Raw genomic sequence first — 55,294 nt, 5'->3', positions numbered from 1 at the left:
GCTGTACGACGACGAGGCGGGCGGCAACTCCGACGCCGACGACCCGGCGATCTGGCGGAACACCGCGGACCCGGGCCGCAGTCTGGTCGTCGCCACGGCCAAGGAGGGCGGCCTACGGGTGTACGACCTCGACGCCCGGCAGATACAGCACCTGCCCGCGCCCGCAGGACCGGCACCCGGCGACGCCCCCGGCCGATTCAACAACGTCGACCTGGTCACCGGCCTGAAGCTGTCCACCGGCCGCGCCGACATCGCGGTCACCAGCGACCGGGGCAACGACCGGCTGCGCTTCTACCGCATCGACCGCGACCGCCCGGGCGGCCCGCTCACCGACGTCACCGACCCGGCCGCCGCACCCGTCTTCTCCGCCGACCAGGGGGAGATCAACGAACAACGCACCGCCTACGGCCTGGCCACCTGGACCGACCGGGCGACGGGCCGCTCGTACGCCGTCGTCAGCCAGCGGGAGCGCACCCGCGTCGCGCTCCTCGAACTGCTCCCCGGCCGGTCCGGCACGGTCGGCTACCGCACCGTACGCACCCTCGACCTGCCGTCGGCCTTCCGGCTCCCCGACGGCACCTCCTGGACGCCGTGCGCCGAACCGGGCCAACTGCCCCAGGTCGAGGGCATGGTCGTGGACCCGTCCGACGGCACCCTCTACGCGGGCCAGGAGGACGTCGGCATCTGGCGGCTGCGCGCCGACCTCACCGGCACACCCACCCTGGTCGACAAGGTCCGCGAGTACGGCGTGCCGGGCACCTACGACGAGGCCACGGACGAGTGCGCGCCGGGCGCCGACCCCGGCTACGGCGGCAAGCGGCTCGCCGCGGACGTGGAAGGCCTCACGCTCCTGACCGAGCGCGACGGCGACGGATACGTCCTCGCCTCCAGCCAGGGCGACAACACCTTCGCCGCGTACGACCGCGAACGCGGCGAGGACAACGAGTACGAGGGCGGTTTCCGCGTGAGCGCCGCCTCCGCGACCCTCGACGGCTCCGAGGAGTGCGACGGGGCCGCGGCGCTCAACGCCCCGCTCGGCGCGAAGTATCCGCACGGGCTCCTCGTCGTCCAGGACGGCGACGAGACCCCGCAGGAGTCCGGACGCGAGGCCACGGGCTTCAAGTTCGTCCGCCTCGACGACGTCGTGGACGCCCTGGAGGACTGAGCAGGTCCGGGGTGCCGAAAGCCGCGTGACGCGTGCGCGGTCCTTCGGCACCCCGGAGTCGGCTCCGCCCGGGTGCGGCCGGACGGGGCCGAAGGGTCGTGCGCGATCAGGCGGTGTGCAGCCTCAGCCCGTAGCGCCCGAGTATCTCGTTCACCGGCTGGTACCAGGTCTCGCCGCCGCTGCCGCAGTTGCCCCAGCCGCCCGAGGTCACGCCCTGGGCCTGGTCGCCGCTGATGAACGAGCCGCCCGAGTCACCGCCTTCGGCGCAGACGCTGGTCTTGGTGAGCTGGTGCACGACCGTGCCGTCCGAGTAGTTGACGGTCTCGTTCTTGGCGAGGAGCCGGCCGCAGTGCCATTTCGTGGTGGACCCGGAGCGGCAGATCGACGATCCGACCGGCGCCTCGGCCGAGCCGCGCACGAGCTGGTCGGGGATGGTGCCCCAGCCGAGGACGACCGGCACGGTCCACCAGCCGTGCCCGATGGACACGTACGCGTAGTCGTCACCGGGGAACGAGGAGCCCTGGAACGTGCCCATGGCGGACCCGTCCCAGCCGCGCACCGACGCGCCCGCGCGCCCGCAGTGCCCGGCCGTCACGAAGCCGCCGTGCACCGAGAAGCCGATGGAGCAGCGGACGTTGCCGGTGTAGTACGGGTCGCCGCCGACCGTCCCCGCCGCGAAGGTCCGCGGTCCTTCGGGAACCGTCGCCACCTGCACGGGCGCGATCGCTCGTGCCTTCCGCAGGAAGGAGCTGACATCGTTGTCGCCACGATGTCCGGCGACGACGTCCACGACGACGCGGTTCGCCTTGTGGTCGACGCGCCAACTGGCCACGTCCGCGGGGGCGTCGAGCTTGTCGACGCGTGCCTTCGCCGCGTTGAGCTCCCTGGTGCTGTGTTCGACGAGCCGGACGTCGGCGCCGGTCGCGCGGACGTCGGCGAGGGCCCGCCGCTGCGTCACCGCGACGGTGAGCCCGCCGCGCTGCTCGTCGAACCAGGCGCCGCCGAACGCGGCACCGGCGGCCTTGCGTGCCGACCGCTCGGTCGTGGTGGCCCGCCGTTCGTCGGCGAGCCGCTCGCGCGCGGCGGCGGGGGTCAGGCCGAGGTCGCGCTCCATGGCGGCCAGGAGAGCGGCGGAGGCGGGCGGTCGGGACGTGCGGTCGCCGGTGGTCTCGCGGTCGGCGGCAGCGGCGGAGGTGAGTCCGGTGCCGGCGCAGGTGGCCATCAGGAGCAGGGCGGACAGGCCGAGGCGTGTGGTGCGTCTTTCGGGGATGATGCGTCTCACAGTGGGGGACCTCTCGTCGTTCCAACGGGTGTGTGGTGGACCAGAGTTGCTGAGAGCGCTCTCAGTTCGTGATGCGGCAGAGCGTAGGGAGACCTCGCGGTCAAGTCCATACCTTCGCCACGGCTGGGCTCTTCACGGGAGAGGCTCGGCTGGCCGGGCGAAAGGGTCCGGCTTGCCGGGGGAGAGGTCAGGCTCTCCGCGGGAGGGAGGGAATCAGGCCTTGCGGGGGAGCGCCGTCAGGCCTCGCGCCGGGAGCAGGGGGCGTCGCCGGGGCCCTTGAAGCAGGCGGTGATGGTCTTGCCGTCCGCCGTGGGATGGATGCTCCAGGTGTCGGCGAGGGCGTCCACGATGGCCAGGCCGCGGCCGCTGACGCTGGTGTCGTCCGCCGGGCGCGGCGCGGGGGACCCCGGCCCGGAGTCGTGGACGGTCAGGTGCAGCCCTTTCCCGTCCCAGGTCAGCACCACCTGGGCGCTGGTGCGGGCGTGGTGGTGGGCGTTGGTGACCAGCTCGGACACCGCGAGGACGACGGAGTCCACCGCGTCCGGGTCCGTACGCGCCCACCCCAGGGACTCCATGTGGGCGCGGGCCCACTCCCGCCCGGCTCTGACGCCTCGGGACACGGGGAAGGACTGGGCCCAGCCGACGGCCCGCAGCGAAGCATCCGACATGACGCACCCTCACACGGTTGGCACAGTCTGCCCTCCGGTTACCCCGCTCCGTGCGCTTCAACGACCCCCATGTATACGGCACAGAGTGAGAATCGGCTCCTCCTGTCCCTTCGTGGTCCCGTCCGCGGCCTCCCTTCGCGGTCCTGTCCGCGGCCGCGCCCGTCCGATTCACGCGCATCGCGGCGCGCTACCGGGGCACTCGCGGGGCCATGGGATTCGACGGCGTCGTACGCGACGGGACACGACAGGCGCGCCGAGTGGCGAAGGGGCGAGGCGTCGGGGCGGCCGCACGCGCCGGATTCGTGGCGCGGGGCGTCCTCTACGCGCTCGTCGGCGTCCTCGCGTTGCGCATCGCCTTCGCCGACGACGGCGGGCGGCAGGCCGACCGGGGCGGCGCCCTGACGGAGATCGCCGACAAGCCCTTCGGGAACGCCCTGCTGTGGCTCCTCGGTCTCGCCCTCGTGGGCATGGCCCTGTGGCGGCTCTCGGAGGCGCTGTTCGGGCAGGCGGGACCGGACGGCCACCGGGCCAAGAAGCGCCTCGCGTCGGCGGGCCGGTCCGTGTTCTACGGCGTGGTCGGCTACTCCGTCCTGGCCTACGTCACCGGGGACAAGGGCAGCGGCAGCGGCTCGTCCGACCGCCAGAGCGACGATGTGACGGCGACCGCGCTGGGCTGGCCCGCGGGGCAGTGGATCGTCGGCGCCGTGGGCGCGGGCGTGGCCGTGGCCGGCGTGTGGATCGCGGTCCGGGCGGTGCGGCGCAAGTACCACAAGCACCTGCGGACGCACGAGATGCCCACCCCCGTACGGCGGACCGTGGACACCCTCGGAGTGGTGGGCGGCAGCGGCCGCGGCGCCGTCTTCGCCGCGGCCGGGGCCTTCGTCCTGGTGGCCTCCGTGCGGCACGAGCCGGGGGAGGCCAAGGGGATGGACGACGTCCTGCGCTCGTTCCGGGACACCCCGGCGGGGCCGTGGCTGCTCGTGGCGGTGGCGCTCGCGCTGGTGGCGTTCGGCCTCTTCTCGTGGGCGTGCGCGCGGTGGCGGCGGGTGTGAGCGGGCGGGCCCGTCGTGTCAGCGCAGGGCGGCCGCTGCGGCGTGGAGGTGTTCGAGGGCGTCCAGGACGCGGGTGTTGCGGTGCCAGGCCAGCCAGCGGCCGACCTGCTCCCCGACGGCCTGCAACTCGTCGAGCTGCGTGCGCGTGAAGCCGGCCAGGGGGCGTTCGTGGTGCGAGGAGACCATGCCGAGCACGGCACCGCCCGGACCCGTCAGGGGAACGCTGTGGCAGCCCCGGCTGCCCGCCCGCAGGATGGTGTGCCGGGAGTCCTCGTCGAAGACCTCCGCGACCGCCACGTCCTTCACCGTCACCTGCCGACCCTCCTGGGCGGCCTGTGCGCACGCCGTCGTCGAGTCCTGCACGAAGGCGAAGAAGTCGGTGAACTCCCGGCTCAGCCCGGTGTGTCTCTCCAGGCGCAGCATCCCGTGCTCCGCCACCTGCACGTTGCCCATCCCGGCCTGTGTGAGGTGCAGGACCCGCCGCAGCGTGGACTTCAGGACGGCCCCGTGCCCGCTGTGGTCCCCCTCGGGCCCGGCCAGGCCCGGCAGCGGCGGCGGGCTGTAGCGGGCCCGCCCGGGAAACCACAGCTCGGCGTCCGCGTCGGGGCCCGGCACCCGGATCACCGCTTCCGCCAGTGTGTGCAGCTTGATGTTCATGCGCTGTGACGTCCGGCGCAGCAGGTCGAACGCCACCTGCGACGAATCGAGCCGGTAGCGGCCGATCAGGATGTCCTGGGCGCGCTCCACGCAGGCGTGTGCCAACTGGCGGTTGCGCAGGGCGACATCGTGCTGCCTGGGCCCCGGCATCGTGCCGGTCGCGGGGAGAGGCCCGGGCGGCGTGGGCGGTGCGTCGGCCTCGCGGCCGGGGTCGTTCGAGGTCGGGTCCAGGGGATCCTGACTCACGGTTCGGTCTCCTCGTAGCCTGGGAACAGCACACATCAGCCGTCCGTGGACACACGCGTGTCCGTGGACACTCGCGGCCGAACCCTTTCCCCGCTTCAGCCGTCAAGTCACTTGTCGATGTGCCTACTTCCCAAGCACCCGCACCACGGTAGCCGCCTTCGCCCCTGTGTGCAGGGCTCTACGTCACGGCGTCGATCCGTCGCGCGGCTCCGCCCCTGCGGCCCCTCGACCGTCCGCCCCTCGACCGTCCGCCCCTCGACCGTCCGCCGCCCGGGCGGCCGCCTCGACCAGGCCGGACTCATAGGCGGCGATCACCGCCTGCGCGCGGTCCCGGACACCGAGCTTGACGAAGATGCTGGTGATGTAGTTCTTGACCGTCGAGACGCTGATGTCCAGCGCCTCCGAGATCTGCGTGTTGTCGAGCCCGGTCGCGATCAGCCGCCACACCTCGACCTCGCGGGGCGTCAGCTCGCCCACGTCCACCACCGGCGCGGCCTGCCGGGGCAGGTCCGGGGCCCGGACGTACGTGGAGATGAGCCGCGTGAGCAGGCGCGGGGCCACGGCCGCCTCACCGGCGTGCACGGTGCGCACCGCCGCGATCAGCTCCTCCGGCGAACTGTCCTTCGGCAGGAACCCGTACGCGCCCGCGCGCAGCGCCCCCACGACGTACTCGTCCATGTCGAAGGTGCTCAGGGCGAGCACCCGGCAGCGGGGCAGCACCCGCGTCAGCTCCTCGGTCGCCCTGACCCCGTCGAGCACCGGCATGCGGATGTCCATGACGACGACGTCGGGCCGCAGCCAACGCGCGAGCGCGACCGCCTGTTCGCCGTTCTCCGCCTCGCCGACCACCTCGAACGCCGGGTCGGGGGTGAGGATGAGGGCGAGTCCACGGCGCACCAGCGGCTGGTCGTCGGCGATGAGCACTCGGACGCGGTGCGAGGACTCGCTCGACGGTACGGCGGCGTGGTCCGTGGACTCGTTCATCGGTACGGCGGCGTGGTCCGACGGCTCGCTGGACGGGACGAGAGCAGGGTCCGCGGGCTCGCTGGACGGAACGGCTCCATAGCCCTGTGACTCGGTCATCGCGGCAGCCCGTCCTCTTCGCCCGGAGCCAGCGGCAGGCTCGCCGTCACCCCGAAGCCGCCGCCGTCCAGCGGCCCGGTCGTGAGGGAGCCGCCGTGCAGCGCGACCCGCTCCCGCATGCCGACCAGGCCGTACCCGGTGCGCCCCGGACGCGACGGCGCCCTGTGCCCCGCCGCCACCAGCGCGCCTCCGCCGTCGTCGCGCACCTCCACGTCGACCCGGTCGACGGCGTACGTGAGGCGCACCTCGGCCCGCGCCTCGCCCGCGTGCTTGCGGGCGTTGGTCAGGGCCTCCTGGACGATGCGGAAGACGGTGAGGCCCACGGTCGGCGGCAGCGGGCGCTCCTCGCCGTGGACGCGGAAGTCGGTGGGCAGCCCCGCCAGGCGGGACTCGGCGACGATGCGGTCGAGGTCGGCGGCGCCGGGCTGGGGCGACGGGGGTGCGTCGTCGGGCTCGTCGTCCGCCCGCAGCACGTCGAGGAGCTGGCGCATCTCGCGCAGGGCCATGCGGCCGGAGTCCTCCAGGGTGACCAGGGCGCCCCGCGCGACCTCGGGGTCGTGCGTGAGATTGGCCCGGGCGCCGCCCGCCATCAACTGCATGGTGGTGATGTGGTGGGACACGATGTCGTGCAGTTCCCGCGCGATGCGGCGGCGCTCCTCGGCAACCGCCCGGTCGGCGAGGAGCCGCCGGTTCGCCTCCACGTCCCGCTGCCAGCGGTTGAACGCGGCCGCGGCGCCGATCACCAGAGCGGTGGCGAGGGCCGTGCCCACCACGTCCATCCGCGCGGGCCACGGGCCGGTGATCCGGCTGACGAACGGCAGGGCGAGGCTCGCCGCGCCCGCCGCCACCGTCCCCCGGACACCGCAGCTCCGCACGACGGTGAACAGGCCGACGACGAGCGCGGCGGAGAGCCCGCCAGGCCCCACCATGATCAGACCGATCACCGCAGCCAGGGCCAGCGCCCCGGCGAACGCCGCCCCCGGATGCCGACGCCGGAACAGCAGCGGCAGCCCCGACACGGCGACCGCGGCGAGACCGGGCACCGTGGCCGGGTTGCCCTCGGCCTCGCCGCTGAGGGAGTAGCCGAACAGGTCCAGGGCCGTCACGCCGACGACGATCAGGCCGTCGGCGCGCGACCACGGCGGCGCGACCGCCCCCGGCGCCCGTTCGACGCGGTGTCGGTCCGTCATCAGCTCGTGTTCCTCTCCTCGGCCCGGCTCCGCTGCCGGGCCGGTGCCGGGTGCGCTGTGACGGTCGTACGAGATCCATTGTGGCACCGGGTGCCAGCACGGCCTCCGTCGATCAGAGGGTGAGGACGAGCTTGCCCTGGAGGTGACCGCCGTCGAGCAGCCGGTGCGCGTCGGCGACGTGCTCGAAGGGGAACGTCTTCTGCACGTGGACCCGGAGCCCGCCCTGTTCGACGAGGTCGACGAGACCTCGCAGGGCGACCGGATCGGGGTCGACCGCGATGCCGCTGAAGCGCAGGCCGGCCGCCTCGTACGTGGCGATGAGCGCCGTGTCCTCCTCGGCGACCGCCGTCACCAGATGACCGCCCGGGCGGAGCACGTCGAGGGACCGTTCGACGGTGTCGCCGCCGATCGTGTCGAGCACGACGTCGACGTCCCGGACCGCCTCGGTGAAGTCGACCGCCGTGTAGTCGATCACCTCGTCGGCGCCGAGCCCCTCGACGAATGCCCGCTTGGCCCCGCCTGCGGTCGTGATCACGTGCGCGCCGAGCGCCTTCGCTATCTGGATCGCGACGTGGCCGACCCCGCCGCCACCGCCGTGGACCAGGACGCGGTCGCCCTCGCTCACGCCGCCGAGATCGACGAGGCCCTGCCACGCCGTCAGCCCGACGAGCGGCAGCGCCGCCGCCTCCACGTGCGACAGCGACGCCGGTTTGCGCACCAGGTGCAGCGCCGGTGCCGCCACGACCTCGGCGTACGTGCCCGCCGCCCGCGGGAACAGCGGCATCCCGAACACCTCGTCGCCGGGCCGGAACCGCCACGTCTGCGGCCCTTCCTCGACCACGCCGCTGACGTCCCAGCCGAGGACGAACGGCGGCTCGCCGATCAGCGGGAACTCACCGGCACGCAGGCGTGCCTCCAGCGGGTTGAGGCCGATCGCCCTGACGCGGACGAGCACCTCGGTCGGGAGGGGCCGGGGCTCGGGCGCGTCCACGACGGTGAGGACGTCGGGACCGCCGAGTGACTCCTGGGTGATGACTCGCATGACTCTCCTGGCCTTGGACAGTGGGGCGAGAACCCAAGCTAGATTTCGGATGGGAACCGGCAGGTACCTCACCGGCGGATACCGTGGGCGCCACGAGCGGTCCCGCGCCGGTCGCCCAGGGCGCGGCCGGGCCGATGCGCAGGAGTGGCCGGGCGGGGCACGTGCCGCCCCCGCCCGGCGGCCTTTCGGTCAGCGGGTGACGCCGGTGGTGACCGGCCTGGTGACGTTCTTGACGGGCAGGTCCTTGGCGGCCCTGGCGATGTAGTAGTCCTTGGGCGCGGAGAAGACCACGAACTCGTTGTCGTAGTCGCGGATCTTGGCGCGGACGGTGAACTTCCCGCTCGCGTCGGTCTTGGTCTGCGCGTTGTACGCCGACTCGTAGTACGTCCGCAGCAGCACGCGGGTGCCGGCGACGGGGCCGTGCCCGGCGGGCCAGGTGACCTTGCCGGTGACGATCAGGGTGTCGCCCTTGCGCACCTTGGTGCGGTTGACCTTGTAGGTGATCTTGCTGGCGACCGGCTGGGCGGCGACCGTGGTGTCGCCGAAGTAGATCTCGTTGTCCGTGGGGTCGCCCGGGTCGTAGGAGGCCTGGAACTCCACGCGGTGGCGGGGGAACAGGAAGACGCTGTTCCTGTCCTCCCAGCGGTCCGCCTTGACGTCGCGAAGCGTGAAGTTCCCCTTGGCGTCCGTGCGGACCGTGCCCAGGTTCAGGGTCTCCCGCTCGGTCGGGTCGATGGGGTCGCCCCACGGGTTCCAGGTGTCGTACAGCACGGACTTGAGCAGCTTGACCGGCGCGTCGGCCACGGGGGTGCCGTCGGCGCGGGACACCGTGCCGGTCAGGTCGACGTCCCGGTGGGCGTAGTCGGTCGTGCTGTCGCTGCTGGTGAGGCTCACCGTGTAGGCGGCCTCCGGCGGGCCGTCGGTCGTGCGGGCGGTGTCCGCGCCGTGGGCGGGCGCCATGCCCAGGGCCAGGGTGGCGAGGGCGAGTGCGGTGGTCGCGGTCAGGCGGGCGACCGGTAAGCGGGAACGCAGGTGCACGGGAGCTCCGTTGGTGTCGTGTGTCGGTGCCGCCGGTGCCGGCGGCGAGGGCTTGCCGGCGGCACCGGCGTGGGTTTCGCAGGTTTCGACACGTGGAGCGCGGCGGGTGGTTGTAGGGCTCGTTGAGCGTGCATCTGCCGTACACGGGGTGTTTGAGGGAGGGTTGGTTCTCCTTAAATCCGTGCCGACGCATTCCCCGAGCCGCTCGGCACAGGAGGGTGCTGGGGCAACGTCAGGATCGAGTGACGAGGCAGGTTCCGGTCAGCGGACGACTTTGATTCCGAAGTGGGTGCCGAAGCCGAGGGCGAAGCCGATGGCGCCGTGCATATGGGCGTACATCTCCATGCCGCGGGCGGCGACGAGGGGGCCGAGGTCGAGGATGTCGGTCCAGCCGTAGGACTTCAGCAGATCGGTGACCTGCTGCTTGGCGTCGGCGTGCTCGCCGGCGAGGAACATGGTGTGGTCGCCGCCGCCGATGGCCTTCGGGTTGACGACGGTCTCCTGTTCCTGGGTGACGAACGCCTTGACGACCTTGGTGTCGGGCAGGGCCCGCTGGATCTGTTCGCCGAGGCTGTCGCTGTCGCACGGGTCGAGGATCGGATTGACGCCCCACGGGGTGGGCCAGGGGCGCTCGATGTCGGGGTTGTAGACGTAGGGCACGGCGTAGTCGATGAGGGTCTTGCCCGCCAGTTGCTCGGCGGCGGCGGACAGGGCGGCCACCGCGTTGCGGCCGTCGATTCCGTTGACGACCAGGTCGCCGTGGGCGGCGGCGTCGGCGAAGGTGTGCAGTTCGACGCCGCGGTGGTCGGCGAGCCAGGGGCCGAGCGGCGGGGTGCCCATCATGTCGGGCTCGGTGCGGGCCAGCGTGGCCTTCGGGTCGCGGGTGCCGACGTGGACCTCGTGGCCCAGTCCGGTGAGCTTGGCGATGTGGGCGCGGGCGCCGCCGCCGGTGCCCAGAACAGCGATCTTCATGGTCTTCTCCTGGTCTGTTGTGCGCGAAGGCCCCGTCGAGCGCGTGCCGCGAGCGGGCGGGGCGGGCCCGGCCGCGGGGCCGGGCCCGGTGGCGGGTCAGCCCTTGGGCGGGGCGAAGAGGCCGAAGCGGTTGCCGCGCGGGTCGGTCAGGCGGGCGAAGGTGAGGCCGTAGGCGGTGACCGTGGGGGCGTCGTCGACGCGCGCGCCGAGGGCGACGGCCCGGTCGGCCGTGGCAGGCACATCCTCGGTCAGGAACAGCGGCATGGCGTAGTCCGCCACGCCCTTGGCCTGGCCCAGTTCGCGCAGGCCGCCGCTGGGCTGCGCCGTGCCCGCGCGGACGCCGTCGTAGGTCTCGCCGGGCACGCCGGGGTCCGGCTCGTAGCTCCAGCCGAGCCCCTGGGCGTAGAAGGTCCGGGTGGCATCGAGGTCACGTGTGCCGATCTCGAACCAGCCCAGGGAGCCGGGCTTCGGCGCGAACGCGCTCGCGTCGAGCTGAGCGGGGTCCACCCCGGGCGGCGGGCCCGGCGGGGTCCAGATGGCGAAGAGGTTGCCGCGCGGGTCGGTCAGGCGGGCGTAGTCGCCGCCGTCGGCCGCCTTGCTCGGCGGCACGACCACCGTCGCTCCCAGGCCCCCCAGCCGGGCCGCGTCACCGGCCACGTCCATCGAGACGGCACTGAGGACGATGCCCTCCCGTTCCCCGGAGCCGCTTTCGATGATGCCGCCCGTGGGGAAGGGGGCACCGGCGGGCTGTATGAGGTGGTACGTACCGCCGTCGGGGGTGGGCATGGCGGGGAAGCTCCAGCCGAAGAGGGAGCAGTAGAAGTCCTTCACAGCCGTGACGTCGGCGGTGTCGATCTCGATCCAGACGACACTGCCGCCAGCGGGGGTGCTCATGGCGCTGTCCTTTCAAGCGAGGCTGGCAGGGGATGAGGGCGGCGGGGGCCGCTCAGGAGGGGGGCCGCCGCCGGGCGCGCACCGGCCGTGGCCGGGTGCCGAAGCGCCGGGATGCTTCATGACCACCGACAAGATCCACGCTAGGAGCCTTTTAGGACATCTCGCGGCACCAAAGCCTGGCAATCTGAAACGAACCGCTCAAGGGACCCATCGAGGACGTGCCATGCCCCAGGACCTGCCCGGCCGGATGCTGCGCCTGCTGTCCCTGCTGCAGACCCGACGCGAGTGGACAGGCGCCGAACTCTCCGAGCGTCTCGGTGTCACCCTGCGCACCATCCGCCGTGACATCGACCGGCTGCGTGCACTGGGCTACCCGGTCGAGGCCACCACCGGCCACCACGGCGGCTACCGCCTGGCCGCGGGCGCCGATCTGCCACCCCTGCTCCTGGACGACGAAGAGGCGGTGGCCATGGCCGTCGTGCTCTCCACCGCCACCGCGTACGGGACCGGCCTGACCGGCGTCGAGGACACCGCCGTACGCGCCCTGGCCAAGCTGCGCCACGTCCTGCCCGCCCGCCTGCGCCACCAGGTCGACGCCCTGCAGAACGCCACCACCCCTGTCTCCTGGACCACCGGCGCACGCGCCGACCCCGCCGTCCTCGCCACGCTGGCCACCGTCTGCCGCGACCACGAGACGGTCACCTTCACCTACACCACCCACGACGGGACGACCGGCCCGCGCCGCGCCGAACCGCACGCCCTGGTGACCGCCGCCGGCTACTGGTACCTGATCGCCTACGACACCGACCGCACCGAATGGCGCACCTTCCGCATCGACCGCCTCACCGAACCCGCCCCCACCGGCCGCCGCACCGCCCCGCGCGAACTCCCCGCCCCCGACCCGGCCACCTACCTCGCCCAGCGCATCGCCGCCGCCCCCACCCGCTACACCGTGCGCGCCACCGTGCCCGCCGACGCCGCCGCCGAATACGCCCGCACCTGGTCCCTGCCCGACCGCGTCCACCCCGTCGACGACCGCACCAGCACCATCGACCTGACCGCCAACACCCCCCACCAACTCGCCGCCCAGCTCCTGCGCCTGGACCCCACCAGCACCTTCGAGCAGACCCGGGAAAGCGCAGAAACCACAGAAACCACAGAAACCGCAGTCGAACTCGCCGCCCAGCTGGAGGACTCGGCACACCTCCTGCTCCGCGCCGCCCGCGCCCTCACCGGAGACAACCCCTGACCTCCTACTTGGGAGGCAGCCCCGCCGTGGCGTCCCAGGCCGCCCGCAGCCACTCGTCCAGGACCTCGTCGTCCAGCACCTCGCCCGCCACGTACACCCAGCCGCCCGCCGTCCGCCCACGGGACTCGAAGGGCCGCGCACCGGGCTGGGCCAGCGCATCGCTCAGGTCGTCCGGATCGACCCGTACGAACAGATCGTCCCCGTCCACCCCCGCCACCGTGTTCCCCCGGTCCAGGAAACACATCGACCCGAACATCTTCTTCTCCGCAGCATCCAGATCCGCCGCGCCCAGCCGCTCCCGGACCCGCTCAGCCAGCACCTCGTCGTAGGCCATAGCGCCACGCTAACCACCCGCACCGACACCCGCGCGTCGGCCCACTGCCCTCCGGCAGCACCTCGAACGGCGTGCCTCCTGGACCGTGGAACACCAGGGCAGGCGCATCGAGATGTTCACCTCAACCGACGCGGGAGTGACGCTCTCCCTGACCAAGGTCAAGGCGGAGGCGGTTCCGATGACGCTGACAGGGCAGGGCGCCACCGCGTTGGCCTCCGGATTCGGCACCAGTCCCGTTGCCGCAGGTACCCCGTTCTTCGAGGGGCACGCCAGCTACGACGTACTGGACTCTGCCACCAGCTAGCTGCGCAGATCCGGTCTGGAACACACCTTTCGCCTGTTCAAGCAGTCCAGTGCCCGGGGCCGGCCTGCTTATCCGGGGCATGCCCCAGATCCCCCGTCACGGGCAGGCACTCGGCGAGCAGGTCGACGACGTCGCGCCAGGCTCGTTGTGCGTGCCGTGGGTGGTAGCCGACGCCGGGGACCGCGGGGTGGTCGACCGGCGGGTGGTGGAAGGCGTGCAAGGCGCCGCCGTATACCGTGAGGCGCCAGTCGACGCCCGCAGCCTGCATCTCGGCGGTGAACGCGTTCCGTTGCGCGGGCGGCATGATCGGGTCTTCCGACCCGACCCCGGCCCACACCGGGCAGCGAATGCGCGCCGCTTCGCCCGGTCGGCCCGTGGTAGTTGCGTTGACTGTCCCGATCGCGCGCAGGTTGACGCCGTCGCGCCCGAGTTCCAGCCCGACGGCGCCCCCGGTGCCGTAGCCGACGGCGGCGATCCGGTCGGGGTCGGTCCGCGGTTCGGTGCGCAACACGTCGAGCGCCGCATGGCCGATGCCCCGCATCCGGTCGGGGTCTGCGAGCAACGGCAGGCAGCGGGCCAGCATCTCCTCGGGGTCGCCCAGATAGCGCCCGCCATGAAGGTCGAAGGCCAGCGCTATGTATCCCAGCTCGGCGAGAGCATCGGCCCGGCGGCGCTCGACATCGCTGAGCCCCATGCCCTCTGGTCCGAGCAGCACCGCGGGCCGGAGGTCGACACCGGCCGGGAGCGCGAGGTGCCCGACCATCGTCAAACCGTCGGCCGGATACTCGACCGCACGCGTCGTGATCGTCGTCATGAGACCGGACTGTAGTGATCGTTGAGCCCGGCCCGGCCGGTGTTCTGCCGCTCGCAGAACAGCTCGGGTATCCCTCTGAATTACGGCGAGGGCCCACAAGAACCATCACCAACCCCGCCCCGCCAGTCGACCATGTCCATAAACTATGAATATAAAAGTGCTATGCTTCTGGCGTGAGTCGTCAAGGCGCCGCTCCTGGCGCGTCCGCCGCCATCGGGGCAGCCCTCTACGGCCTGGCCACCAGGGCCGCGAGACGCCTGCCCCGGGACATGAGCCTGACGTCCGCCGCCACCCTGGCCACCCTGGATCGGACCGGCCCGCGGCGCATCACCGATCTGGCCGCGGTCGAGGGCGTCACCCAGCCCGCGATGACCGCCCTGGTCCGAGTGATGGAGGAGTCCGGCATGGTCGAGCGGCGGGGCGACGCGTCCGACAAGCGGGTCACGCTGGTGTGCCTGACCGAGGCCGGCGCCTCCTATGTCCGGACGCGGCGCCAGGCGGGCGTCCACGCGTTCGAGCGGTTGATCGGCGGGCTCACCGGCGACGAGGTCGAGGCGCTGGTGGCGGCCCTTCCGGCGCTGAGGCATTTGGCGGAGCTCGAAAGCCAGGACCGCGAAGGGCCGAAGCAGTGACCGGACAGCCGGTCGACGGGGCCGCGGTGAAGCCGTTACCGGTGGCGCGTTCCGAGGCGCGGCTGTTAGTCCCCGCCCTGATGTTCATCGCTCTGGTCGTGGCGGCGGTCGCCAGCCTCGGGACGCCGCTCATCACCAGCGTGGCGGCTTCGTTCCACGTCTCGCTCGGCAGCGCACAGTGGACGCTGACCGTCGCGCTGCTCAGCGGTGCCGTCGCGACGCCGGTCCTGGGCCGGCTCGGAGCCGGTCCGCACCGGCGGGCCACGATTGGGCCGTCATCGAGCTGCGCAGCACGACGCCCCTGGTCGATGTGCGGGCGGTGCGGCACCCGGCGGTCGCCGGGGCGAACCTCGCCATGTTCGTCGGCGGGATCGGCATGTACCTCCTGCTCACGCTCATCACCCGGTACGCGCAGACGCCGCACGCCGCACGCCGCACGCCGCACGCCGCACGCCGCACGGCGCCGGCTACGGCTTCGGTCTTACGACCTTCGTCGCCGGGCTGGTCCTCATCCCGTTCTCGGTCCTTGGTTTCGTCGCCGGCAAGCTCACGCCGCGGGTCCGGACGCGAATCGCCGACCCCCAGCTCCTGGCCGGCAGCGCCGTCGTGGTCGGCGGCGGGTTCGTCCTGTTCGCGGCGGCCCGGTCGGACCTGGCCGAACTGTTCGTGGCGATGGGCGTGCTTGGCATCGGCGCCATGGCGATCACGACGCTGGCGAGCCTCGTTCTCGCCCGCCGACGCTCGTCCGAGACCGCCAACCCGCAAGTCCCGTAAGTCAGATGCACTCATCTCAACTCTGGAGGTTCCATGCCCAAGGGCTACTGGGTCAGCGTCTACCGCACCATTTCCGACCCTGAGAAGCTGGCTGCTTACAACAAGTTGGCCGGTCTGGCCGTCGCGCCCGCGGGCGGGCGGACGCTCGTCCGCGGCGGTCGGGTCGTGGCGCGTGACGCCGGAATTGCCGAGCGCACCGTCCTGGTCGAGTTCGACAGCTTCGAGCAGGCCGTCGCGGCGTACGAGAGTGCGGCCTACCAGGAGGCGCTGGCCGCCCTCTCCGACGGCGTCGAGCGCGACTTCCGCATCGTCGAAGGCATCGACTGACCGAGGCCCAGTCGGATCCTCACGGAAGAGCAGCAGGAACCACCGCACGCCGGACGAAGTCCACCACCATCTCCGGTTGCCCCTTGGCGCGTATCTCGGTCACGCCCCGGGCGGGGCCAAGGTCTCGCCGGTGCTGAGCCGGGCGCGCACCCGGGCGTGCGCGTCGCGTGGTGCCGGTTCCGCCAGGGTCCGGCCCGGCTCGGAGACGTCCACGTCCCCCGTGACGTCGATGCCGGTGACCTCGCGGCTCCCGGCGGCCAGCAGATACCGCTTGCCCGAGTCCGCCCGCCAGGTGGTGCTCGCCACGACGTGCTGGCCGAAGCGGCCGCAGGCGGCGGTGGACCGGGCGCGGGCGATCACGGGAGCCGGAGCCGTGGCCCGCGCGGCCGGTGCCTTGAACTGGAGGAGCACGTCGCCGGGGCCGCGCCAGGTGGTGGCGCGGGCGCAGGACCACAGGGCCCGCCCGTCGTTCTCCGGCAGGTCCTGCTCGGCGAAGTCCCAGACGTTGACCGACCGCGTGCCCCGACGCAGCTCGGGCAGTTGGCAGGCGGTCCGCGCCCAACCGGCAAGCGCCTGCGGGCTCATGGCCTCGCGAGGCTGGCGCGCGGGGGCGCGGGAGCCGGGCAGCGGCGTGTACGTCAGATGGACGGGCAGCAGGCCGCCCAGGTCGGTGACCAGGAACGCGTGCTTCTCCACGATGCGCGAGGAGGAGCGCAGTTGCAGCGCGGGCCAGGCGTCGCAGGAGCGGCCGATGGCAGGGTCGGGCACGGGGGCGGTGACCCCGTCGGCCGAGACCTTCAAGGGTGTGCTGGCGGCGGTCGGCCGCAGCAGGTCACGGGTGTGCGTCTCGGCGATCCAGGGCGCGGTGAGGTACCGGGTGCGGCCGTCGTCGCGGCTGACGGCGACCGCGGCGGCCGTGGTCACGCCGGCGTTGTCGGCGCGGGCGAAGTCGAGCGCGGGCTCGTCGCCGGATGAGTCCTCGCTGTACCGGATGACGCGCTCGGCGTCGTGGAAGAGGACGACGGTCCGGCCGTCGACGACACCGGCGTACAGCAACCTCGGTGCCCGGCCCGGCGGTTCCGTGGATGTGGCCGGGGCGGACGTGACGCGCACGCCGCGGCCCGGGTCGCTCCAGACCGCGAGGGCGCGGCCGAGCAGGGCGCGGTCGTCCGTCCGTGGTCCGCGGGGCGGCCAGGCGGTGAAGTCGACGCGGGCGGTGTCGGCCCACTCCGCGGCGGGGGTGCGGAGCAGCCGGTCCGCGGTGGCCGCCGCGGGCCCCGTGGAGGGGCTGGACTCCGTGCCGCCCTTCGCCTCCAGGCCGGTCAGTACCAGGCCGCTGAGGAGCAGCAGCGCCACCGCTGTCCAGACGAGCCGCACCCGGCGCCTGCGGCGCAGCAGGTCGGTGGGGCGGGTCTGCACGGAGCAGGCGTCGAACTCCCGGGACCGCAGCAGTGATTCGGCCGTGGGTCCCGCCGTCTCCTCCAGGCGGTACGAGGCGCGCAGTGCGTCCCGTGGCCGTTCGGCGCCCGAGGCGTCGAGGAGCTCCACGACCTCCGCGTCCGCGAGCCCGTCGAGGCGGCGCAGCACGAACGCGGCGCGGGCGGCGGGGGAGAACTGGGCGCAGGCCTGCCCGAGCGCGACCTCGTCGACACTGCCCGCCCGCGGGAACAGCCGCAGCCCCCACACCACGGGCAGCACCAGCCTCAGCGCCCTCGGCGGCGGCAGCCGCTTCGGCCAGCCGCGCGGACGCCGCTCGTACGCCAACGCCGCCCGCACGACCTGAAGGAGCAGCCAAGTCGCACCGGAGGATTCGCCGCCCTTGCGCTGGGCGGGGACCCGCGCGGTCGTGTCCCGCGAACGGAAGCTCCAGGACCCCGGCAGCGCGCGCTGTACCAGTGCGTGCGCGACGAGGACGCGACGGTGCCGGGAGAGCGCGACCGGAAGCATCAGATAGGCGAGGCGCACCAGGTTGGTGTAGCGGTCGACGAGGGCCGCCTCGGCCTGGCCGAGAGAGATCCGTTGTGCGGGACCCGAGGTGCGGGCGTCGGACGTGGGCATGGAGAGGTCGCCTCCCAAAGGCTGATGACATCTGCCGCTGCCCTCCGTCAAACGAGTGAATCTTGGGATGGTCACAGCCTGCGCCGCGGTACGCCGACGGCGACGCGTCGCACATGGAACGGGCGGGTCAGGACCGGCGGACCGCGACGACGTCGAACTCCAGCGTCACCGACGCCGCGACCATGACCCCGGTCGCGGCGTTCCAATTCACGCCCCAGTCCTTGCGGTTGATCGTGACGCTGCCCCGGAAGGCGACCCGGAGCCCGTGCGCCGGGTCCTGCTCGGCGCCGGTCAGTTCGAAGCCGACGGTGACCGGCTTGGTCACGCCCCGGACGGTGAGGTCGCCGGTGACCTCGAAGCGGGTCCCGTCGACCTGGGCCACCCGGGTCGACAGGAAGGTGAGGTACGGGTAGGCGTCCGCGTCCAGGAACTTGGTGCGCAGGGGCTCGTCGCGCTTCGGGTTGTGGGTCTGGATGCTCGCGGCCCGGACGGTCAGCTCGGCACTCGACCTCGACGGGTCGTCGCCGTCCAGGTGCGCGCTGCCCTCGAAGGCCTCGAAGTGGCCACGCACCCTGGTGCCCATGGTGTGCCGGGCGACGAACCCGGTCCGGCTCCGGGCGGCGTCGAGGACGTAGTCGCCGGCCAGCTCGCTGAGGACGGTCGTGGTGGTCATGGTGGGTTGCTCCTAGAGGGCGCGTGATGGCGGGGCGGACGAGTGTCGGGGCGGAAGCCGTGCGGAGGTGGCCGCCGACGTGGCCGCGACACCTCACCGACGGCACAGCCCGGCGAGATGTGAGCCCGGTGCGGCCCCGATCTCACATTTCGCGGGGCCGGATCGTCGTAGAGGTGACCGCGCACACGACCGAGGGAGCCGACCGCACCATGACCACCCCTTCCGACTCCGGACCCGGACTGCTCGATCCGGGCCTCGACGCGATCATGAGCGAGCGACGGCAGCTGATCGGCGTCGCGTACCGGCTCCTGGGATCGCTCGCCGACGCCGAGGACGTGGTGCAGGAGACGTACGCCCGCTGGTATGCCATGTCCCTGCCGCAGCAGGAGGCCATCGCGTCGCCCGGCGGCTGGCTGACGAAGGTCGCGAGCCGCATCTGCCTCGACCTGCTCCGTTCGGCACGGGTCAGGAGGGAGAGCTACGTGGGCGAGTGGATCCCCGAGCCGCTGCCCGGTCGTGCCGAGTGGGTCGACGGGCGGTCGGGTGCCGCCACGGCCACCGCCGACCCGGCGGACCGGGTCACCCTCGACGAGTCGATCACCATGGCGTTCCTCGTCGTCCTGGAGTCGATGACCCCGGCCGAACGCGTCGCGTTCATCCTGCACGACGTCTTCCGCTATTCCTTCGCCGAGGTGGCGGACATCGTCGGCCGGACCCCCGCGGCCTGCCGTCAGCTTGCCTCGTCGGCCCGGCGCCGGGTCCGCGACTCGGCGCCTCCCACGACCCCGGCCGCCCAACAGGCGGGAGTCGTCAGGGACTTCAAGCAGGCGTGGCAGGCCAAGGACCTGACCGCCCTCATCGGCCTTCTCGACCCCGATGCCAGGGCGACCGGTGACGGCGGTGGCCGTGTCGCCGCCTCGCTCCACCCGGTGGCGGGCGGCGAGCAGATCGCCCACGGCCTGATCGGCATCGTCGGCCGGGTGCCGGACCTGCTGTTCCTGGAACGCACGGTCAACGGCCGACCGGGCCTGGTCGCGCAGCAGGACGGCGCCACCATCGGCGTGTTCGCGTTCGAGGTCGTGGGGGACCGCATCAAGCACATCTGGGCCGTACGGAACCCGGAGAAGCTCAAGCCCTGGGCCACGGACTGACGCCCGGCCACGGACCGGAGACCGGCCACGGACTGAAGCCCGGGCCCCCTGCCAGTTGATCACAGTCGTACGTTGGGAGAGTCTCTCCACATGGAATTCTTCTGTTACCACCGGGACCGGCCCGCATCCCTGCCCCTGCGCGAGGAGTTGCAGGAGGCGCACTGGTCCTACATGGACGACTTCGCCAAGCAGCTGATCGCGCGCGGCCCGTGCTTCGCCGCCGACGGCGAGACGCCCACCGGCAGCGTGCACATCGTCGACGCCCCGGACCCCGCCGCCGCCCGCGCGTTCGCCTTCGAGGAGCCCAACTACCAGGCCGGCGCGTACCGTGACGTGCTGCTTCGCCGCTGGCGCAACCTGCTGGGGCGCACGATGTGGGACTTCCCCGGCGGACTGACCGGCGGCAATCGGTACTTGGTCCTCGGCCTCGGCTCAGGACCGGCCGCCGACACCGAAGTGCCGTCCGACCGGGACGACCTGATCGCCTACGGGCCGCTCCTGTCCGACGACGGCGCCACCTGGCTGGGCACGGCGGTGCTGCTGCAGGCCGAGGACGCGGACGCGGCGCGCGCCGTGCTGACCGAGGACCGGTACGCGGACATCGAGGTCCACGACTGGGAGTGCGGCGGGCGCCGCTAGCGACTCCTGGAGCCACGGGCCCCCAAAGGGAACGGTGATGGCCGAATGCCGACTGTTCACGGGTGGGCAACGCCAATAGGCTCTGCGACCTTCACGTCCTGGGGGGTTTCGTGAACGGTCTCCGTGCGCTCCTGGTCTGTCTCGTGCTCGCGTGTGCCGCGGTGGTGTCGCCGACCGCGCCCGCGCCGCAGGCCGCGGCGGTGACGCCGGGCTGGTCGGCGCTGCCCGTGCCCGCCGCCGCCCCGCCGGTGACCGTCAAGGACCTCGCCGCACGCGGGCCGCGCGAGGCGTGGGCGACGGCGTACGAGGGCGAGTTCGGCGATCTGAAGCCGGCGCTGTACCGGTGGGACGGCGCGGAGTGGAGCCGGGACACCACCTTCCCCGGTGCCGGTGAGCCGGGCTGGCTCGGCGACGTCCAGTTCGTCGGCGACGAGGTGTGGATCTTCCACAACCGCGCGGGTGAGGGCGAGATCCTGCGCCGGTCGGCTGCGGGACGGTGGAGCGCCGTCCCGCTGCCGCAGACCCTGTGGGTCTACCAGGACTTCACCGCCGTACCGGGCGGCGCCTGGGTGGTCGGCGAGGACGACACAGGGCTGAAGGTGCTGCACTACGACGGCTCCCGCTGGAGGACGGAGTCCACCCCGGACGACGTGCTGTTCCTGATGGGCGTGACCGCGCGCACCTCCACCGACGTCTGGGCCTGGGCGAGCACCCGCACCGGCGAGAGGACTGTCCTGCGCCACGACGGCACGGGGTGGCGGTACGCGGACGTGCCGCTGCCGCCGAACAGCAATGTGCACACGATCCTGCCCGAGCGCTCCGGCCGCGTCACGATCGGCGGCAGCCAGTTCACCGACGGCGTGGCCCGCACCTACCTCATGACCTGGAACGGCCACACCTGGCGCACCACCTACCCGCCCCTGGGCGACACCTACACCGAGAACATGGTGCGCGGCCCGGACGGGGCGCTGTGGCTGCCCGTGCGCAGCGACCGCGCGTTCCAGTCGAAGTACGCACGCGTGGACGGCCGCCGCACCACCTTCACGCGCGGCCCGGAGCGCACCAACGCGATCGACGTCAAACCCCGCGCACTGGCGAAGGCCGGGTCCGCACTCCTGTCCTTCGGGACCGTCGAGATCTACGGCTCGAAACCGAACCTGATGAGCGAGCGGCTGGGAGGCTGACCATGGCACCGAGACCGACCATGGCTCTGAGACCGACCGTGGCACCGAGACCGACGGTCCCACGCAGGCTCCTCGTCGCCGCCCTCGCCGTCGCCATGACCCTCGTGGCCGTCATGAGCGCGGCCGCGGCGCAGGCCCCGTCCTGGCAGCACGTCCCGGTCCCGGCGCAACTGCGCCCGCAGAGCGCCCTGAACGAGGCCGTGGCGTTCGGCCCCGACCGGGCCTGGGCGGTGGGTGCCGACGCCGTCGGCCGGGAGGCGCCGGGCTTCCCTCTGGTGCTGCGCTGGGACGGCACCGGGTGGCAGCGCCAGAGCCTGCCCGGGATCCGCTGGCAGGGCGAGCTGCTCTCCATCGCCGCGGCCTCGCCGGCCTCCGGCTGGGCCGTCGGCCGCGACTCGGCGGGAGGCAGCCGTCTGCTCCGCTTCGACGGCACCTCCTGGCGCGACAGCCGACCGCCGAGCGGGGTCCGCCTCGACAAGGTCGTCGCGGGCGGCGGCGAGACCTGGCTGATCGGTGGCAAGGACGGCGGGCAGGCACTGCTGCGCTGGGACGGACGCGGCTGGCAGGACATGCCGGTGCCGCCGGGAGTCGTGTACGGCCTGCACGTCAAGGCGGCCGACGACGTCTGGGCCGCGGGCGCCGCCAACGACGGCGCGGCCGTGTCGCACTGGGACGGGAAGGCGTGGCAGCAGACGCGCGTGGACGGGTTCCCGCGGTCGGCCGTGGGCAGCATCCTGGCGGTCTCGCCGACCGAGGTGTGGGCGGGCGGCACGGGCGGGTTCGTCGGAGGCCCGCCGGGCCGGCCGATTCCGCCCCTCCTCGTCCGCTTCGACGGCCAGACGTGGAACCGGGTGGGCATACCCGCCGACTTCGGCGGGATCACCTCACTGGCGCCCACCGCGTCCGGCGAACTCGGCTGGATCGCGGTGGCCCGCTCGCTGAAGTGGGGCCCGCCGGGCAGCACGCCGCCGCTGATCCCCGGCCCCGACTTCCTCGCCTGGAACGGCAAGTCCTTCACCGAGTACAGCGAACCGGTGGTGGCGGGCGAGGGCGACTCCTCTTCGCTGCGCCTCGCGTCGGTACCGGGCACGGCGACGGTGTGGGCGGTCGGCCGGGCCGGGGGCCCCGAGGGGACCTTCGCCCCGCGCATCCTGCGCTTCGACTGAGGTGCACGGCCTTGTCTCCCGGCGGCGCGCCCCGCCCTGGTGACGTGACTTCGTAGATCGCCTACGCTGCGCGGCAGCCGATCACCCGCGCGGCGGCCGCCCGGCCTCTCGCCCCGGGCTCCCACGTGCCGCGCGCCATCATGAGGGGACGCAGCCCGTGACACACCCGCCGTTCGGGAACTACCAGAACGAGATCTACCTCAACGGTCTCGGCGGTGTCCTGCCCACCCTGCCGATGACGTTCGCGGAACTCGAAGCACGTGCCAGTCAGGCGCTGCCTCCCTCGGTGTGGTCGTACGTCGCGGGCGGCGCGGGCGACGAGCACACCCAGCGGGCCAACACCGAGGCGTTCCACCACTGGGGGCTGATGCCGCGGATGCTCGTCGGTGCCACCGAACGGGACCTGTCGGTCGAGCTGTGGGGGACCCGCTGGCGGGCCCCCGTCTTCATGGCCCCGATCGGCGTCGTCGGGCTGTGCGCCCAGGACGGCCACGGAGACCTGGCGACCGCGCGCGCCGCGGCCCGCACCGGCGTGCCGATGTGCGCCTCGACCTTGAGCGTGGACCCCCTGGAGGACGTCGCGGCCGAGTTCTCCGGCACCCCCGGACTCTTCCAGCTCTACACCCCGACCGACCGCGATCTGGCCGAGAGCCTGGTGCGCCGGGCCGAGGCCGCCGGGTTCGCCGGGATCGTCGTCACGCTCGACACCTGGCTGCCCGGATGGCGGCCGCGTGACCTCGCCACGTCCAACTTTCCGCAGCTCCGCGGCCAGTGCCTGGCCAACTACACCAGCGACCCGCACTTCCGCTCCCAGGTGGACGCGGACCTCGACGCCGACCCCCGCGCGGGTGTGCTGCACTGGGCCGGTGTCTTCGGCAAGTCACTGACCTGGGACGATCTGACCTGGTTGCGCTCCCTGACCACCCTGCCGCTCATCCTCAAGGGCATCTGCCACCCCGAGGACGCGCGCCGGGCCCGGGATTACGGCGTCGACGGGATCTACTGCTCCAACCACGGCGGCCGCCAGGCCAACGGCGGACTGCCCGCGATCGACTGCCTGCCCGGCGTCGTGGAAGCGGCCGGTGACCTGCCGGTGCTCTTCGACTCCGGCGTCCGCACCGGCACGGACGTGGTCAAGGCCCTGGCACTCGGCGCGAGCGCCGTCGGCATCGGCCGCCCCTACGCCTACGGCCTCGCCCTGGGCGGCGTCGACGGCATCGTGCACGTACTGCGGTCGATCCTCGCGGAGGCCGACCTCACCATGGCGGTCGACGGATACCGCGACCTGGCCGCCCTCACCGAGGGCGCGATCAGGCGGTGCTGAGGCACCGCACGGGCTCAGAGGTCGAGTACGGCGCGGAGCGCGTTGTCGACGAGGGACTGCTGTTCGGGGCCGATGTTGCCGAGCAGCGTGCCCGTCTCGAACCGGGACGCGGAGAGCTGCAGGACGTTGACCGCGACGACCGAGGCGTCGACCGGCGCGGTCAGGCGCACGCTCATCGCGGTGTCGGGGTGCACGGCGGGGGCGTGCAGGACCAGGGCGACCACGGCGCCGTACGCCTCGGCGAGGCCGTCGAGGCTGACGACGAGCACCGTGCGGTTGCCCTTGCCGGTGTCGACGTCCCAGACGTCGCCCTTGCCGATCGTCACAGGGAGTCGCCCTCGCCGTCGAGGTCGAGGGGCGCGAGGAGGGCGAGCTTGCGGCCGGCGTCGAGCGTCATCTGCCGACGTACGGCTCGCAGGATGTAGTCGTTCAGCGACGGCGCGTCGGCTGCGGCGTCCCGCAGCGGCTGGTCCATCGCGTCGGGGATCCGCAGAGTGATGGCAGTCATGACGTCAAATGTAGTGGCACGGGTGGCGTCAGGACAGGGCGCTGTGCAGTGGGGGCCGGAGCCCCGTGTGTGGAGGGTGGTGTGGGCGGAGCCTCGTGTGGTCGCTTCCCGTCTGTCGAGCTACTCCGTGATACTGTGTAGTGGTACTCGGTGCTACGCAGTACTGGGGGATCGGAGGGGAGGTCCTCGATGGACGACCTGACGGAGATGTTGAAGGGCACGCTCGAAGGCTGCGTGCTCGAAATCATCGGCGGCGAGGAGACCTACGGGTACGCCATCACGCGTCGGCTGAACGAACTCGGCTTCACCGACGTCGTCGAGGGGACCGTCTACACCATCTTGCTGCGCCTGGAGAAGAACGGGCTCGTACAGGTGACGAAGAAGCCGTCCGGAAAGGGTCCGCCGCGCAAGTTCTACGCACTCAACGACGCGGGCCGCGAAGAACTCGGGAGGTTCTGGATGAAATGGCAGTACCTCTCCTCACGAATCGACAAGCTGAAGGAGGGCGGGCGATGACTTTCTGGGAAACCATTACCGGCAGCGACCTCACCAGGGAATACAAGGCGTTCGAAGTCCGGGCCGAGGCATTGCCGGCCGATTACCAGGAGGCGTGGGGCCAGATCAAGCTCCACCTCACCCCCTACGGGGACTTCACGGGCCGCAACCTGATGCCGATCCTCGACGGCGCCCTGGGGCTCCTAGAGGAGACGGCGGCGGACGGGCAGTCCGTTCACGAGGTACTCGGCGGCGACATCAAGGGCTTCTGTGCGGCGCTGGCCGGTGGCGAGGGGTCCCGCGACTACCGGGACAGGTGGCGCGAGCAGTTGAACCGGAACGTCGCGAGGAAATTGGGCCGGCTGGGAGGCTGACGTGGGAATCCAGGACATCATCGAGGGCAAGAAGGAGTGGCGGGCGCACCAGGCGCGGGTCAAGGCGCTGCCACCGGACTACCAGATCGTCTACAAGGAGATGCAGAAGTACTTCTTCAAGGTCGGACCGGTCGACTTGCCCGACGGGCCCCTGCTCCCGGGGATCGTCGATTTCTTCGAGGGGGGCGTCGCGGCGCGCAAGGGAGTGCTGGAACTCATCGGCGACGACGTCGCCGCCTTCTGTGACGGCTTGATCAAGGAATCGCGCACCCACGCGGACATCTATCAGGAGTCCCTCGGCGGAAAGCCCGGAACAGCCGGGAAGTAGGACCGACCGGCAGCCGGATCGCATGAGGCGGCGGGTGCGGGGACGGCCGTCTCGGCACCCGCCGCCCGGCCTTGCTACAGGGCCCGGAAGAACCGGCGGATGTCGTCGACGAGCAGTCGCGGCTGTTCCATCGCGGGGAAGTGCCCGCCGCGGTCATGGTCCGTCCACTGCACGATGTTGTTGGTCCGGTCCGCGATATGCCGCAGCGGTACGAAGTTGTCGTGCGGGAAGACGGCCAGCGCGGTCGGCGTCGGCGAGGGCCGCGGCGGGGTGCCCTGGTAGTCGGCGTGCGCCCGCTCGTAGTAGATGCGGGCCGCCGACCCGGCCGTGCCGGTGAGCCAGTACAGCATGACGTTGGTGAGCATCTGGTCGCGGTCGACGGCGTCCTCCGGGCGGTCCCCGGAGTCGGTCCACTCCTTGAACTTCTCCACGATCCAGGCCAGTTGGCCCACCGGCGAGTCCGTCAGGCCGTACGCCAGGGTCTGCGGGCGGGTCGACTGGATGTCCGCGTAGCCCTGCCGGTCTCGGCTCCACGCCTGGAAGCGCGCCCATGACGCCAGCGTGCGCTCGCGCTCGTCCGCAGTGAGGGCCGCGAGCTCCTCGGGTGCGGGCTCCCGCGTGGGGGTCGAGTTCGGCAGCAGGTTCAGGTGGACGCCGATGACCCGGTCCGGTCGGATCCGGCCCAGCTCGCGCGAGATCCCCGCGCCCCAGTCGCCGCCCTGGACCCCGTACCGGTCGTGGCCGAGGCGCTCCATCAGCTGGGCGAACGCGGCGGCCACCCGCTGGAACTCCCACCCCGTGTCCCGTGTGGGGCCCGAGAAGCCGAAGCCGGGGATGCTCGGAAGGACCAGGTGGAAGGCGTCGGCGGGGTCGCCGCCGTGCCCGCGCGGGTCGGTGAGCGGGCCCGCGACCTCGAGGAACTCGGCGACCGACCCCGGCCAGCCGTGGGTCATCAGGAGCGGCGTCGCGGTGGGTTCGGGGGAGCGGACGTGGGCGAAGTGGACGGTGGCGCCGTCGATCTCGGTGGTGAACTGCGGCCACTGGTTCAGCCGTGACTCCGCCGCCCGCCAGTCGTACGCGTGCCGCCAGTAGTGCGTGAGTTCCTTCAGGTAGCCGCGCGGAATGCCGTAGTCCCACCCCACCCCGGGCAGCTCGTCGGGCCAGCGGGTCCGGTCGAGGCGTGCGTGGAGATCGTCCAGGGCGTCCTGGGGGATGTCGATGCGGAACGGGCGGATGGCCTGGCTGGCGTGGATGGGGGTGCTCCCGGGGTCCGGCGGCGTCGTCATGTCCCGGGGATGGTACGTCTGCCGCTCCGGCCGCCCGCAGGGCAGGTTCCCGCTGTCGCGTCCGGGTCACACGCCGGGGCCGGGGCCGGATCGGGCGCGGAACGTACGCCGGTACGTGTCCGGCGGCACGCCGACCGTCCGGTTGAAGTGGCGGCGCAGTGTCGTGGCCGTGCCCATGCCGGTGGCCTCGGCGACGGCGTCGACGCTGTCGTCCGTCGTCTCCAGCAACTCCTGGGCGCGGTGGATCCGTTGGGTGAGCAGCCACTGCAGTGGAGTGGTGCCGGTCGCCGCCCGGAAGTGCCGGGTCAGATGGCGCGAGCTCATCCCGGCCCGGCCCGCCAGGTCCTCCACCGTCAGCGGCTGGTCGAGCCGCTCGACCGCCCAGGCGAAGAGGGCGGCGAGCGGATGGTGGGACTGGGTGGGCACCGGCGTGGCGACGAACTGGGCCTGGCCACCGTCCCGGTGGGGCGGGACGACCAGGCGGCGGGCGACGGCGTTGGCCGTCGACGAGCCGCGGTCGACGCGGACCAGGTGCAGGCAGAGATCGAGGGCGGCCGCCTTGCCCGCGGAGGTGAGCACGCTCCCGCTGTCCACGTACAGGACGTCCGCGTCGACCTCCACCTCCGGGTAGCGCTCGGCCAGGACATCGGTGTGCGCCCAGTGCGTCGTCGCCCGCTTCTGGTCCAGGAGCCCGGCGGCGGCCAGGACGAACGCGCCCGTGCACAGGGACGCCACCCGCGCGCCCGCCTCGTGGGCCGCGCGCACCGCGGCGATCAGGTCGGCGGGCGGGGCGATGTCGACGTCCGCCCAGGCGGGGACGATGACGGTGTCGGCGCGCCGGATCCGGTCGAGGCCCTCGTCGGGCTCCAGCGTGAACCGGCCGACCCGCACCGCGCCCGTACCGCAGACGGTGAGGTCGTACCACGGCCCCGGCACGCTCGGCGGAGCGGAGCCGAACACTTCGTACGCCACGGACAGTTCGAACGGCATCATTCCGTCGGTGACGGCCAGCGCGACTGTTTCCATGTCGGAAATTGTACGTGGCATGTCGTTCCAGACACTCGTCGTGACCGCTCACGGCCGCCAGGATGGTCGTACTGGATCACGCGGATCACAGGGATCACGCGGATCGCACAGATCGCACAGATCACACGGATCACACGGATCACACGGAGAACGGGGAGAGGTCGAGGTCATGGGTACGGGACAGCGGGTGCTGGTGTTCGGCGCGTACGGGCACACCGGGCGGTTCGTGGTGGCGGAGCTGAGGGACCGCGGGTTCGTGCCGGTCCTGTCCGGTCGCGACGCGGACAAGCTGCGCGATCTGGCCGCGGCGCACGAGGGGCTCGAGGTCCGCCCGGCGACGGTCGACGACGCGGACTCGCTGGACCGCGCGCTCGCGGGCACGGCCGCCGTGATCAACTGCGCCGGGCCCTTCGCCACGACGGCAGCCCCGCTCATCGAGGCGGCGCTGCGCGCGGGCGTCCCGTACGTCGACGTGGCGGCCGAGATCGAGGCCAACGTCGACACGTTCGCACGCTACGCGGACCGGGCCCGCGCCGAGGGAGCGGTGATCGTGCCCGCCATGGCCTTCTACGGCGGTCTCGGCGACCTGCTGGCCACCGCGGCGCTCGGCGACTGGACGGCGGCCGACGAGGTGCACATCGCGTACGGCCTCAGCAGCTGGCACCCCACCGCCGGGACGCGCACCGCGGGCGCGGTCTCCCGGGAGCGCAGGGACAGCCGCCGCGTCCTCTACACGAACGGGCGCCTGGAGTACCGCGACGACGAAGCACCCACCCTGAAGTGGGACTTCCCGGGCCCGATGGGCACCCGGGCCGTGATCGGGGAGTTCACGATGGCCGACGCCGTCACCATCCCCAGCCATCTGCCCGTGCCCGAGGTGCGCAGCTACATGACGGTGGAGGCCGTCCGTGACCTCGCGGCCGCGGACACACCGGCGCCTGCCCCGGTCGACGAGAGCGGGCGCTCCGCGCAGACCTTCCTCCTCGACGTCGTCGTGCGCTCCGGCGACGAGGAACGCCGCGCCGTGGCACGGGGCCAGGACATCTACGCCGTCAGCGCGCCCCTCGCCGTGGAGGCGGTCGCGCGCGTCCTGACCGGGCGCACCAGGACGACCGGCGTCGCGTCGGCGGGCGAGCTCTTCGACGCGGACGACTTCCTGCGGGCGCTGTCCCCGCACGTGTCCTTCGAGCTGTTCCAGTAGCCGAGGCGACGGGCCGTGCCGGCCCTCGACGGTGAGGCACCAGCCCCTGGCCGCCGAGGGATCGGCCCCTCGGCGGCCAGGCGTCAGAGCGAGAAGCCACCGTCGATGCCCAGAACCTGTCCCGTGATGTAGGCGGAGCGGCCCGACACCAGGAAGGACACCAGGTCGGCGACCTCGTCCGGGGTGCCGGGACGGCGCAGCGGGATCCGGTCGAGCTGTTCCTTGCGCTTGGCCTCGCCGAGGTCATCGGTCATGTCCGTCGTGATCATGCCGGGGGCCACGCAGTTGGCCCGTACGCCGAACCGGCCGAGTTCCTTCGCGAGCGACTTGGTGAACCCGATGATCCCGGCCTTCGACGCCGCGTAGTTCGACTGGCCGACGTTGCCGTACACGCCTGCCACCGAGGAGATCGTGACGAGGGTCCCGCTGTCGTGCCGCATCAGTGAGCGCGCCGCGGCACGGCAGATGTGGAACGTGCCGTCGAGGTTCGTGCGGACCACCGTGTCCCACTCCTCATGGGCCATCCGGGCCAGCGGCCGGTCGCGCACGACACCGGCATTGGCCACCACCGTCCCCAGGGGGCCGAGTTCGGCCTCGGCCGCGGACACGAGCTCCTCGGCCTGGCCCGCGACCGACACATCGGTCCTGCGGGCGAGCACCCGCGCCCCGGCGCGGCGTGCCGCGGCCGCGACCTCGTCGGCCTTCTCCCGGCTGGACAGGTAGCAGAACGCCACGTCGAAGCCGTCGGCCGCGAGGCGGAGCACGACCGCCCGCCCGATGCCGCGCGACCCGCCGGTGACGACCGCGACCGGCCTGTCCCCGGCGGCCATCAGGTCCCCTCGACCTTGGTGGTGACGAGCCGGTGAATGATCGTCAGCGAGGTGAGGGACGGGATCTCCTCCTCGTCGATCTTGATGCGGTACTTCTTCTCGATCTGGACGGCGACCTCCATCGCGGTCAGGGAGTCCACGTCGAGGTCGTTCTTCAGGTCGGCCTCGTCGGTCACTTCCTCGACGGGGAGTTCGAGTTCTTCGGCGATCAGCGCGCGCAGGTCCTCGAGGTCGACTCCGGCTGTCCGGTGGTCCGTCATGGTGCGGCTCTCCTTTCGCATCGCGGTTCGGACGACTCGATCGCTGTTCAGACGACGAGGGCTTCTCCGCCGTCGACTCCGATGACGTTTCCGGTGAGCCACGACGAGTCGGAGGAGGACAGGGTGACGACGGCCTCGGCCACGTCTTCGGGACGCGTCAGCCGGCCGCCGGGGTTGATCTCCCGGCAGTGGGCGATGAGCTTCTCGCTGCCCGGGATCTTCCGCAGGGCCGGGGTGATCGTCGTGCCCGCCCGGATCGCGTTCACCGCCACGCCCTGGGGCGCGAGTTCCACCGCCAGGTCGCGGACGTGGGCCTCCAGCGTCGCCTTCGCCGCCGACACGGGCGCGTAGCCGGGAAGGACGCGGGTCCCGCCCGCGCTGGTCATGGCGAAGACCTTCGCCCCGCGCGGCAGCAACGCCGCCCTCACCAGGTCCTGGATCCAGTACACGAGGCTGTGCCCCATGACGTCGACGGTCATCGTGAGCTGCTTGGGCGTGACCTCCGGGGCCTCGTCCTGCGGGCCGTCCCGCGCCGGGAGGAGGGTCGTCAGCGTGCCGTAGGCGACCGAGTGCAGGACGACCCGGGTCCCGGCGCCGGACGTCAGCTCTCGGATGACGGGGACGAGTTCCGCGCGGGTCTGTTTCGCCGCGACGTTGCGATTGAAGAAGTGCGCCGCCACACCGAGGTCAGCGAGCGACTCGGCGTACTCCTCCGCCCGCCGCTGCCCCTCGGCCAGGTCGAAGTGCACCCCGATGATGTTGCAGCCCGCGTCGGCCAGGGCCCGCGCGGTCTCCTTGCCCATGCCGCTGGAGACGCCGAATATCAAGGCCCAGGATCCCTTGAGGGGAACGAACATCGGTTTCCTCCCTGCTGGTCGGAGCCGGGACGGTCAGGCGCGGGCCCGCGGTTCGGTGCGTACGTCGTGCTCCCTGGCGCGGTGGGGCGCGACGGTCAGCTCGGCCCAGGCGACCGTGCCCTGGGCGGAGGCCGCCAGGACCGCGCGCCGGGTGGGGACCGTGTGCTCCTGCGCGAACAGGCCCAGGACGCGCCGCAGCGGGACGAGGCAGCCGGCCTGCGCCGAGGACGGCACGACGACGACCTCGCACGCGCCGCTCAGCCGGTCCAGCCACCCGGCGGCGGCCGTCCCCACCGCGGAGTCGTCGAGGACGGCGTCGATCCGGCCCGGCGGGTCGTCGCCCACCAACGGCCCGAGGACACCGGCGACTTCGCTCACCGCACCGCCGGGATCCAGGAACGCGCCGCGCGCCCGGCAGGTGCCGTAGCGCGCGTCTCCGTCCGCGGCGGGCTCGCACTGCAGCACCGCGGCGCCCGCCTCCGAGCACGGGCCCGTCGACTGGGCAGGGGACAGCACTTCCTCGACCGCCCCCACCAGAACCGCCCGGGCCCGGCCCGCGGCGACGGCACGGGCCGCGATCTGCAGGGCCTCAAGACCGGCGGTGACGGGGGAGTTCACGGTGAGGTTGAAGCCGGTGATGTCGTGCTCGATCGAGAGGCGGCTGGCGAACGAACTCATGGCGATGAAGGGGCTGCTGGACGGCGACATCTCCTCGGCACCCGCCCCCATGATGATGTGGTCCAACTCCTCGAGCAGCGCGGCGCCGGTGTTGTTGACGGCCACCGTCGCCGCCCGGAGGTTCCGCTCGGTCTTCGCGAACCGGTCCCCGGCGTCAGCGACCGCCAGCCTCGACGCGGCGAGCAGGTACTTGCACGCGTCGGGCAGCCGCCGATAGCCACGCCCCGGCAGCGCGACCTCCGCCCGGAACCAGCCGGGCACCACCTCCCCGGCCGGAGCCAGCGCTCCCTCGGGCCCCGAGACACCCGGCGCCACCACCCCCAGGCCCACGACGGCCAGCTCACCGATGTACACGGGACCCCTCCGCATCCTTCCCGGCAACGCCCCCGACGACATCCCTGACGACGAGAGACGTGTTGTTGCCGCCGAACGCGTACGTATTGACCAGGACGGCGGGCGCCTCCAACGGCACCGCACGCTCCTGCGGAACCCACACGTCGCACTCCGGATCCTGGTCGATCGGGGTGTTCGCCGGGCTCGTCCGATGGCGCAGCATCAGCGTCGCCGTGAGGCAGGCGAACGCGCCCGCCGCACCGGTCGTGTGACCGATCATCGCCTTCAGCGAGAACAGCGGCAGCTCCCGCGTCCGCCCGCCGAACACCCGGTGCAGCGCCTCGCTCTCCACCACGTCGTTGAGCGGTGTCCCCGTCCCATGGGGAATGACACAGCCCACATCGGAGCCGCTGAGCCCCGCGTCCGCCAGCGCCTCGGTCATCGCGCGGACGACTTGGTCCCCCGACGGATCGGGGGCCGTCGGATGGTACGCGTCGCAACTCCAGGCCGCACCGGCCAGCTCCGCGTACGGCTCGGCGCCACGCTGCCGGGCGTGCTCGGCCGCCTCCAGCACGATCATGGCCGCGCCGTCGCCGAACATCGTGCCCGCCCGGTTCCGGTCGAACGGCCGACAGCGCACCGGATCCGCGGCCCCCAGGCGGTTGAAGGCGCCGATCCCCGCCCGCGTGACGCCTTCGGCCCCGCCGACGAGGACCGTGGTCGCCTCACCCGCACGGATCATGTCCAAGCCGATCGTGAGCGCGTAGCCACTGGCCGAGCAGGCGTTGCCCACACTGGTCAGCGCCGCGCGCGAGCCGATCTCCGCTCCCACGACGGCGGCCGCGGGCGTCAGCGTCGTCCACTTCGCACGGCCCGCGCTGCGCTGGATCTCCTGCATGTCCGCGTTGCCCAGCTCCACCCCGAGCACCACGGGAACGTCGACGCGCGCCCCGGGGTCCACACCGGCGTCGGCGAGTGCCTGCTCGGCCGCGGCGACCGCCAGGCGCGGGCTGCTGCCCAGCTCCACCCCGGCGTACCCGGCCGGTTTCGCGGGGACGTCCGCCCGGTCGACCAGATACATCTTCGTCGTCCGCATGCGGAGGTGCGGCAGCGGGACTTCGGCGGGCTGCCCGCCGCCCGCGAGCAGGCCGTCCCAGTGCGCGGCGATGCCGGTGCCCAGACAAGAGATCGCGCCCAGGCCGGTGATGACGACACGTCGGTGGTTGTCGAACGTGTTCATGTGTCCCTCCCCGGAGAGGGCGCGAGGACCAGTGCCGAGACCGATGTCCCGTCGCTCTCCCCGGCCCCGGCGCCCGCGACGGCGAGCACCGCCTCACCCTCGAGCCCCTCCACGGCCAGCGCGCACTGCACCACGCCCAGGGCGCCCGAGCACCGCCCGAACCGTGCGTTCGCCTCGCCGCCCAGCCGACGCCGGACCGCGGTGGCCCCCGCTGCCCGGACGGCGGAGCGTTCGTCGCCCGCCCTGCCGTATCCGGCGATCTCCGCACGGATCCGCACCCCGCGGCGCAGGGCGTGCCGCACGGGTTCGATCACCAGGCCCACGGCCCCGTCGATCCACCTCGTACCGGCGGTCTCCTGGTGCAGTCTCGCCACCGCCGGACTGTCGGGTTCCACGCCGATCACCAGTGCTGCCGTGGCGCGGCCCGCCGCGATCAGGTTCCGCGCCGCGGCCACCGCGTCGAGCCCGCTCGAAGCGCCGTTGCACAGCGTCAGATTCGGGCCGCCCATCCCGTGATCGAGAGCCACCCAGGCCGCGGAGACGGCGCTCGACAGCTGTGGCACCCGCATCGGGCTGATGTCCGTACTGCCGCTCGCGGCGAGCGTCGTGACGGTGTCGCACACCGGGTCCAGGTTCCCGAAGTTGCTGGAGACGACCACCGCCGCACCGCGGAGCTCCGGCGCGCCGAGCAGGCCCGCGTCCGCGAGGGCCCGCTGCGCCGCCCGCACCGCGAACCGCGACGACCGGTCCTTGTGCCGCATGCCCCGCCCCGCCAGCGCGGTCACGGGGTCGAAATCGGGCCCCGCCACCGCCCAGCCCACACCGGTGACAGCGGTCCGCACGCTCGCCCGAGCACTCACCGCGAGACCCCTTCCACGATCGCCACGGCGTTGATGCCGCCCATGCCGACGGCGTGCACCTGCGCGGTGGCGAACGGACCGGTGGCGGGTCGGCCGGACACGATCCGCAACTCGCGTGCCTCCTCGATCGGATCGGCGAGATCGCTGATCGGGGGCACGGTCCGGGAACGCATCGCCTCCAGGGCCACGACGAGGTTCAACAGCCCGGCGCCGCCGGAGACATGACCCATGCCGCCTTTGATCGCGGTGACGAGCGGGCCGGGATCGGCGGCCTTGAACACGTCCCTGAGCGCGACCGCCTCGGCCAGGTCGCTCTGCAGGGTCCCGCTGCCGTGCACGATCACCAGGTCGACGTCCTCAGGGGCGACCGACGCGCGCTCGTGCGCCTCCTCGATCGCGCGGACGATGCCCGCGGCGTCCGGCGCCGTCGGATGGGACGCGTCGCAGTTCATGCCCACGCCCCGGACCAGGCCGTGGACGCGGCCGGGGTGCGCACCGGCGCGCCGCAGCACCACCGCCACCGCGCCCTCGCCCATGATCATGCCGCGCCGGGACCGGTCGAACGCGCGGATCGTGTCCGGCGGCGGGAACTGGATCCGGTCGAACCCGCCGAACGAGCTCTCGGTGATGGAGTCGGTGCCCGCCACCACCACGGTGTCCGCTTCCCCCAGGGCGATCAGGTCCGTGGCCATCCCCAGGCCGTACAGCGAGGCCGCGCAGGCGCTGGCGATCGTGTGCACGTTGGACAGGCCGAACGCGGCGCGCAGAGCCGAGGTGAAGTGCAGATCCGCGGGGGAGAGCGCGCCGTCGTGCCGCCACCAGAGTTCGGCCGTCCGCAGCTCCCGGTGCGTGGTCCCGACAAGGACAGGGAGCCCGGGCTCCGGCTCCGGCAGGCCCGCGTCGGCCAGGGCCTCCCCAACGACGCGGACGAGCCAGCGGGTCGCCCGGAGCGGCTCGTCCACACCGGGGCGCGCCCGGTCCGGCACTTCGTACGCCGCGCCCGCGCGGTACTTGGACGTGTCGAACGTGGACAGCGGCGCCGGGCCGGACCGCCCGGAGCACAGGGCGCCATGGATGGCGGCGACGGTGTCGCCGAGCGCGCAGATCGCGCTCATGCCGCTGATCTCCCAGCTCATGTCCCGCCCTCCGGACCGCTCCCGGGGCCGCCCGGCCGGTGGCGCAGCCGGAAGCGGGCGAGCTTGCCGTTGGCGGTGACGGGAAGCCGGTCGATGACCTCGACCAAGGACGGCCTCTTGTACGGCGCCAACTCGGCACGCAGCGTCGCCCGCACCGCCTTGCGGACCTCGTCCGGCTGGGCCGGGTCCCGCGCCACGACGTACACCGTGGCCTGTGCGAGCCCGGTGGTGTCCGTGCCGCCCACGACCGCGCAGTCCGCGACCTGGGCGGTCTTCCGGACCACCTGCTCGATCTCGGCCGGTGCGATCTTGTAGCCGCCGAGCAGGAGCATGTCGTCGGCGCGGCCGACGTGGCAGAGGTCGCCGCCGGGCGCGCGGAAGGCGATGTCGCCCGTGTAGACGCCGCCGTCGGCGAACGCGCGGGCGGTGTCCTCGGGCCGATCCAGGTAACCGAGCGCTGCCGACTCCGTGGTGAGGTGCAGGCGGCCGGGGATCCCGTCGGCGACCGGTCGGCCGTCGTCGTCGCGGACGGTCGCCGTCACCCCGGGAACCGGGAAGCCGATCGATCCGGGACCGGCGGGCCCGCCCTGTCCCACGGCGGCCGCCACGACCGTGTGCAGGACCTCGGTCGCGCCGAACCCGTTGAGCAGCGGCACGTCGAACGCCTCGGTGATACGGGCGGCCAGTCGGTCCGGCAACTGCTCACCGGTGGCCACGGCCAGGCGCAGCGAGCCGGTGTCGACCGCCTTGCCCTGCTCCGCGAGGTCGAGCAGGCCCGCGTAGAGGCGGGGCACGGAGAACAGCACGGTCGGCCGGTGGGTCTCCAGGGCCGCCGCCACGCTGTAGGGGTCCGCCTGCCCGTCGAGCAGCACCGAACTCGCGCCCGCCGCGTACGGGTACAGCAGCGAGTTCCCGAATCCGTACCCGAACGACAGCTTCGCTGTGGACAGGACGACGTCGTCCGGAGTGAGCGCCAGCATGCTGCCGACGCCGCGCAGGACGGCGCGCACCGCCCGCAGACAGTGCCGTACGCCCCGGGGCCTGCCGGTGCTGCCGGAGGTGTACTGCACCAGCAGCTCATCGGTTTCGCGGAAGCGGGCCGGCGGCAGCGGAGCCTGCCCCGCGCACCGGGGGCAGAGCCCGATGCGCGGCCCGACGCGCCCGGCCGCCCGGCGCTCCACGTCGATCTCGCCCAACTCGGCCCGCAGCGCCGCCTCCTGGGCCGGGGTGACGTTCAGCTCGACGAACTCCGCCGCGCTGTCCCGTACGACGAAACCGACCTCCGCGGGCCGCAGCATCGGGTGCAGCACGATGGGCACACACCCGTGCCACCACAGGGCGAGTACGGCGGTGACGGCCGCGACACAGTCGTCGGAGACGACGACCGCGCGGCAGCCGGGCCGCACCCCGGCGGCCCGCAGGCCCCCGGCGTAGTCCGTCACCGCGTCCCGCATGCCGGCGTAGGCGACCTCTCCGACCCGGCGGTCCACGGCGCAGCGCCGACTGCCGGGATGGCCGAGCAGCAGCAGCTCGACCGGGTTCACGATGCCGGTGCCGGGATTCATTGCACCCGGTGCCGGTCGCGAAGCAGCCGCATCACGTCCCCGACACTGTCCATCTCCGCGGCGTCCGCGGGGGCGAACTCCGTTCCGGTGGCACGTTCGAGGGCCACGACGAACTCCGCCTTGTGGAGGGAGTCCATCTCCAGGTCCACGTAGAACGACTTGTCGATCCCGACATCGGCGACGTCGAGCTCCAGGACGCCCGCCACCAACTCCTGCACATCCCGGTCGGTCAACACGGCATTCTCGTCTCCTTCGCCGCTTCGTCATCGGAGCGCATGGGCGCCAGTCCGGGCAGCTGGGTGCGCACGGGCACCCTGGTCATCTCTTGGCTCTTCTGATCGCTTCGGTGACGACGGACTCGCTCGTCACCCTGCCGTCCTGCGAGAGCGAGACGCGGACCTCGACGGAGCGCTCGTCCATCGAGTCGAGCCTGGCTTCGGCGCACACGTCTCCGGGGCGCGTCATCGTCAGGTACGTCACGTTCAACTGGGTCGTGGCGAACACCATGTCGTCCTCCAGAACGCTGAACAGGGCGAATCCGGCGGCCTGGTCATGGATGCCGGCGACATGGCCGCCGAAGGCCACGTTCGGCTCCACGCAGAGCTCATCGGGAATGTGGAAGGTGACCGCGACGAACCCCGATCGCCATTCCATCGCGACGACCCGCAGGCACAGACGTGCCACATAGGGCGGCACCGGGGTGGTGCCCGCGGCTATCACGTCGAGCATCTTCTGCCGCATCGTCACGGCACCCGACGGCGAGGATCCGTCCACACGCACTCCTCTTCCTTCTGTCATGAGGCCGGACTGTCCCGGCCCGCGCGGCTGTCGCGCGCGATGAGCCACACGAGCGCGGACGAGAGGGTGAAAGCCGTCACCACCACGACGAGCCCGAGCATCATGTTGGTCCGCAGCTGCGGATAGTCGAGGTCCGTCAGATTTCCGTGGAACCCCCGGAAGAACGCGAGGCCGATCAGGGCCACGCCCAGAGAGGAACCGAGTTGCTGCGCGGTGGAGAGCGCCCCCGACACCGCTCCGGAATCGTCATGGCGAACTCGGGCCATGACGAAGTTCAGCAACGGCCCGAGCACCAGACCGAGCCCGAGTCCCGTGAACACCATCGTCGGCGCCATTGCCCACCCGAGATTCCGCCCCGAGGTGTTCAAGGCGAGGGTGGCGATCATCAAAGCGCTGCCGACGACACAGATGGCACAGCCGACGAGAAGGGTGCGGGGCGCGGTGAGTCGGGCCACGACGCGCGCCGACCACAACGACGTGATCGTGCTGCCCACCGCGTACGGAGCCATCGCCGCGGCCGTCGCGAGCGCCCCGTAACCGAGGCCGTACTGAAGCGTGATGGAGAAATAGAGGAAGAACGGCACGACCGCGGAGAAGTAGACGAGGAACAGGGCCATGGCGAGGCGGAAAACCGGATCACTCCACAGCCCCGGCCGCAGCAGCGGAAACCTCCCCTGCCGTTCCAGCGCCGACTCGAGCCGGAGAAAAACGACGAGCAGCACCGGCGCGCACAGGAGCAGCAGCCACCCCCACAGCGGCCAGCCCTGGTCACGGCCGATCGTGAGCGGCACCAACAGCGCGACGAGCAGCAGGACGACGGTCAGCGAGCCCGCGTGGTCGAGCCGCCGACGCAGCCCTTTGTCCGCCGGCACCATCCGGGGCGCCAACGCGATCAGGACGATGCCGACGGGGACGTTGACGAGGAAGATCGGGCGCCACTGGGACCCGGCGACGTCCGCGGCGATGAGCAGCCCGGCGATGATCGGCCCCGCGATCGTGGCGCCGCTGACCACCGCGCCGAGCAGCGCGAACGCCCGCCCTCGCCGTGCCGCCGCCACCGCGATGTGCAGGGTCGCGATGACCTGCGGATACAGCACGGACGCGGAGAGGCCCTGCCACACCCGGGCGGCGATGAGCTGGCCCGGCTCCTGCGCGAGGCCGCAGGCGAGGCTCGCCAGGGTGAAGGACGCGGCGCCGATCATGAACATGCGCCGTCGGCCGTACAGGTCGCCGAGGCGGCCGCCGGTGATGAGCATCACCGCGTACGCGACGACATAGCCCGCGACCACCAACTGCACCTCGGGGACATCGGCCCCGAGGTCGCGCTGCAGGCTCGGCATGGCGACGTTCACGATGGAGGTGTCGGCGAGCAGCATGAAGGCGGCGCCGAGCACGAGCGCGGTGGCGTTTCTCTCCGCAGGCAGGAACCGTGGGGAGACCGGTGCCGCCGACGTGGCGGAGTCACTCATCCGAGGGTCCGGGCGAGAGCAGCCGATGACGTCGGACCTTCATCGTGCCGGTGAGCGGAAACTCCTCCCACGACCGGTAGTCGACCCTGGTGTCCTTGGGCAGACCCGCCTTGTCGCGGGCTTGCTGCCAGCGGTCCTCGTCGATCGGTTTGCCGTCCGCCGTGGCCGCCACCGCCATGACCGACCCGTCCCCGGCGACGATCACGACCTCGGCCACGTCGGGCAGTTCGTCGAGCAGGATGTCCTCGGCACGCAGGGTGCTGGGCACGCCGGGGACCTGGTCCACCTGCCGGTCGTACAGCTCCAGGTGCCCGTCCGGGCGGAGCATGCCGATGTCGGCCATGGGCCACCAGCTGTCACGGCCGGGCAGCGGCGGGCGGCCGATCATCGATTCGGCGCGGGCGGGGGTGCGCACCTCGATCTGTCCGGGTGTGCCGGGCGGGAGCACCGCCCCGGTGTCGTCCACGATCCGGATCTCCATGCCGGGGAACGCCACTCCCACGTCACGGGAGTCGAGCCGTCCCGGTTCCCGGATGTCGGACCGCGTGGTCATCAGCAGCGTGACCGGGCCGGTCTCGGTCTGCCCGTAGGCCTGGATGAAGGTCGGGTCGGGATGGTCCGTCGCTTCGAGGAGCGTTCGCAGCGTCCGGGGGTGCAGCGCGTCGAAACTGCTGATGTAGCGCTCCGCCGGGGCGAACGGGTTCGGTGTCTCGCGCGCCAGGGCTTCCCAGCGCAGGAACATGTTGGGCTGCGCTTCGAGGGTCTGCGGCCGGTGGCGCAGGAGTGCCGCGCGCACCGAGTCCAGGTCGGGGGAGGAGATGCCGAGGAACGGCACTCCCATGTTGAGCGCCGTGAGGAGCCCGGTCGACATGCGTACGTGCACGAAGGACAGGCACTTCGCGCTGATCCGGGCGTAGTCGAGCTGCCGCACCACGTTGATCTGGGGCGCCACGTGGGCGTACAGGGAGTCCACCGTGTGCACGAGGAGCTTGGGTTTCCCGGTGGTGCCGGACGAGTGCGTGATGAGGGTCGGGTCCGAGGCGGGGCGGTGGGTGACCTGGTGGGGTGCCGGATCGCTGAGTTCGACCGCCCCTGCCAGCGCCGCTCCGGGCGTGAGCGTGTGGACGCCGGCCACGATCTCGCCGAGCTGATCCTGCCGGGGGCGGAGGGCCGCGGCGCCGTCGGTATCGGTCAGGAGGTGGGGCTGCTCGAGTTCCCCCAGACAGTGCAGGAGGTCGGCCGACTCCATCTTCACCGACAACAGCGCGGGCAGCGCGCCGATGCGGACGATGGCGCACTGGATGGCCTGGATGTCCAGGTGGTTGGCCTTGACGAGCGCGACGACCGTGCCGGGGCGTATTCCGGCTCCCCATAACCGGTCGGCGTAGTCCGCGACCACGACCGCGAAGTCGCTCACCGTGTTCGAGGTGCGGCACGCCGAGGTCCAGGGCGTGTCCGCGCACAGGGGGGTGTCACCATGGTGTTCAGCGGCGCTTTCGGCCAGCAGGCCGAGATCTGCGACAGGGAGCACGGCATCCTCCTCCGCTAGGACCACTCTTTTGAAGTAGCACGATCCGGCGTCCCGCGCAGGAAGCGCGAGGGGGAGTTCGGGGTTGGCTGGTCGACGACGCACAGGTCCGCGCGTCCGGCCAGCACGATCGTGTCGACGTCGGACGCGGCGATCGAGCCCGCCGCGATCACGGCGAACTCGCTTCTGCGCCCTGCCTGGTTGCGGATCCGGTCCGCGTACACGTCCCGGTCGGCCTGCGTCGCGGTGGAGACGTGCACCGCTGTCGCGCCGTGCGCGGCGAACTCGTTGGCGATCCCGGCCATCGCGTCGACTCCGTCCCCGTCGGGACACCACCGCGCCGGTGAGACACGGAGGCTGAGCGGCCGTCCGTCCGGCCAGGCGGCGCGGATCGCGTCGAACACCTCAAGCGCGGTCGAGGGGGACAGGAATGCCGAGGAGGAGAGCGGGCTGTCGTGGGCGCAGTCCAGTTCCAGGAGGTCGAACCCGGCGGTGGCGGCGTGCCGGGCAGCGGTGGCGAACTCGCGGCACAGTTCGTTCAGGGGCTTGGCAATGCCGTCAGGGCTGTGGTGGCCCAGTCGTACGCCGACCTTCGCCGGTGAGTTCGCGTGCACGAAATCCACCACCCGCCGCCACCCGACCGCCCCCGCGGCGGAGACGGCCACCGGCCCGGTCATCACCAGGCCCGCCCCGCCGAGCGCCGCGCCGCCCAGGTGCACGAGCTGCAGGTCCCCCGGCACACCGTCGCGGGTCGGGACCGTCGCGTCGGGGGAGACCACGACGCGGTTGACCAGCTCCAGGCGGCCGAGCCTGAACGGCTGGAGCATGGGCGGGCCCGCCTCGCCGCCCGCCGCGCCGGCGAACCACCGCTCGGCCCGGGCGGTGAACGCGGGGTCGCGTCGGCGCAGGCCGGTGTAGGAGACCCGGCGGCTGCGGGTCAGGAGGTTCACCGCGAACTGCTGTGGCTCCTGGTGGGTGTAGTGGTCGACGTTCTCGAACCACTCCCGGCTGGCCTGCGCCGCGCGTTGGAGGGAGGCGACCGCCGGGCGGCGCTCGGCCTCGTACGCGGCCAGGGCCGCTTCCGTGCTCGGCTGCTCCCGCAGGCTGGTGGCCAGGGCCAGCGCGTCCTCCATGGCGAGCTTGGTGCCCGAGCCGATGGAGAAGTGCGCCGTGTGCGCGGCGTCACCGATCAGTACGACGTTGCCGTGCCGCCAGGCAGCGCACCGCACCGTGGGAAAGCGCAGCCAGCGCGAGTTGTTCCCGTACAGCTTCTGCCCGTTGAGGATGTCCTTGCACAGTTCGGCGATCATGCCGATCGACCGTTCGTCGCTCTCTCCCGGCGCGAGCTGTGGGGGAGCGGCAGTGGCGAACCCGGCCGCCTGCCAGGCGTTCTCGGAGAGTTCCAGGATCAGGGTGCTGGCGTGACGGGAGTCGGGATAGGCGTGCACCTGCGCGGCCCCGCCCGGCGTGTCCACGACGTGGAACGTGAACGCGTCGAGTTCCAGGTCGGTGCCCAGCCAGATGTACCGGCAGGCCCCGGTGCGCACCGTGGGTCGGAAGGTTTCGGCGTACCGGTCCCGGATGAGGGAGTTGGCCCCGTCGGCGGCCACCACGAGGTCGTGGTCGGCGGCGAGGGCGTCGACGTCGGTGATCGCGCTGCCGTAGTGCACGAGAACGCCGAGCCGGGCGCAGCGCCGCTGCAGGGTCAGGAGCAGTCCGGCGCGGCTCAGCGCGGCGAAGCCGTTGCCGCCCGCCGTGAAGGTGGTGCCGCGGTAGTGCACATCGATGTCGTCCCACCGGACGAGCAGCGGCCGCATCTCGGACAGGACGGCCGGATCGGCGTGCTCGATTCCGCTCAGTGCCTGGTCGGAGAGGACCACGCCGAACCCGAACGTCTCGTCGGGTGCGTTGCGCTCCCAGACGGTGATCTCGTGCGTGGGGTCGAGCTGACGGGCCAACGCGCTGAAGTAGAGCCCACCGGGACCACCACCGATCACAGCAATCCGCACCTGGACCTCCTGCGCACCGGCTAGGCACCGCGGACGGGGGACGAGGCGGCCGACGACGTCAGGATGTCCTCGATCATCCCGGGCGGGACGGTCGCGTCGTCGAACCAGCGGCCGCCGAGCGGCCGGGGGACGGGCATGATCTGGTCGTTGGTGTAGGCGAGGACCTTGCGGTTGTAGCGCAGGATCTCGTCGCGGAGGTCGGCCGGGAGTTTCTGGTCGAGGAGCAGTGCGCGTTCCATTTCCGCGAGCAGTTCCCGGGTCTCCTCGATGGTCCTGAGGACGGCCTTGCAGAACCCGGTCGGGAGGACTCCGTACTCACCCTTGATCTCCACCAGGCGGGTGATCGCCTCATAGGAGACGTCCTGCAGCTGGCGCCTGTCCAGCCACCGTGTCTCGTAGTTCAGCCGCCGGTACCAGAGGGGTTCGACCATGGCCTGGCGGTGTTCTTCCAGGGTGCGGTGGTGGATGCGGTATCCGTGTTTTTCGGGTTCTTCGAAGAACTGGGAGCCCGGGTCGAGGAACGGCACCATGGGGCAGATGAGCGGAAGGGCGGCCCACCCGCCGAACTTGCGTATGAGTCGTTCGGAGTACGCGATCGTGTCGAGGACCGACTGTCGGTCCTGGTGGGGCATGCCGATGAAGAACCAGATCATGATGCCTTTCACGCCCGCGTCCAGGGCGCGTGGTATCCATTCCTCCATCTGTTCCATGGTGTAGTTCCCGCGCCCGGCCGCCTTGCTGATCTTCAGGTCGTGGGACTCCGGGGAGAGCATGATGTAGGAGTCCGTCGACTCGCCCATCTTCTTGAGAATGTCGTCGGGCGTCAGGCTGAACTGCTCGAAGTGGACGCTCTTGTAGCCGAGTTCCTTCACCGCGTCCAGATACTGGTGCATCCGCGTGCGGTTCTCGGAGTAACACTGGAGCGCGTAGATCGAGGTGCGCTTGGCGGCCTCTCGCATGGTGCGGAGCTCTTCGACGACGAGGTCGTTGTCCTTCTGCACCAGCGTCCTGCGGACACCCATGATGTTGCGGTAGGCGAACCGCGATCCGCCGCACCAGCCGCAGTCGTGCGCGCATCCGGTGTTGGGCAGGGTCATGATGAGCTTGGACGCCGAAGGCCCGCCGTCGGGCGCCTCGCGGTAGTACGACCAGTCGTTGCGGACGTTGTTGTAGTTGCTGTCCGGCGTGTGCGAGAAGCCGGTGGCCCGGACCTCGCCGTCGACCTTGTACAGCAGGTTCGGGATGGAGCGGAAGTCCCTGTCGCCCCGCCGGACCCGGGTGACGAGTTCGGCCACCGGGTCGAGGGTGTCGTATCCCTGGACGACGACGTCGACGCTCGGGTACGCGATGAGCTGGTCGGCGTAGTACGTCGCCGAGATGCCGCCGAAGATCGTGAGCGCCTCGGGGTGCACTTCCTTCACGACGGCCGCGAGCTCGACCGAGCCGTGACAGTGCGCCATCCAGTGCAGGTCGAACCCGAAGATCGGCGCCTCGAACCGGGCGAGCAGTCGTTTCACGTCCAGTTCGGGATGCAGGAGCATCAACGAGGCGACATTGACGATTTTCGTCTCGAATCCGCAGTCGGCAAGGCGCTGCTTTATCGAGAACCAGCCGATGGGATAAATCTCGTAGACCGAGGTGACATTGACGCTGTCGCTGTCACTGAGATACGCGAACAGCATGTCGTCGCGCTCGCGGAATTCATACACGCTGGGTGCGTGCAACAAGAAGAGATCAGCTTCGAGTCGCGCCGTCGACGGTTGTTCCGTGATGGTCATTCACGGCCTCCCCTGGCTCACTCCTAGCCAGCAAGATTCACCATGGTTTCGGCCTGCTGAAAGGTTTGTCAAGGGTTGGACGGAAAGCGATCAGGGCTTACTGGTAAACCGGAGTCCCCAACCGGAATCTGACCAGTGTATTTGAGCGTCGAAGCCGTTTCGGCAATGGATCAGAAATTGATCAGACCGGTGTGCCGGTAATTGATCCGGTGGTGATTCGGCAGTTACTTGGTGTATCTGCGGATGCGATAGCGCAGACCGGTTGTGGAGGTCTGCCAGCCTTTGTCCTCGGTGACTTTCCACTCCGGGCCCAGGGCCGGGGCGTACGTATCACCCGTCACCGTCGTGTCGACCTCGGTCACCGAGAGCGTCGTGGCGTACTCCAGGGCCGCACGGTAGATCTCACCGCCGCCCATCACCCACGCCGTGGCGGGGGCAGCGGATGCCGAAGGCTCGGCCGCGCGTTCCAGGGCCTCCGTGATGGACCCCGCGCGCTCCGCTCCCTCGGCCGCCCAGAGCGGATCGCGCGTCACCACGACGTTGCGCCTGCCGGGCAGCGGACGGAACCGCGGGGGCAGCGAATCCCAGGTCCTGCGCCCCATCACCACCGGGTGGCCGAGGGTGGTGGCCTTGAAGTGCGCCATGTCCTCCGGCAGCCGCCAGGGGATGCCGTTGTCCGCGCCGATCACGCCGTCGAGGGTCTGCGCCCAGATCAGTCCGACGTTCATACGGCGACCGGGGCCTTGATGGCCGGGTGGTGCTGGTAGCCGACCACTTCCACGTCGGAGTAGGCGTAGTCGAAGAGCGAGTCGGCCTGGCGCAGACGCAGCTGGGGGAACGCGAACGGGGCCCGCGAGAGCTGCTCGGTCACCTGCTCGACGTGGTTGTCGTAGATGTGGCAGTCGCCGCCGGTCCAGATGAAGTCACCCGGCTCCAGGCCGACCTGCTGCGCCACCATGTGCGTGAGCAGGGCGTAGCTGGCGATGTTGAACGGGACGCCGAGGAACAGGTCCGCGCTGCGCTGGTACAGCTGGCAGGAGAGCTTGCCGTCGGCCACGTAGAACTGGAAGAAGGCGTGGCACGGCGCCAGCGCCATCGAGGGCAGCTCGGCGACGTTCCAGGCGGAGACGATCATCCGGCGGGAGTCCGGGTCTCGGCGCAGCGTCTCGAGGACCTCGCTGATCTGGTCGATGTGCCTGCCGTCCGGGGTGGGCCAGGAACGCCACTGGACGCCGTAGACCGGACCGAGCTCGCCGTCCGCGTCGGCCCACTCGTCCCAGATGCTGACGCCGTGCTCCTGCAGCCAGCCGACGTTCGAGTCGCCGCGCAGGAACCACAGCAGCTCGTACACGATCGACTTGAGGTGCACCTTCTTCGTGGTGACCAGCGGAAACCCCTGCGAGAGGTCATAGCGCAATTGGTGTCCGAAGACACTTCGGGTGCCGGTGCCCGTCCGGTCGGCCTTGGCCGTCCCGGAGCTGAGCACCAACGTCAACAGGTCTTCGTACTGGGTGTCCGCCACAGGCGTCGATTCTACTGTCCACCTGCGGGTGTGCTCGACGACCCTGCCTCCGCGCGCGCCGATGACCCGCGCACGGCCCCCGTCCGCCCCGGCCCCCGCTACTCGAAGCGCGTGGTGTCCCCGGCTCCGCGGCGCACGATCTCGATGTCGCCGCCGGAGAAGTCGATGACCGTCGTCGGCTCCGTGCCGCAGTCGCCGGAGTCGAGCACGGCGTCCACGACGTGGTCGAGGCGCTCCTTGATCTCCCAGCCCTGCGTCATCGGCGCTTCCTCGCCGGGCAGCAGCAGGGTGCTGGAGAGCAGCGGCTCGCCCAGCTCGGCGAGGAGCGTCTGGGTGATGACGTGATCGGGGATGCGGACGCCGACCGTCTTCTTCTTCGGGTGCAGAAGCTGGCGCGGCACCTCCTTCGTCGCGGGCAGGATGAAGGTGTAACTGCCGGGCGTCGCCGCCTTGATCGCGCGGAACACGTCGTTGTCGATGTGCACGAACTCGCCGAGCTGCGCGAAGGTCTGGCACACCAGCGTGAAGTGATGACGGTCGTCGAGGTTGCGGATCGAGCGGATGCGGCTGATGCCGTCACGGTTGCCCAGCTGACACCCCAGCGCGTAGCAGGAGTCCGTCGGGTACGCGATGAGCGCGCCGGACCGGATGCTGTCCGCGACGGTGGTGATGGTGCGCCGCTGCGGGTTCTCGGGGTGCACGTCGAAGTACTTGGCCATCCGCCGAGTCTAGGCGCGTGCGGGTGGGCCCGAAGGGCAGGACGTGGCCGATGGGGCAGGCGTGCGATGGCCGAGTGACGAGGGGTGCGGCCCGGCACCCTTGCGCCGGATGGGGCCCGTGTAGTCACCTAACCCCCATGGGGAAGAGGAGCATTGCTTCACTGATCGCTGTCATCGCCGCGGGAGCCCTGCTCACGGGCACGCCGAACCCACGGGCGGAGGCCGCCGCGCCGGGCGCCGACGACCCGGCGCCGACGGGCTCGTCCCGCGCGGACGGGGCCGGTTCCGCCGACGTACCCGACCGCTACCTGGACACCGTGACGATCCCGCAGCTGCAGGCGCGCATGGACGACGGTTCGCTGACCTCGTCCGCACTCACCCGTGCCTATCTGCGGCGGATCAAGACCGTCGACCCCAAGATCCACGCGGTCCTGCGCACCAACCCGAAGGCGCTGCGGCAGGCTGCCGCCAGCGACACCCGGCACCGCCACGGCCGTGCCCTCGGCCCGCTCGACGGCATCCCCGTGCTGCTCAAGGACAACGTGAACACCCGCGACATGCCGACGACCGCCGGGTCCCTCGCCCTGGCCGGCAGCCCGCCCGGCACCGACGCCGCCCTCGTGACCAGGCTGCGGGACGCGGGCGCGGTCATCCTGGGCAAGACCAACCTGTCCGAATGGGCCAACTTCCGGGCGGCCAAGCCCACATCGGGGTGGTCGGCGGTGGGCGGCCAGACCCACAACCCCTTCGTCCTCGACCGCAACCCCTGCGGCTCGTCCTCCGGGTCGGCCGCCGCGCTCGCCGCCTCGCTGTCCCAGGTGGCCATCGGCACCGAGACGGACGGCTCCATCGTGTGCCCGGCCGGGATGAACGGCGTGGTCGGCCACAAGCCGAGTCTCGGCCTGGTGAGCCAGAGCGGCGTCGTACCGATCTCCGCCGAACAGGACACGGCGGGCCCCATGGCGCGCAACGTGGTCGACACCGCGCTCACCCTGTCGGTGCTCTCCGGCGACGACACGCCCCGCCTGGGCGGCGCGCTCGGCCGGCTCAGCGACGGCGAAACGCGCGACGGCGGCCTGCGCGGCAAGCGCATCGGGCTGTGGCGGCTGCCCTCGCTCGGCCCTGAGGTCGACGCCGTGATGACCCGGACCGCACGGAAGCTGCGTGCCGCCGGGGCCGTGGTCGTCGAGGTGAAGCCCCCGTACCAGGAGCGGCTCGCCGAACTCGAGTTCCCGGCGCTCCTCAGCGAGTTCCACCGCGACATCGACGCCTACCTCGGCACCCGCAAGGGCCCCCGCGACCTCGCCGCGCTCATCGAGTTCAACCGCACCCACCCCGCCGAGCAGACCTGCTTCGCCGGGCAGGAACTCTTCGAACAGGCCCTCGCGGCGCCGCCCACCACCGACCCCAAGTACCGTGCCATGCGGGCCGAGTTGAAGGACCTCTCCGGGCGTTCGCTGGACGAGACCATGGCCGCCCACGACCTCGACGCCATCGCCGCGCCCACGAACCCGCCCGCCTGGACGACGGACTGCGCCCGGGGGGACAACGACGTCATCCCGTCCTCCACGCCCGCGGCCGTCTCCGGATACCCGTCCCTCTCGGTGCCCGCGGGCCAGGTGAACAAACTGCCGGTCGGTCTGCTCCTGATGGCGGGCGACCGCCAGGACGCCGAACTGCTCTCGCTCGGGGCGGCGGTGGAGCAGCGCCTGAACGCCTGGCGGGCTCCGCGCTACCTGCCGACGCTGGGGCGCTGACCTCGGCCTGGCCGACGCTGGGGCGCTGCCCCCCAACCTGCCGATCCTGGGGCGCTGCCCCTCACCTCGACCGCAGCACAGGAGGCACACGCCCTCCCGTCGTCCACGGCTCCCGTGTGCCTGCCACGCCCGGCGCACGGAGTCGGAGGACCGGCGCGGGGGCGTTCGCCATTCCAGGGCGCGCCCTTCCGGGCGATCCGCACCACCCTCTGCGTCCGACCGCCGTCCGTGCGGGGTTCCCCGCTGCCTCCCGGGACTGTTTGGCTAGCCCATGCAGCTCGTGCAGCCCGCACTTCTCGGCCGCACACACTGTCACGACGCTGTCACCCCGGCGCCGAGCTTCCCGGAACTTGTCCCTGACCGCAGTCGCCCGAAGACCACACCGGTGTCCCCGAACTCACCCCCGTACCGCAGCCGATCACCGCGACCGGTGATCGCGCAGCCGCTCTGAAGTCACGCTCGAGTCGTGCTCATGGCCCCTGGAGGACCCTGATGTGGTCCAGGGGGCGTCAGTTGCGGCCGCGTCACCCCACCACCCGCACACGCCGTCCACACGGACCGGCGCGCGCTCACGCGTGCCCGCGTCCGCCTGGGCACGTCCACGTACACCCGTAGGCGTCCACCGCGGCCACGCGCCCGCCGCACACGCCTGCACGCACGTCTGTCGACGCACCCGCGCACGCGTTCGTCCACCCGTGCGCGCATGTCCGTCCACGCACCTCCGCTCATGTCCGTTCACGTACAGGGAGGCAATGTGACCACGTCCGAAAGCGCTGCCGGACCCAGCACCGAAGAAGGCGACGAGACCGCCGCCGAGGCACAGCGCACCAGCCTCAGTACCCTCGCGGCGCGCCAGCTCTCCACGACCACCAAGTCCGAACCCCAGATGCAGGCCATCACCTCGCGATGGCTGCTCAAGATGCTCCCGTGGACGGACGTCAGGGGCGGCACCTATCGGGTCAACCGGCGGCTCCAGCTCAAGGTCGGCCGGGGGCGTGTGCAGTTCGAGCAGAACGGCGCCGACGACATCAAGGTCATCCCCGAGACCCTCACCGAACTGCCCGTCCTGCGCGGCTACTCCGACACCGGCGTCCTCAAGACGATCGCCTCCCGGCTGCGGGTGCGGCAGGTGCGCGTCGGCGAGGTGCTCTTCGACGCCGGACAGCCCGTCACCGAGACCTACCTCGTCGTGCACGGCCGCTTCACCCGCTACGCCACCGGCAAGTTCGGCGAGGAGGAAGTCATCGGCGTCGTCACCGACGGCGATCAGATGGGAGACGAGGCCGTCGGCAGGGCCGACCCGCTGTGGCTCAGCTCGGTGCGGGCCGAGACCCCCGGCGTCGTCCTTGTGCTGCCCTGGGACTCCCTGCAGCAGATCGTGGAGGGCGCCCCCTCCCTCGCGGCGCACCTGGACGCGTACGGGCAGCAGCAGAGCAAGCCCATGAACCGCAAGGGCGAGGCCGACGTCCCCATGCAGGCGGGGCACCACGGGGAACCCACGCTCTCCGGCGGCTACGTCGACTACGAACTCTCCCCGCGTGAGTACGAACTGTCGCTCACCCAGACGGTGTTGCGCATCCACACCCGGGTCGCCGACCTCTACAACAACCCGATGGACCAGACCGAGCAGCAGCTCCGCCTGACCATCGAGGAGATCCGCGAACGCCAGGAGTGGGAGCTGGTCAACAACCGCGAGTTCGGGCTCCTGCACAGCGTCGACTACGGCCAGCGCATCAGCACCTACACAGGACCGCCCACACCCGACGACCTCGACGAACTCCTCGCCATGCGCCGCAAGACCAAGCTGTTCCTGGCCCACCCGAAGGCGATCGCGGCGTTCTTCCGCCAGTGCAACAAGCGCGGCCTCGTGCCGGGCACGGCCACCGTCGACGGGCACGAGGTGCCCGCGTGGCGGGGCGTGCCGCTGTTCCCGTGCGGCAAGATCCCGATCAGCGAGGAGCACACCACCAGCATCATCGCGCTGCGCACGGGCGAGGCCGACCAGGGCGTCGTGGGCCTGCACCAGACGGGCATTCCCGAGGAGTACCAACCGAGCCTGAACGTCCGGTTCATGGGCATCAGCGACGCCGCGATCATGCGCTATCTGGTCACCGCCTACTACTCGCTCGCCATCCTCGTCCCCGACGCCGCCGGGATCCTGGAGAACGTGCAGATCGGCCGGTCCGCCGAGTGAACGCACTGCCCGAGTCCGGCGAACCCACGACTCTCGCCCCGGCGGAGCCACCGGTCCGCGTGCCGACGCCGCCACCGGCCCCCGTGGCCGAGGTCCCGACGGCCCACGTGCCGGAGCAACAGCCGTCCCGGCCCCCCTGGCGGCCGCCGGGCCCGCCGAACCCGGCCCGGTCGCTGCGCGCCACCCGCAGGGGCGGCCCGGTCCCCGGCCTGCACCACCGGCCCGCCGTGCCCGCGGACCCCGGCAAGGTCGCCGAGGTCGACCGCAGGCTGGAGGCCTGGGCGCACGAGCACGACCTGTTCCCCGCGGCGTGGAAGGGGGACTTCGCGGGCTTCCAGTTCGGCCGGGCCGTGGTGCTCCAGCATCCGGGCGCACTGGACGTGGAGCGCCTCATGGTCGCTGGCAAGCTGCTGCTCGCCGAGAACCTCATCGACAACTGCTACTGCGAGGCGGACGAGGGCAAGGGCGGCACCCCGCGCGGCCTCGGCGGCCGGCTCGTCCTGGCCCAGGCCGCGATCGACCCGTTCCACGGCGCCCGCGAAGTGGAGGCGCAGTGGCGCCGCGGCGTCCAGGCCGACGGGCCGCTCCGCTCGTACCACCTGGCCATGAAGGACTTCGCGGCCTTCGCCACGCCCAGCCAGAGCGACCGCTTCGTGCACGACATCGCCCGGCTGCACCTCGGCTACCTCGGCGAGGCCGCCTGGGCCGAGACCCGGTACGTGCCCCAGGTGTGGGAGTACCTGGTGATGCGGCAGTTCAACAACTTCCGACCCTGTCTGTCGATCGTCGACGCCGTGGACGGCTACGAACTGCCCGAGCCGGTCTACGCCCGGCCGGAGATCCAGCGGATCACCGTGCTCGCCTGCAACGCCACGACCATCGTCAACGACCTGTACTCCTTCACCAAGGAGCTGGCAGGCGACCCCACCCATCTGAATCTGCCCCAGGCCATCGCGGCCAACGAACGCTGCGGCCTGAAAGCGGCGTACCTGAAGGCCGTGGAGATCCACAACGAGGTGATGGCGGCCTTCGAGGAGGAGTCCGCGGCCCTGGCGGCCACCTCACCCCTCGTCGAGCGCTACGCCAGGGGCCTCGCCGTCTGGGTGGCGGGCAACCACGAGTGGCACGCCACCAACACCCACCGCTACCACCTGCCGAACTACTGGTGAACCCCGCCACCGCGGGATCACCCCGCTCCGCCCACCGCCACCCGCACCACGAGGAGACCCTGTTGACCATTGCCGACGCCCGGCCCACCGCCGTACCGCTGCCCACCCAGTCGACGTACCAGAACCGCGTCGCGGACTACTGGAACGCCGAGGAGAACCCGGTCAATCTCGAACTCGGGAGGATCGACGACCTCTACCACCACCACTACGGCATCGGCGAGGCCGACCGGTCCGTCCTCGACGTGGCCGACCCCGACGAGCGGCAGGAGCGGATCACCGCCGAACTGCACCGGCTCGAACAAGCCCAGGCCGACCTGCTCGCCTCGCACCTCGGGCCCCTCACGCCCACGGACCGCGTCTTCGACGCGGGCTGCGGGCGCGGCGGCGGCTCCGTCGTGGCCCATCTGCACTACGACTGCTACGCCGACGGCGTCACGCTCTCCGAGAAGCAGGCCGACTTCGCGGGCGAGCAGGCCCGTAAGCGGCACATCGACGACAAGGTGCGGTACCACCACAAGAACATGCTCGACACCGGTTTCCCGACCGGAGCGTTCGCGGCGTCGTGGAACAACGAGTCCACGATGTACGTCGAGCTGGAGCTGCTGTTCGCCGAGCACGCCAGGCTGCTGCGCCGCGGCGGCCGGTACGTGACGATCACCGGCTGCTACAACGACACCTACGGTCGGGCCTCCCGCGAGGTGTCCCTCATCAACGCCCACTACATCTGCGACATCCACCCGCGCTCGGAGTACTTCCGGGCGATGGCGCACAACCGGCTCGTACCGGTGCACGTCGAGGACCTGACGGCGGCCGCCATGCCCTATTGGGAGCTGCGGCAGCAGGCCGACCATCTGGTGACGGGAATCGAAGAAACGTTCCTGAACGCCTACCGCAACGGCAGCTTCCAGTATCTGCTGATCGTGGCCGACCGCGTGTGACGCGCGGCGCGAGGACGTTCTGACAGAGCGGCGCGAGGAAGGCCGGGCCCCCGCGGGGGCCCGGCCTGTGGTGCTGCGGTGCGATGTCGTGCGGTGCGCGGAGGCTAGTGGGCGGTGTTCGAGGCCCAGACCGCGCGGCTGCCGTCGTAGATGACGACGTTGCCGTCATCCTGGACGGCCAGGCGGGAACCGGGGCGCCCGGCGGTGTTCGAGGCCCAGACCGGCGCTCCATTGCGGGTGTAGACGACGAAGTTGCCGTCCTCCTGCAGTCGGGCGGTCCAGCCCTTGCCGACCGTGCGCGAGGCCCATCTGGCCCGGTTGAACTCGTCGTAGACCACGAGGTTGCCGTCGGACTGCATGACCAGTCTGGCCGTGTTGGAGCTGACGGACTCGTTGTGGTTGAGGGTGAAGGGGGCGTAGCGCACTTGATCCGAGAGGATTCCCGCCTGTGCCTTGCCGCTTGTGGCGGTGTGGTCGGTGGGAGCCGCACTCGCCTGGCCGACGAGGGCCATCGAAGCGAGTGCGGCGGTTACGAGAAACGTGCCGGCTTTCTTCCCCACGAAAGGAACTCCTTGAGTCAGGCAGTTCTTCCAGCGGTGCCCTGTTGGGCGCCGCATCCGGACGATGTCATCGCTTTCACACCGGAAGGAAAGGCTCCGGGATGGTTGGCGGTTTGATGTCCTTCGATGACCGGAAGATGTGGGATGGGAAATGCGCCGTTGATATGGGAGAAGAGGCCGGTATTCAGCTTCCCGATAGGGCACGGTTCCGACAGGATCGGCCGGACTGGTCGGCCTTGGGGCCGAATTCCCCATTCTGAGGAGGACGCGTGCGCAAAAGAGCGTTAGCCAGTGTTGCCGCACTTGTCATGACCCTGATTACCCCGACGGTCGCGAGTGCGGCGGAAACCCAGTTCACCAAGGTCCCGGGCGTCGAGGGGCTCTACCGGGTCACCGGAACCGACGGTGACAGGGCCGCGCGCGACGCGTACAACCGGTGCGGAGAGGGGACCTGTTTCTTCCAGCACTACAACGGTGAGGGACTGTTCTGGGTCGTCCCGAGCTGCGGCCGCCACCACCTCCCCGGCTATCTCGACGGGAAGACCACCTCGGCCTGGAACAGGACGCCCACCACCGTCATCCTGTACGACGGCACCTACACCGGGCGCCTGGGCCCGCTCCCCGGCTGGTTCAAGGGCAATCTCCACCCCGACCACGACAACAAGCTGAGCTCGGTCGACGCGGCCTGCTGAACCGCGGGGGACACGAAGAACGTCCAGGTCGGCCGAGTCCGGCCGACCTGGACGTTTGTGTTTCCGGGCGACGTCAACGGTCAATTGACGTCAGGGATCGCTCAGGCGAGGTCGAACCGGTCGAGGTCCATGACCTTGCCCCACGCGGCGGCGAAGTCGCGCGCGAACTTCTCCTTCGCGTCGTCGCTCGCGTAGACCTCCGCGAGCGCGCGCAGCTCGGAGTTCGAGCCGAAGACCAGGTCGGCACGGGTGCCGGTCCACTTGACCGCGCCGCTCGCGTCGCGGGCCTCGAACTCGTCCTGCGCGGAGGACGTCGACTTCCACTCCGTCCCCAGGTCCAGCAGGTTGACGAAGAAGTCGTTGGTCAGCGTGCCCGGCTTGTCGGTGAGGACGCCGTGCTTCGACTGCCCGTGGTTGGCGCCCAGGACACGCAGACCGCCGATGAGGACGGTCAGTTCGGGGGCGCTCACCGTGAGCAGGTTCGCCTTGTCGAGCAGCAGGTACTCGGCCGGGAGGCGGTTGCCCTTGCCGGTGTAGTTGCGGAAGCCGTCGGCGGCGGGCTCCAGGGCGTCGAACGACTCGACGTCCGTCTGCTCCTGCGTGGCGTCGACACGGCCCGGCGAGAAGGGCACCTGGACCTCGACGCCGCCGTCCTTGGCCGCCTTCTCGACGGCCGCGGTGCCCGCGAGGACGATCAGGTCGGCCAGCGAGACCTTCTTGCCGCCCGCGGAGTCGAAGGCCTCCTTGACGCCTTCGAGGGTGCGCAGGACCTGGGCGAGGTCGTCCGGGTTGTTGACCTCCCAGTTGCGCTGCGGCTCCAGGGCGATGCGGGCGCCGTTGGCGCCGCCGCGCTTGTCGCTGCCGCGGAAGGACGAGGCCGCGGCCCAGGCGGTGGAGACCAGCTGGGCGACCGTGAGGCCGGAGCCGAGGACCCGCTCCTTGAGGTCCGCGATGTCCGCGGCGTCGATGACCTCACCGGTGCGCGCGGGCAGCGGGTCCTGCCACAGCAGCTCCTCGGCGGGGACCTCCGGTCCGAGGTAGCGGACGACCGGGCCCATGTCACGGTGCGTCAGCTTGTACCAGGCGCGGGCGAAGGCGTCCGCGAACTCCTCCGGGTTCTCGTAGAAGCGGCGCGAGATCGGCTCGTAGATCGGGTCGAAGCGCAGCGAGAGGTCCGTGGTGAGCATCGTCGGGAGGCGCTTCTTCGACGAGTCGAAGGCGTCCGGGATGATCGCCTCGGCGTTCTTCGCCACCCACTGGTTCGCG

Annotated in this window: 57 protein-coding genes (2 of these 57 only partly in view); 20 read left to right on the top strand and 37 right to left on the bottom strand. The window is 71.6% G+C overall.

Going from position 1 to position 55,294, the window contains the following annotated elements:
* Window positions 1–1,165 carry the 3' portion of a phytase gene (locus ACFVHO_RS01105; protein ID WP_385708308.1) on the top strand. 137 nt of this gene lie to the left of the window's left edge, so 1,165 of the gene's 1,302 nt are visible here — the last part of the coding sequence; its start codon lies off the left edge, out of view; it ends in the stop codon at window positions 1,163–1,165.
* 106 nt (window positions 1,166–1,271) lie between these two features.
* Here the strand turns inward: ACFVHO_RS01105 and ACFVHO_RS01100 are convergent, their stop codons facing one another.
* On the bottom strand, window positions 1,272–2,387 hold the full coding sequence (locus tag ACFVHO_RS01100) for a S1 family peptidase (protein ID WP_385708617.1): 1,116 nt from the start codon (window positions 2,385–2,387) through the stop codon (window positions 1,272–1,274).
* 296 nt (window positions 2,388–2,683) lie between these two features.
* Window positions 2,684–3,115: an ATP-binding protein gene (locus ACFVHO_RS01095; RefSeq protein ID WP_385708305.1), complete on the bottom strand. Its 432-nt coding sequence runs from the start codon at window positions 3,113–3,115 to the stop codon at window positions 2,684–2,686.
* 209 nt (window positions 3,116–3,324) lie between these two features.
* On the opposite strand from ACFVHO_RS01095, the gene ACFVHO_RS01090 reads away from it, so the two are divergent.
* Complete coding sequence (locus tag ACFVHO_RS01090) at window positions 3,325–4,167, top strand: DUF1206 domain-containing protein (protein ID WP_385708302.1); 843 nt, start codon at window positions 3,325–3,327, stop codon at window positions 4,165–4,167.
* 18 nt (window positions 4,168–4,185) lie between these two features.
* Here the strand turns inward: ACFVHO_RS01090 and ACFVHO_RS01085 are convergent, their stop codons facing one another.
* From ACFVHO_RS01085 to ACFVHO_RS01055, 7 genes are all read right to left on the bottom strand, one after another.
* Window positions 4,186–5,070 (bottom strand): GAF and ANTAR domain-containing protein, encoded by an 885-nt coding sequence (locus tag ACFVHO_RS01085; protein WP_385708299.1) that lies wholly within the window; start codon window positions 5,068–5,070, stop codon window positions 4,186–4,188.
* Window positions 5,071–5,253: 183 nt separating this feature from the next.
* Window positions 5,254–6,054 (bottom strand): response regulator, encoded by an 801-nt coding sequence (locus ACFVHO_RS01080; RefSeq protein WP_385708614.1) that lies wholly within the window; start codon window positions 6,052–6,054, stop codon window positions 5,254–5,256.
* A 95-nt stretch (window positions 6,055–6,149) separates the two neighbouring features.
* Window positions 6,150–7,343 carry a sensor histidine kinase gene (locus tag ACFVHO_RS01075; protein ID WP_385708296.1) on the bottom strand — a complete coding sequence of 398 codons (1,194 nt, stop codon included), beginning with the start codon at window positions 7,341–7,343 and terminating at the stop codon, window positions 6,150–6,152.
* 112 nt (window positions 7,344–7,455) lie between these two features.
* Window positions 7,456–8,385 (bottom strand): NADP-dependent oxidoreductase, encoded by a 930-nt coding sequence (locus ACFVHO_RS01070; RefSeq protein WP_385708293.1) that lies wholly within the window; start codon window positions 8,383–8,385, stop codon window positions 7,456–7,458.
* A gap of 189 nt (window positions 8,386–8,574) precedes the next feature.
* Entirely contained in the window at window positions 8,575–9,423 is an 849-nt protein-coding gene (locus ACFVHO_RS01065) for an acyl carrier protein (protein WP_385708290.1), read from the bottom strand.
* A gap of 261 nt (window positions 9,424–9,684) precedes the next feature.
* Window positions 9,685–10,395 (bottom strand): NADPH-dependent F420 reductase, encoded by a 711-nt coding sequence (locus ACFVHO_RS01060; RefSeq protein WP_385708287.1) that lies wholly within the window; start codon window positions 10,393–10,395, stop codon window positions 9,685–9,687.
* A gap of 96 nt (window positions 10,396–10,491) precedes the next feature.
* Complete coding sequence (locus tag ACFVHO_RS01055; protein ID WP_385708284.1) at window positions 10,492–11,289, bottom strand: VOC family protein; 798 nt, start codon at window positions 11,287–11,289, stop codon at window positions 10,492–10,494.
* A gap of 223 nt (window positions 11,290–11,512) precedes the next feature.
* On the opposite strand from ACFVHO_RS01055, the gene ACFVHO_RS01050 reads away from it, so the two are divergent.
* Window positions 11,513–12,538 (top strand): helix-turn-helix transcriptional regulator, encoded by a 1,026-nt coding sequence (locus ACFVHO_RS01050; protein ID WP_385708281.1) that lies wholly within the window; start codon window positions 11,513–11,515, stop codon window positions 12,536–12,538.
* 4 nt (window positions 12,539–12,542) lie between these two features.
* Here the strand turns inward: ACFVHO_RS01050 and ACFVHO_RS01045 are convergent, their stop codons facing one another.
* Entirely contained in the window at window positions 12,543–12,872 is a 330-nt protein-coding gene (locus ACFVHO_RS01045; RefSeq protein WP_385708279.1) for a TfoX/Sxy family protein, read from the bottom strand.
* A gap of 112 nt (window positions 12,873–12,984) precedes the next feature.
* Here ACFVHO_RS01045 and ACFVHO_RS01040 point away from each other — a divergent pair, with 112 nt between their 5' ends.
* On the top strand, window positions 12,985–13,176 hold the full coding sequence (locus ACFVHO_RS01040; RefSeq protein WP_385708276.1) for a hypothetical protein: 192 nt from the start codon (window positions 12,985–12,987) through the stop codon (window positions 13,174–13,176).
* A 37-nt stretch (window positions 13,177–13,213) separates the two neighbouring features.
* Here the strand turns inward: ACFVHO_RS01040 and ACFVHO_RS01035 are convergent, their stop codons facing one another.
* Window positions 13,214–13,990 carry a dienelactone hydrolase family protein gene (locus ACFVHO_RS01035; RefSeq protein WP_385708274.1) on the bottom strand — a complete coding sequence of 259 codons (777 nt, stop codon included), beginning with the start codon at window positions 13,988–13,990 and terminating at the stop codon, window positions 13,214–13,216.
* A gap of 269 nt (window positions 13,991–14,259) precedes the next feature.
* Between ACFVHO_RS01035 and ACFVHO_RS01030 the strand changes: the two genes are divergently transcribed.
* Window positions 14,260–14,622, top strand: a complete 363-nt coding sequence (locus ACFVHO_RS01030; RefSeq protein WP_385708611.1) for a MarR family winged helix-turn-helix transcriptional regulator — start codon at window positions 14,260–14,262, stop codon at window positions 14,620–14,622.
* 201 nt (window positions 14,623–14,823) lie between these two features.
* Here the strand turns inward: ACFVHO_RS01030 and ACFVHO_RS01025 are convergent, their stop codons facing one another.
* A complete protein-coding gene (locus ACFVHO_RS01025) occupies window positions 14,824–15,411 on the bottom strand; it encodes a hypothetical protein (protein WP_385708271.1) in 588 nt (195 codons plus the stop codon).
* 18 nt (window positions 15,412–15,429) lie between these two features.
* Between ACFVHO_RS01025 and ACFVHO_RS01020 the strand changes: the two genes are divergently transcribed.
* Window positions 15,430–15,723, top strand: coding sequence for a DUF1330 domain-containing protein (locus tag ACFVHO_RS01020; RefSeq protein ID WP_385708268.1), 294 nt, complete (start codon window positions 15,430–15,432; stop codon window positions 15,721–15,723).
* Window positions 15,724–15,822: 99 nt separating this feature from the next.
* Here the strand turns inward: ACFVHO_RS01020 and ACFVHO_RS01015 are convergent, their stop codons facing one another.
* Window positions 15,823–17,781 carry a hypothetical protein gene (locus ACFVHO_RS01015; protein WP_385708265.1) on the bottom strand — a complete coding sequence of 653 codons (1,959 nt, stop codon included), beginning with the start codon at window positions 17,779–17,781 and terminating at the stop codon, window positions 15,823–15,825.
* Window positions 17,782–17,908: 127 nt separating this feature from the next.
* Window positions 17,909–18,454 (bottom strand): YceI family protein, encoded by a 546-nt coding sequence (locus tag ACFVHO_RS01010; protein ID WP_385708262.1) that lies wholly within the window; start codon window positions 18,452–18,454, stop codon window positions 17,909–17,911.
* A 209-nt stretch (window positions 18,455–18,663) separates the two neighbouring features.
* On the opposite strand from ACFVHO_RS01010, the gene sigJ reads away from it, so the two are divergent.
* The 5 genes from sigJ (at window position 18,664) to ACFVHO_RS00985 (ending at window position 23,918) form a co-directional block, all read left to right on the top strand.
* Window positions 18,664–19,605, top strand: a complete 942-nt coding sequence (gene sigJ / locus ACFVHO_RS01005; RefSeq protein ID WP_385708259.1) for an RNA polymerase sigma factor SigJ — start codon at window positions 18,664–18,666, stop codon at window positions 19,603–19,605.
* A 90-nt stretch (window positions 19,606–19,695) separates the two neighbouring features.
* Window positions 19,696–20,244: a YciI family protein gene (locus ACFVHO_RS01000; RefSeq protein WP_385708257.1), complete on the top strand. Its 549-nt coding sequence runs from the start codon at window positions 19,696–19,698 to the stop codon at window positions 20,242–20,244.
* 110 nt (window positions 20,245–20,354) lie between these two features.
* Window positions 20,355–21,428 (top strand): hypothetical protein, encoded by a 1,074-nt coding sequence (locus ACFVHO_RS00995; RefSeq protein WP_385708255.1) that lies wholly within the window; start codon window positions 20,355–20,357, stop codon window positions 21,426–21,428.
* A 38-nt stretch (window positions 21,429–21,466) separates the two neighbouring features.
* On the top strand, window positions 21,467–22,594 hold the full coding sequence (locus tag ACFVHO_RS00990; RefSeq protein WP_385708253.1) for a hypothetical protein: 1,128 nt from the start codon (window positions 21,467–21,469) through the stop codon (window positions 22,592–22,594).
* 157 nt (window positions 22,595–22,751) lie between these two features.
* The gene (locus ACFVHO_RS00985; RefSeq protein ID WP_385708250.1) at window positions 22,752–23,918 is read left to right on the top strand and encodes a lactate 2-monooxygenase; all 1,167 of its coding nucleotides are present in this window, start codon (window positions 22,752–22,754) and stop codon (window positions 23,916–23,918) included.
* 14 nt (window positions 23,919–23,932) lie between these two features.
* On the opposite strand, the gene ACFVHO_RS00980 is transcribed toward ACFVHO_RS00985, so the two are convergent.
* Window positions 23,933–24,244, bottom strand: a complete 312-nt coding sequence (locus ACFVHO_RS00980; RefSeq protein WP_385708247.1) for a hypothetical protein — start codon at window positions 24,242–24,244, stop codon at window positions 23,933–23,935.
* Window positions 24,241–24,426: a hypothetical protein gene (locus ACFVHO_RS00975; protein ID WP_385708244.1), complete on the bottom strand. Its 186-nt coding sequence runs from the start codon at window positions 24,424–24,426 to the stop codon at window positions 24,241–24,243. The genes ACFVHO_RS00980 and ACFVHO_RS00975 overlap by 4 nt, the downstream gene beginning before the upstream one ends.
* Window positions 24,427–24,615: 189 nt before the next feature.
* Here ACFVHO_RS00975 and ACFVHO_RS00970 point away from each other — a divergent pair, with 189 nt between their 5' ends.
* Genes ACFVHO_RS00970 through ACFVHO_RS00960 form a run of 3 tightly spaced genes read left to right on the top strand, consistent with a single transcriptional unit; the run spans window position 24,616 to window position 25,623 of the window.
* A complete protein-coding gene (locus tag ACFVHO_RS00970; RefSeq protein WP_385708240.1) occupies window positions 24,616–24,942 on the top strand; it encodes a PadR family transcriptional regulator in 327 nt (108 codons plus the stop codon).
* Window positions 24,939–25,295, top strand: coding sequence for a DUF1048 domain-containing protein (locus tag ACFVHO_RS00965; protein WP_385708238.1), 357 nt, complete (start codon window positions 24,939–24,941; stop codon window positions 25,293–25,295). The genes ACFVHO_RS00970 and ACFVHO_RS00965 overlap by 4 nt, the downstream gene beginning before the upstream one ends.
* Window position 25,296: 1 nt before the next feature.
* On the top strand, window positions 25,297–25,623 hold the full coding sequence (locus ACFVHO_RS00960; RefSeq protein ID WP_385708235.1) for a DUF1048 domain-containing protein: 327 nt from the start codon (window positions 25,297–25,299) through the stop codon (window positions 25,621–25,623).
* 74 nt (window positions 25,624–25,697) lie between these two features.
* Here ACFVHO_RS00960 and ACFVHO_RS00955 read toward each other — a convergent pair whose 3' ends face one another.
* Window positions 25,698–26,909, bottom strand: coding sequence for an epoxide hydrolase family protein (locus tag ACFVHO_RS00955; RefSeq protein WP_385708232.1), 1,212 nt, complete (start codon window positions 26,907–26,909; stop codon window positions 25,698–25,700).
* Window positions 26,910–26,975: 66 nt separating this feature from the next.
* Window positions 26,976–27,935: a helix-turn-helix domain-containing protein gene (locus tag ACFVHO_RS00950; RefSeq protein WP_385708229.1), complete on the bottom strand. Its 960-nt coding sequence runs from the start codon at window positions 27,933–27,935 to the stop codon at window positions 26,976–26,978.
* Between the two features lie 169 nt (window positions 27,936–28,104).
* Here ACFVHO_RS00950 and ACFVHO_RS00945 point away from each other — a divergent pair, with 169 nt between their 5' ends.
* Complete coding sequence (locus ACFVHO_RS00945) at window positions 28,105–29,136, top strand: saccharopine dehydrogenase family protein (protein WP_385708226.1); 1,032 nt, start codon at window positions 28,105–28,107, stop codon at window positions 29,134–29,136.
* An 83-nt stretch (window positions 29,137–29,219) separates the two neighbouring features.
* Here the strand turns inward: ACFVHO_RS00945 and fabG are convergent, their stop codons facing one another.
* The 17 genes from fabG to ACFVHO_RS00860 all read right to left on the bottom strand — a co-directional run bounded on the left by fabG (window position 29,220) and on the right by ACFVHO_RS00860 (window position 46,718).
* A complete protein-coding gene (gene fabG / locus ACFVHO_RS00940) occupies window positions 29,220–29,966 on the bottom strand; it encodes a 3-oxoacyl-ACP reductase FabG (RefSeq protein ID WP_385708223.1) in 747 nt (248 codons plus the stop codon).
* Window positions 29,966–30,226: an acyl carrier protein gene (locus ACFVHO_RS00935; protein ID WP_385708220.1), complete on the bottom strand. Its 261-nt coding sequence runs from the start codon at window positions 30,224–30,226 to the stop codon at window positions 29,966–29,968. Before ACFVHO_RS00935 ends, fabG begins: the two co-directional genes overlap by 1 nt.
* 47 nt (window positions 30,227–30,273) lie before the next feature.
* The gene (locus ACFVHO_RS00930; protein ID WP_385708217.1) at window positions 30,274–31,083 is read right to left on the bottom strand and encodes an SDR family oxidoreductase; all 810 of its coding nucleotides are present in this window, start codon (window positions 31,081–31,083) and stop codon (window positions 30,274–30,276) included.
* Between the two features lie 33 nt (window positions 31,084–31,116).
* Window positions 31,117–32,115 carry a beta-ketoacyl synthase N-terminal-like domain-containing protein gene (locus ACFVHO_RS00925; RefSeq protein WP_385708214.1) on the bottom strand — a complete coding sequence of 333 codons (999 nt, stop codon included), beginning with the start codon at window positions 32,113–32,115 and terminating at the stop codon, window positions 31,117–31,119.
* Window positions 32,102–33,334, bottom strand: coding sequence for a beta-ketoacyl-[acyl-carrier-protein] synthase family protein (locus tag ACFVHO_RS00920; protein ID WP_385708212.1), 1,233 nt, complete (start codon window positions 33,332–33,334; stop codon window positions 32,102–32,104). Before ACFVHO_RS00920 ends, ACFVHO_RS00925 begins: the two co-directional genes overlap by 14 nt.
* Window positions 33,331–34,194 carry a beta-ketoacyl synthase N-terminal-like domain-containing protein gene (locus ACFVHO_RS00915; protein ID WP_385708209.1) on the bottom strand — a complete coding sequence of 288 codons (864 nt, stop codon included), beginning with the start codon at window positions 34,192–34,194 and terminating at the stop codon, window positions 33,331–33,333. The genes ACFVHO_RS00920 and ACFVHO_RS00915 overlap by 4 nt, the downstream gene beginning before the upstream one ends.
* On the bottom strand, window positions 34,191–35,330 hold the full coding sequence (locus tag ACFVHO_RS00910; protein WP_385708206.1) for a beta-ketoacyl-[acyl-carrier-protein] synthase family protein: 1,140 nt from the start codon (window positions 35,328–35,330) through the stop codon (window positions 34,191–34,193). Before ACFVHO_RS00910 ends, ACFVHO_RS00915 begins: the two co-directional genes overlap by 4 nt.
* Window positions 35,327–36,895, bottom strand: coding sequence for a class I adenylate-forming enzyme family protein (locus tag ACFVHO_RS00905; protein ID WP_385708203.1), 1,569 nt, complete (start codon window positions 36,893–36,895; stop codon window positions 35,327–35,329). The genes ACFVHO_RS00910 and ACFVHO_RS00905 overlap by 4 nt, the downstream gene beginning before the upstream one ends.
* Entirely contained in the window at window positions 36,892–37,131 is a 240-nt protein-coding gene (locus tag ACFVHO_RS00900) for an acyl carrier protein (protein WP_385708200.1), read from the bottom strand. The genes ACFVHO_RS00905 and ACFVHO_RS00900 overlap by 4 nt, the downstream gene beginning before the upstream one ends.
* Window positions 37,132–37,213: 82 nt before the next feature.
* Window positions 37,214–37,669, bottom strand: coding sequence for a PaaI family thioesterase (locus ACFVHO_RS00895; RefSeq protein WP_385708197.1), 456 nt, complete (start codon window positions 37,667–37,669; stop codon window positions 37,214–37,216).
* A gap of 20 nt (window positions 37,670–37,689) precedes the next feature.
* Window positions 37,690–39,162: an MFS transporter gene (locus ACFVHO_RS00890; RefSeq protein ID WP_385708194.1), complete on the bottom strand. Its 1,473-nt coding sequence runs from the start codon at window positions 39,160–39,162 to the stop codon at window positions 37,690–37,692.
* Window positions 39,155–40,693, bottom strand: coding sequence for a class I adenylate-forming enzyme family protein (locus ACFVHO_RS00885; protein ID WP_385708191.1), 1,539 nt, complete (start codon window positions 40,691–40,693; stop codon window positions 39,155–39,157). The genes ACFVHO_RS00890 and ACFVHO_RS00885 overlap by 8 nt, the downstream gene beginning before the upstream one ends.
* A 14-nt stretch (window positions 40,694–40,707) precedes the next feature.
* On the bottom strand, window positions 40,708–42,699 hold the full coding sequence (locus tag ACFVHO_RS00880; protein ID WP_385708188.1) for an FAD-dependent monooxygenase: 1,992 nt from the start codon (window positions 42,697–42,699) through the stop codon (window positions 40,708–40,710).
* A gap of 20 nt (window positions 42,700–42,719) precedes the next feature.
* Window positions 42,720–44,477 (bottom strand): B12-binding domain-containing radical SAM protein, encoded by a 1,758-nt coding sequence (locus ACFVHO_RS00875; protein ID WP_385708185.1) that lies wholly within the window; start codon window positions 44,475–44,477, stop codon window positions 42,720–42,722.
* Window positions 44,478–44,701: 224 nt separating this feature from the next.
* The gene (locus tag ACFVHO_RS00870; RefSeq protein ID WP_385708182.1) at window positions 44,702–45,205 is read right to left on the bottom strand and encodes a dihydrofolate reductase; all 504 of its coding nucleotides are present in this window, start codon (window positions 45,203–45,205) and stop codon (window positions 44,702–44,704) included.
* Window positions 45,202–45,999, bottom strand: coding sequence for a thymidylate synthase (locus ACFVHO_RS00865; RefSeq protein WP_385708179.1), 798 nt, complete (start codon window positions 45,997–45,999; stop codon window positions 45,202–45,204). The genes ACFVHO_RS00870 and ACFVHO_RS00865 overlap by 4 nt, the downstream gene beginning before the upstream one ends.
* A gap of 98 nt (window positions 46,000–46,097) precedes the next feature.
* Window positions 46,098–46,718, bottom strand: a complete 621-nt coding sequence (locus ACFVHO_RS00860; protein WP_385708176.1) for an L-threonylcarbamoyladenylate synthase — start codon at window positions 46,716–46,718, stop codon at window positions 46,098–46,100.
* Between the two features lie 137 nt (window positions 46,719–46,855).
* On the opposite strand from ACFVHO_RS00860, the gene ACFVHO_RS00855 reads away from it, so the two are divergent.
* The 4 genes from ACFVHO_RS00855 (at window position 46,856) to ACFVHO_RS00840 (ending at window position 52,776) form a co-directional block, all read left to right on the top strand.
* Window positions 46,856–48,475 (top strand): amidase, encoded by a 1,620-nt coding sequence (locus tag ACFVHO_RS00855; RefSeq protein WP_385708173.1) that lies wholly within the window; start codon window positions 46,856–46,858, stop codon window positions 48,473–48,475.
* A 754-nt stretch (window positions 48,476–49,229) separates the two neighbouring features.
* The gene (locus tag ACFVHO_RS00850; RefSeq protein WP_385708170.1) at window positions 49,230–50,669 is read left to right on the top strand and encodes a family 2B encapsulin nanocompartment shell protein; all 1,440 of its coding nucleotides are present in this window, start codon (window positions 49,230–49,232) and stop codon (window positions 50,667–50,669) included.
* Between the two features lie 107 nt (window positions 50,670–50,776).
* A complete protein-coding gene (locus ACFVHO_RS00845; protein ID WP_385708608.1) occupies window positions 50,777–51,838 on the top strand; it encodes a family 2 encapsulin nanocompartment cargo protein terpene cyclase in 1,062 nt (353 codons plus the stop codon).
* A gap of 62 nt (window positions 51,839–51,900) precedes the next feature.
* The gene (locus ACFVHO_RS00840) at window positions 51,901–52,776 is read left to right on the top strand and encodes a geranyl diphosphate 2-C-methyltransferase (protein WP_385708167.1); all 876 of its coding nucleotides are present in this window, start codon (window positions 51,901–51,903) and stop codon (window positions 52,774–52,776) included.
* Window positions 52,777–52,880: 104 nt separating this feature from the next.
* Here the strand turns inward: ACFVHO_RS00840 and ACFVHO_RS00835 are convergent, their stop codons facing one another.
* On the bottom strand, window positions 52,881–53,336 hold the full coding sequence (locus ACFVHO_RS00835; RefSeq protein WP_385708165.1) for a hypothetical protein: 456 nt from the start codon (window positions 53,334–53,336) through the stop codon (window positions 52,881–52,883).
* A gap of 308 nt (window positions 53,337–53,644) precedes the next feature.
* Here ACFVHO_RS00835 and ACFVHO_RS00830 point away from each other — a divergent pair, with 308 nt between their 5' ends.
* On the top strand, window positions 53,645–54,028 hold the full coding sequence (locus tag ACFVHO_RS00830; RefSeq protein WP_385708162.1) for a peptidase inhibitor family I36 protein: 384 nt from the start codon (window positions 53,645–53,647) through the stop codon (window positions 54,026–54,028).
* 101 nt (window positions 54,029–54,129) lie between these two features.
* Here ACFVHO_RS00830 and katG read toward each other — a convergent pair whose 3' ends face one another.
* Window positions 54,130–55,294, bottom strand: the 3' portion of a protein-coding gene (katG, locus tag ACFVHO_RS00825) for a catalase/peroxidase HPI (RefSeq protein WP_385708159.1). Its footprint extends 1,052 nt past the window's final position; 1,165 of the gene's 2,217 nt are visible here — the last part of the coding sequence; the start codon falls outside the window, past its right edge; its stop codon occupies window positions 54,130–54,132.

This window comes from Streptomyces sp. NPDC127108 (assembly GCF_042677545.1).
Taxonomy (GTDB): domain Bacteria; phylum Actinomycetota; class Actinomycetes; order Streptomycetales; family Streptomycetaceae; genus Streptomyces.
The sequence above is the reverse complement of the archived record's forward strand: the minus strand, read 5'-3'. Positions and strand labels throughout refer to the sequence as shown.

Bases quoted from the DNA above. Each gene is read 5' to 3' on its own strand.
- ACFVHO_RS01100 (WP_385708617.1), bottom strand. From the start codon at position 2,387: ATGGCCACCTGCGCCGGCACCGGACTCACCTCCGCCGCTGCCGCCGAC.
- ACFVHO_RS01095 (WP_385708305.1), bottom strand. From the start codon at position 3,115: ATGTCGGATGCTTCGCTGCGGGCCGTCGGCTGGGCCCAGTCCTTCCCC.
- ACFVHO_RS01090 (WP_385708302.1), top strand. From the start codon at position 3,325: ATGGGATTCGACGGCGTCGTACGCGACGGGACACGACAGGCGCGCCGA.
- ACFVHO_RS01080 (WP_385708614.1), bottom strand. From the start codon at position 6,054: ATGAACGAGTCCACGGACCACGCCGCCGTACCGTCGAGCGAGTCCTCG.
- ACFVHO_RS01075 (WP_385708296.1), bottom strand. From the start codon at position 7,343: ATGACGGACCGACACCGCGTCGAACGGGCGCCGGGGGCGGTCGCGCCG.
- ACFVHO_RS01070 (WP_385708293.1), bottom strand. From the start codon at position 8,385: ATGCGAGTCATCACCCAGGAGTCACTCGGCGGTCCCGACGTCCTCACC.
- ACFVHO_RS01060 (WP_385708287.1), bottom strand. From the start codon at position 10,395: ATGAAGATCGCTGTTCTGGGCACCGGCGGCGGCGCCCGCGCCCACATC.
- ACFVHO_RS01055 (WP_385708284.1), bottom strand. From the start codon at position 11,289: ATGAGCACCCCCGCTGGCGGCAGTGTCGTCTGGATCGAGATCGACACC.
- ACFVHO_RS01050 (WP_385708281.1), top strand. From the start codon at position 11,513: ATGCCCCAGGACCTGCCCGGCCGGATGCTGCGCCTGCTGTCCCTGCTG.
- ACFVHO_RS01045 (WP_385708279.1), bottom strand. From the start codon at position 12,872: ATGGCCTACGACGAGGTGCTGGCTGAGCGGGTCCGGGAGCGGCTGGGC.
- ACFVHO_RS01040 (WP_385708276.1), top strand. From the start codon at position 12,985: ATGTTCACCTCAACCGACGCGGGAGTGACGCTCTCCCTGACCAAGGTC.
- ACFVHO_RS01035 (WP_385708274.1), bottom strand. From the start codon at position 13,990: ATGACGACGATCACGACGCGTGCGGTCGAGTATCCGGCCGACGGTTTG.
- ACFVHO_RS01030 (WP_385708611.1), top strand. From the start codon at position 14,260: ATGAGCCTGACGTCCGCCGCCACCCTGGCCACCCTGGATCGGACCGGC.
- ACFVHO_RS01025 (WP_385708271.1), bottom strand. From the start codon at position 15,411: ATGAGTGCATCTGACTTACGGGACTTGCGGGTTGGCGGTCTCGGACGA.
- ACFVHO_RS01020 (WP_385708268.1), top strand. From the start codon at position 15,430: ATGCCCAAGGGCTACTGGGTCAGCGTCTACCGCACCATTTCCGACCCT.
- ACFVHO_RS01015 (WP_385708265.1), bottom strand. From the start codon at position 17,781: ATGCCCACGTCCGACGCCCGCACCTCGGGTCCCGCACAACGGATCTCT.
- ACFVHO_RS01010 (WP_385708262.1), bottom strand. From the start codon at position 18,454: ATGACCACCACGACCGTCCTCAGCGAGCTGGCCGGCGACTACGTCCTC.
- sigJ (WP_385708259.1), top strand. From the start codon at position 18,664: ATGACCACCCCTTCCGACTCCGGACCCGGACTGCTCGATCCGGGCCTC.
- ACFVHO_RS01000 (WP_385708257.1), top strand. From the start codon at position 19,696: ATGGAATTCTTCTGTTACCACCGGGACCGGCCCGCATCCCTGCCCCTG.
- ACFVHO_RS00975 (WP_385708244.1), bottom strand. From the start codon at position 24,426: ATGACTGCCATCACTCTGCGGATCCCCGACGCGATGGACCAGCCGCTG.
- ACFVHO_RS00970 (WP_385708240.1), top strand. From the start codon at position 24,616: ATGGACGACCTGACGGAGATGTTGAAGGGCACGCTCGAAGGCTGCGTG.
- ACFVHO_RS00965 (WP_385708238.1), top strand. From the start codon at position 24,939: ATGACTTTCTGGGAAACCATTACCGGCAGCGACCTCACCAGGGAATAC.
- ACFVHO_RS00955 (WP_385708232.1), bottom strand. From the start codon at position 26,909: ATGACGACGCCGCCGGACCCCGGGAGCACCCCCATCCACGCCAGCCAG.
- ACFVHO_RS00950 (WP_385708229.1), bottom strand. From the start codon at position 27,935: ATGGAAACAGTCGCGCTGGCCGTCACCGACGGAATGATGCCGTTCGAA.
- ACFVHO_RS00945 (WP_385708226.1), top strand. From the start codon at position 28,105: ATGGGTACGGGACAGCGGGTGCTGGTGTTCGGCGCGTACGGGCACACC.
- fabG (WP_385708223.1), bottom strand. From the start codon at position 29,966: ATGGCCGCCGGGGACAGGCCGGTCGCGGTCGTCACCGGCGGGTCGCGC.
- ACFVHO_RS00935 (WP_385708220.1), bottom strand. From the start codon at position 30,226: ATGACGGACCACCGGACAGCCGGAGTCGACCTCGAGGACCTGCGCGCG.
- ACFVHO_RS00930 (WP_385708217.1), bottom strand. From the start codon at position 31,083: ATGTTCGTTCCCCTCAAGGGATCCTGGGCCTTGATATTCGGCGTCTCC.
- ACFVHO_RS00920 (WP_385708212.1), bottom strand. From the start codon at position 33,334: ATGAACACGTTCGACAACCACCGACGTGTCGTCATCACCGGCCTGGGC.
- ACFVHO_RS00910 (WP_385708206.1), bottom strand. From the start codon at position 35,330: ATGAGCTGGGAGATCAGCGGCATGAGCGCGATCTGCGCGCTCGGCGAC.
- ACFVHO_RS00905 (WP_385708203.1), bottom strand. From the start codon at position 36,895: ATGAATCCCGGCACCGGCATCGTGAACCCGGTCGAGCTGCTGCTGCTC.
- ACFVHO_RS00890 (WP_385708194.1), bottom strand. From the start codon at position 39,162: ATGAGTGACTCCGCCACGTCGGCGGCACCGGTCTCCCCACGGTTCCTG.
- ACFVHO_RS00875 (WP_385708185.1), bottom strand. From the start codon at position 44,477: ATGACCATCACGGAACAACCGTCGACGGCGCGACTCGAAGCTGATCTC.
- ACFVHO_RS00870 (WP_385708182.1), bottom strand. From the start codon at position 45,205: ATGAACGTCGGACTGATCTGGGCGCAGACCCTCGACGGCGTGATCGGC.
- ACFVHO_RS00860 (WP_385708176.1), bottom strand. From the start codon at position 46,718: ATGGCCAAGTACTTCGACGTGCACCCCGAGAACCCGCAGCGGCGCACC.
- ACFVHO_RS00855 (WP_385708173.1), top strand. From the start codon at position 46,856: ATGGGGAAGAGGAGCATTGCTTCACTGATCGCTGTCATCGCCGCGGGA.
- ACFVHO_RS00830 (WP_385708162.1), top strand. From the start codon at position 53,645: ATGACCCTGATTACCCCGACGGTCGCGAGTGCGGCGGAAACCCAGTTC.